We start from the raw sequence: 57,421 nt of genomic DNA, 5'->3' as shown, positions 1-57,421 counted from the left end.
TCCGGCAAATCGACCATGATCCGCTGCATCAACCGGCTCGAGGATTACCAGCAAGGCCGGGTGGTGGTGGACGGTGTGCTGCTGACCAACGATCTCAAGCGCATCGACGAGGTTCGGCGCGAAGTCGGCATGGTGTTCCAGCACTTCAACCTGTTCCCCCATCTCACGGTGATGGAAAACCTGACGCTGGCACCGATCTGGGTGCGCAAGCTGCCGAAGAAGCAGGCCGAAGAGATCGCACATCAATATCTCGCGCGGGTGCGCATTCCCGAGCAGGCGCACAAATATCCCGGCCAGTTGTCTGGCGGCCAGCAACAGCGCGTCGCGATTGCACGCGCGCTTTGCATGAATCCGAAGATAATGCTGTTCGACGAGCCGACCTCCGCGCTCGATCCGGAAATGGTCAAGGAGGTGCTGGAGACCATGGTCGAACTGGCCGAAAGCGGCATGACCATGCTGGTCGTCACCCATGAAATGGGCTTTGCCCGGCAGGTGGCCGACCGCGTCGTGTTCATGGACGAGGGGCAGATCGTCGAGATCAACGCGCCGGAGCAGTTCTTCTCTCATCCGCAGCACGAGCGAACCAAGCTGTTCCTGAGCCAGATCCTGAACTGACCGCCCGGCATTTTTTCCCGGCCGCACTCGTTCAAAACGTGGGCGGCGCCGCGGCAAGGGCCTGTCCGGAAATCCGATTGGTCGGGTTCCCGAAAAGCGCTAGCGTTCGATGCCTGCAATAATGGATTCGCATCCTGTCGCCGGGTCGTCGCAGGCTTGCTGATAGGGATGCGGTTGCCGGCTTTTGGGGAGACATGAGATGAGCACACAGGCTCAGCCCGGCCCGCTTGCGGGTCCCGCGATGTTGCAGGCTCTGGCGGATCACTGGTGGGTGCTGCTGCTGCGCGGCGCCGCCGCCCTGATTTTCGGATTTCTGACCTTCCTGTGGCCGGGTATCACCCTGCTAACGCTAACGCTGTTCTGGGGTGCGTTCGCGCTGGTCGACGGCGTGCTGGCTCTGTGGACCGCGTTTTTCGGCAAGGGCGGCACGGTCGCGCCGCGCTGGTGGCTGGCGATCGTAGGCGTCGCCGGCATTGCCGCAGGCATCCTCGCCTTCGCGTGGCCGGTCAAGACCGCGTTCATCCTGCTGCTGTTCATCGCCTGCTGGGCGATCGTGGCCGGCATCATGGAGATCTGGGGCGCGATCAAGCTGCGCAAGGAGATCGAGGGCGAATGGCTGCTCGGGCTCGGCGGGCTCTTGACGGTGATTTTCGGCGTGATCCTGATTGCACGCCCGGCGGTCGGTGCGCTCGCTGTCGCCTGGATCATCGGCTGGTTCGCGATGCTGCTTGGCGTCACCTGGATCGCGCTGGCCTTCCGGCTGAGGAAGCACAAGTCGGCCTGACCGGTCCGTCGTTTTGCTCGCCGGCGTCGAGCCGGCGGGCCATCGTCAGAACGCGTTCAGCGGTATCTTCAGATAGCTGCGGTCGTTGTCTTCCGGCTCCGGCAATTGTCCGCCCCGCAAATTGACCTGCAGGGCGGCGAGCATCAATTCGGGCAATGGCAGCGTTTTGTCGCGCGCCTCGCGCAGCTTGATGTAGGACGCCCGGTCGCGTCCGCTGCCGACATGGGTATTGTGCGCCTTCTGCTGCGCGACGGTCGATTGCCATTGCGCCGCCCGGCCGTCCGGCTTGTAGTCGTGACCGGTAAACAGCCGCGTGTCGTCCGGAAGCACGAGAATCCGCTGGATCGAATCGTAAAGCGCAGCCGCGCTGCCGCCGGGGAAGTCGGCACGCGCCGTGCCGGAATCGGGCTGAAACAGCGTGTCGTGAATGAAAGCCGCATCGCCGATGACGTAGGTGACCGACGCAAGCGTATGTCCCGCGCACAGCATCACGCGCGCATCCAGCGAACCCACCTTGAAGGTATCGCCGTCCTTGAACAGGCGGTCCCAATATTGTGTGGTGTAAGGCGGCAGGTTGTAGATCGTCTGCCAGAGCTTCTGGATGTCGGCGACCTTTTCGCCGATGGCCATCGGCGCGCCGAGCTTGTCCTTCATGTAGGCTGCGGCCGACAGATGATCCGCATGCGGATGGGTATCGAGGATCCAGTCGATGGTGAGCTTGCGCGATGCGATCGTGTCCAGCATCCGGTCGGCGGATGTCGTCGACACGCGTCCTGCACGGAGATCGAAATCGAGAACCGGATCGATGACGGCGCCATGCCCGGTTGCAGGATCCACGACGAGATACGCAATGCTACCGGTCTTCTCATGGTAGAAGCCAGTCACTTCGGGTGACACGGCATGCATCGCTGCCGGCTTTGGCGGTGAGGACGTATTCATGGTCATGCAGGCGTCTATCACGCGAAAGCGCGCTTCGCCAACCGCCGGCTGGTGCGATGCAAAAAAGCTGGCGGGCCTGCGCGACGACGAAAAACCTAAGCCTTCGTCTCGATCGGCAGATCGCCGCGCGAGGCCCATTCGGTCCACGAGCCGTCGTAAAGCGCCTTCGGCTCCTTGCCGAGCGCGTCCAGCGCGAACCAAAGGACCGCCGCGGTGACGCCCGAACCGCAGCTTGTCACCACCGGCTTGTCGAGATTGACGCCGGCCGCCTCGAATTTCTCCCTGATCTTCTCCGGGGCAATCAGCCGGCCGTCTTCGAGCAGCGTGTCATATGGCAGGTTGAGCGCCCCCGGCATATGGCCGGATTTCAGACCCGGCCGCGGCTCGGGCGCGGTACCGGCAAAACGTCCGGCGCTGCGCGCGTCGACCACTTGAATGTCGGGATGGGCGAGCGCTTTCTTCACGTCGTCGACGTCGGCGACGGCGCCGCGATTGAAGCGCGAGGTGAAATGACGCGGCGTGCGTCTCACTTCGCCGAAATCAAGTGCACGGCCTTCGGTCTTCCATTTCGGCAGGCCGCCATCGAGGATGTAGACGTCGCGCACTCCGAAGGTGCGAAAGGTCCACCAGACGCGTGGCGCCGAAAACAGGCCGATTCCGTCATAGACGACGATGGTAATGCCATCGCCGATTCCCATGCTGCGCATCGCCGACGAAAACGCCTCCGGCGACGGCAACATATGCGGCAGGTCGCTGGAATGGTCCGAGATCGCGTCGATGTCGAAATAGACCGCGCCCGGGATGTGGCCGGAGAGATATTCCTCGCGGGCATTGCGCTTCATCGCCGGCAAGTAATACGAGCCATCCACTACGACAATATCGGGCGCATCGAGATGGTCCTGCAGCCATTGTGTGCTGACGAGCGCGCTGCTCGCGGGCTTTGCTTCGGCGGTCATTGTCTCACTCACACAAATGGCGGCTTGATATTGCTCGTCTGCGTCAGCCAGGCTGGCACCGGCAGGTTCTTCGAGCGCAGGAAGTCCGGGTTGAACAATTTGGACTGGTAGCGCGTGCCGTAATCGCACAGCACGGTGACGATGGTCGCGCCCTTGCCGAGATCCTTGGCCAGACGGATTGCGCCGGCGATATTGATGCCGGACGATCCGCCGAGGCACAGCCCTTCGAGTTCGAGGATGTCGAATACCAGCGGGATCGCTTCCTCATCCGGGATCAGATAGGGGTGATCGACCTTGATGTCCTCGATGATCGGTGTGATGCGGGCGAGGCCGATCCCTTCGGTGATCGAGCCGCCTTCGGTCACGGTCGGCTTGCCGTCCTTGAAGAGGTGATACATCGCGGCGCCGCGTGGATCGGCGACGCCGATCGCGATGTCCGGCTTCTGCTCGCGCAAATAGGTCGAGACCCCGGCCAGCGTGCCGCCGGTGCCGACCGAGCAGATGAAGCCATCGATCTTGCCCGCGGTATCGCGCCAGATTTCCGGGCCGGTCGAAACGTAATGCGCCTTGCGGTTATCGAGATTGTTCCACTGGTCGGCGAACAACACGCCGTTCTTCTCGGTCTTGCGCAGTTCCTCGGCGAGCCTGCGCCCGACATGCTGGTAGTTGTTGGGATTGGCATAGGGCAGGGCGGGCACCTCGACCAGTTCGGCGCCGCACAGCCGCAGCATATCCTTCTTTTCCTGGCTCTGCGTTTCCGGGATCACGATCAGCGTGCGATAGCCGCGCGCGTTCGCGACCAGAGCCAACCCGATGCCGGTATTGCCCGCGGTACTTTCCACCACCAGGCCGCCGGGCTTGAGATCGCCCCGCTTCTCGGCTTCCAGGATCATCTGCCGGCCGGCGCGATCCTTGACCGACTGGCCAGGATTCATGAACTCGGCCTTGCCGAGGATCGTGCAGCCGGTGAGTTCGGATGCGTTCTTGAGCTTGATCAGGGGCGTGTTGCCGATCGCGTCGACCACGCCGTCTTTGACGTTCATGTTTGAAAACCCGGCACCAATTGTTGGGCCGAACCTATCGGGGCTGGCCCGATGTCACAAGCGGGCAGGCGGAGGGCTCGGTTGCTCGGGGCACATGGGCCAAGCCGGACGGGGAAACATGTTCTCCCGCATTACTGCCCGCGAGTAAAAACCATCTGCCGGACATCGATATTGCGGGACAGGAACCCGGCCTCGCAATAGGCGAGATAATACTCCCAGAGCCTGCGGAACCGCTCGTCGAATCCGAGCGGGGTGATCTGCGGCCAGGCGGCGCGGAAGCGCTCACGCCATTCCGCAAGCGTGCGCGCGTAATCCTCGCCGAAAATGCGCTCGGTCCGGAAAGGCACGCCGAATCGCTCGCCGAGCGATTTCAGGGTCGACGGTGTCGGCAACATGCCGCCGGGAAAGACATAGCGGCGAATGAAGTCGATCTCGCGCTTGTAATTGTCGAAGAAGCGCTCCTGGATCGTGATGGTTTGAATGCCGGCGGCGCCGCCTGGTTTCAGGCGGTCGCGCAACTGGGCGAAATAGGCCGGCCAGAATTGCTCGCCGACCGCCTCCAGCATTTCGATCGAGGCGATCCGGTCGTAGCGTCCGCGCTCGTCGCGATAATCCTGCAACTTGATGTCGACCTTTTCGGCGAGGCCCGCCTCGAATACGCGGCGGCGCGCGAAGTCGTATTGCTCGCGGCTGATGGTCAGACCGACCACGCGCGCGTCGTAGGTCTTGGCGGCGAATTCGGCGAAGCCGCCCCAGCCGCAGCCGATCTCGAGCACGCTTTGATCGCGTTTCAGGTCGATCGACTGCGCCAGGCTCTGGTATTTGCGCAATTGCCCGGCGGCGAGGTCGTTGCTGCCGGCGTCGAACAGCGCCGACGAATACGTCATGCTCGGGTCGAGCCAGGCCGAATAGAAGTCATTGCCGAGATCGTAATGCGCGTGGATATTCTTGCGTGCCTGCCGCTTGGTGTTGCGGTTGAGCCAGTGACCGAGAACCTGCAGCCAGCGCACGATTGCGTTGCCGCCGAGCACCCGCTCCATCATCTCGCGGTTGATGCAGAAGAGATAGAGGAAGCCGGTGAGGTCCGGGGTTTCCCATTCGCCGCGCAGATAGGATTCGGCCACGCCGATATCGCCGGAGCGCAGCGTTCGCCAGGCGAAGCGATAGTCTTTCACGATCATGCTGGCGGAGGGGCCCGATTGCGGCCCGCGGAAGATCAGCGTCCGGCCGTTCGGGAGCGTGACCTCAAGCGTTCCGCAGCGGATGTTTTCCGCAAGTGCGAAGGCGAGCCTCGCGGTTCCCGGCAGGCCTGCCAATGCAGCCTTTCTCGTGTCCGGGGTTACGAGGATCGAAGCAGACATCGGTTCGGTTCCTGGTCTTATCCCGCGCCATCGGAGACCGTGTGAACCTGACTGGTGGGAGGAGGGTCGGAGCCATGCTGCGGACGGGGAACCAGACGCGCCCCCTTTAGCCACAGCCGCGCGGCCTCGTAATGAATGCCCCCAATCACCTTCAGCGTCACGAACGGCAGTGACCAGAATGCAGCAAGCAGGTGGGGGCTCGTCAAGGGGTGTCTGCGACCATGGAATGTCGCAGCCAGCAGCGGGCCTTCGGCGTCGGTCTCCAGAATGCGGAACTTCAACTCATCGCCCGGCGGAGTCAGGCGGAAATGGTACCGCATCTGCATCCCGATAAACGGAGAGACGTAGAACCGCTTGTTGCGAGCCTGCCGGATGCCGCCGGCGCTGACCTCATCCGGAAGCACCGGGCAGACGTAGCTGTGATGCTCACCGAAAGTGTTGCGGACCTCGTAGACCAGAAGCGCGAGTGTTCCGTCGGCGCGATAGCCGTAATAGACCGACAGCGGATTGAATGCGTAGCCAAGCAGACGCGGATAGCACAGCAGCTGGATGCGTCCGTCCGACAGGTCGACACCGGCATGGGCTGCAAGCGCACGCACGTAAGCCGCGAGAGGAGAGCCGTCACGCGGGCCGTGATCGCGCTCATGGAAGCTGTAGAATGCGCGCCGATTAACCCCGAAAAGACGCGATTGCCGGTCGGCCTCGCCGAGGCGGTCAAGGTCTATCAACAGATTGAGCACGCGATAGACGAAACGATGCGACATCGGCTTCAGCCGCGCATGCATGACGTCGCCGCGGTAGAGAAAGGCCGCAGAGTCCGTTTGCTGCGGCCGTGTCTCGCTCACTCGGCTGCCTCCGCAAAGACCGGATTGACGCCGCGCCAGGGAACGCTGCCGCCGAGCCGTTCTGCGATGTCGAGGCCCGAACGCAAGCCGTCTTCATGAAAGCCGTAGCCGGTCCATGCGCCGCAGAACCATATCCGATCCGCGCCCTGGATGTCGTCGAGCCGGGCCTGGGCGGCAAAGGCCGCCGCATCGAATTGCGGATGGTCGCAGGCAAACCGGCTGAAGGTCAGGGCGGGGTCCGGTTCGAATGGCGGATTCAGGCTGACGAACAGCGGTTTACTGGCGTCGATATGTTGCAGCGCATTCATCCAGTAAGTCACAGCCACGTCGCCATCGGCTTCGCCGCGCCCGTTCCCGCGCAGGAAATTCCACGCCCCCCAGGCTCGCCTGCGTTTCGGCATCAGGCGGGTGTCGCGGTGCAGATAGACAGCATTCGACCGGTACCGAATGGCGCCCAGCACGACGCGCTCGTCTTCGCTCGGGTTGCGCAGCATGGCGAGCGCCTGGTCGGAATGGGCAGCGATGATTACCTGATCGTAGTTGTCGCTGTGGCCGAGGCTGTCGGTTACGACAACGCCTGTCGGCGTCCGTTCGATCCCGGTCACCGCGGCCCCCAGCCGGATCCGGTCTCGAAAAGGGCGGGTCAGCGCCTCCACGTAGCGCCGGCTGCCGCCGCGGACGGTGCGCCAGACTGGCCGGTCATCATGCAGCAGCCGATGGTTGTTGAAGAAGGCGACAAAGTTCTCGGCCGGAAAGTCCATCATCTGCCGGGCCGGCGTCGACCAGATCGCAGCACCCATCGGCACGAGATAGTCCCGCAGTAGACGCAGTGAATAACCGCGCATCCGGACATATTCGCCAAGCGTCAAACCGGCCAGACGGCCGGCTTCGCGGTCGAGGAGGCATTGGCGGTTGAAGCGCGTGACGTCCCGCAGCATGGTCCAGTAGGGGAGCGACAGCAGGTTTTTGCGTTGGGCGAAAACCCCGTTCAGGACCTCGCCCAGCCGGCGTCCACCTCCCAGCCATTCAAGCTGTCCGCCATTGGCCGACACCGCGAAACTCATGTCGGTCGGCAGGGTCTCGACCCCGAAATGGCCAAACAGGGCCGTCAAATCTGGGTAGTTCAATTCGTTATAGACGATAAATCCGGTATCCACCGCGATTGGGGTGCCGTGATAGTCGATATCGACCGTATGGCTGTGTCCGCCGGGCCTGAGCTCGCGCTCATAGACCGTGAGGTGGTGTCGGCCCGCCAGGGCATATGCGGCTGCGTTTCCCGCAATGCCCGTCCCCACCACCGCAATCCGCATTACCAGCCCCGTCCTCACCCAATCATAACGACATACGGCTCGAATGGCATCCGGTTTCAGCGCGGCGCAACAATTGCGGAAAATGCTCTCGATGCCGGAAAGGATGTCGAAACCATCCCGCCTGCGTTGCACCATTCCCGGGCCGGACTTCACCACTTCTTTGACGAGTCCAGATATTACAGCTCGGCGGAGCGGGCCCGTGCAGACGCCGTCGCCCGTCCTCTCGGTACCTAGGCAATGAACCTCGACGTCAACACGCTGTTTCTTGTCACGATCTATGTCGAGGCGATGCTCGGCCTGTTGCTGCTGTTCGCCTGGGTCCAGAATTCGGCAATCACGGCGGTCGCATGGTGGGGCTCGGCGCATTTGTTGCGTGCCGCGTCGGTCGTGCTGTTCGGTATGTACGAATCGGCTCCCGACTGGATCACCATCGATCTGTCGAACGCGATTCTGCTGACGTCATTTGCCGCGACTTGGACCGGCGCGCGCATCTTCGACGGTCGTTCGCCAAGCTATATCGGGCTGTTCGGCGGCGCCTTGATTTGGCTTGCCGTCTGCCGCATCCCGGCGGTTTCGCAGTCGATGGAAGCGCGGGTCCTGATCTCGTCCTTCATCGTCACCAGCTATACGTGGGCGGCGGCCTATGAGTTCTGGCGCGGTCGCAGCGAGCCACTGGTGTCGCGCTGGCCCGCAATATTCATGCTGTTCGCGCACGGATCGCTGTTTTTGCTGCGAACGCCACTGTCCACCATGATGCCATGGATTCCGGACACGCAGGTGTTCGAAAGCGTTTGGCTGACGGTCCTGAGCTTCGAGGCGCTGTTGTTCACGATTGCCATCGCATTCATCCTGCTTGCCATGGCCAAGGAGCGCACCGAGCTGCTGCACAAGACGGCGGCGCTGGTCGATCCGTTGACCGGAATTCCGAATCGCCGCGCCTTTCTCGAAGGCGCCGAAGCCATGTCGCAGCGGATCGACGCCGATCCGCGGCCGGCGGCTGTGCTCCTCGCTGATCTCGATCACTTCAAGACGATCAACGATTCGTACGGGCACGCGCTGGGTGACCGGGTTCTGCGGCTCTTTGCCGAAACCGCAGGTGCGAAGATTTCGCCCGCCGATCTCCTCGGCCGTTTGGGTGGCGAAGAATTCGCAATCGCGCTCTACGACGTCGATCGCGTGCGTGCGAAGGAGGTCGCGGAAACAATCCGCCGATCGTTCGCGGAGGCCGCATCCGAGGTCGACGGCCATCCGGTTCGCGCGACCTGCAGCATCGGCATCGCGGTCAGCGAGAAGGGGCCGCTCGAGATGTCCGAACTTCTCGCGCAGGCGGACGAAGCGCTCTATTCCGCCAAGGAACGCGGTCGCAACCGTTGCGAAATCGCCTCTACCGAACTCGTCCTGCGTCTCGATGCGTCGACTCCGTCGCTGCGCATCCGCGACATCCACACGAAGTCGGCTGCCGCCTGATCTGCCGGTTTTCGGGTTGGCGCGCGTTGACACCGACGGCCGGCGACATGCATTATAGTGCATGTCGTCTGGGAGGACGCCGTGAATTCGACGATGTCAAAGTCGGTGCAAGCCGCCGGCAAGCCGCCATTTCGTTCTATCAACTTCGCCGAGCCGACGGTTTTGCGCGAGAGCCTGGCCGACGGTTCGACCGTCCTGCGGGCGGCGCAGCCGCTTCGCGCATATGAGCCGAACCTGGCGCGCCTGTTCCGCCGGGCGGTCGAAACCCACCCGGACAGACTGCTCATGGCCGAGCGGGACTCTGCTGGGGCTTGGGCCGGCGTCACCTATGCGCAAGCGCGCCGCAAGGCCGACGCCATCGCACAGGCGCTGATCGATCGCGGTCTCAATGCCGAGCGGCCGGTCATGGCGCTATCGGGCAATGCGGTCGAGCACGGCATTCTGACATTGGCTTGCTACACGGCGGGGATTCCGATTGCGCCGATCTCGGTGGCCTATTCGCTGCAGAGTCAGGATCACGCCAAGCTGAAATACATCAATGAATTGCTGACGCCGGGACTGGTCTATGTCAACGACACCGCACCCTTTGCGAAAGCTTTGGCGCATGTCACCGCGCCGATCCTTGCCGGAAAGAACGGCGCCAACCTGCCGAACGTCACGCTGTTTGCGGGCCTGGAAAAAACCGTGCCCGGTCCTGCGGTCGAGCAGGCGGTCGCCGCGATCCGCCCGGACACGATCGCGAAATTCCTTTTCACCTCGGGCTCGACCAGCCTGCCAAAGGGGGTGATCAACACTCATGGCATGCTGACCGCGAACCAGCAGCAATCGGTGCAAACCTGGCCGTTCATCGAAGACGCGCCGATGGTGTTGATCGATTGGCTGCCCTGGAATCACACCTTCGGCAGCAATTACAATTTCAATCTGATCCTGCAGCAGGCCGGTACGCTCTATATCGATGGCGGCAAGCCGGTGCCGGCGCTGGTCGGGCAGACGGTCGAGAATCTGCGCGACATTGCGCCGACCATCTATTTCAACGTGCCGGCCGGGTATGGCGCGCTGCTGCCATTTCTCGAGAGCGATGACGCACTGGCGCGGCATTTCTTTTCGCGCGTACGTCTGTTGTTCTACGCCGGCGCGTCGCTGCCGCAGGACATGTGGGACCGGCTCGAGGCACTTGCGATCCGCATCACCGGCACCCGCATTCCGATGACGTCGGCCTGGGGAACGACCGAAACATCGCCGCTCGCGACATCGGCTCACACGCTGCTCGAGAAGGCCGGCAATGTCGGCGTGCCCGTTCCGGGTGTCGATGTGAAGCTCGTACCCGTCGGCAGCAAGCTTGAGATCCGGGTGCGCGGCCCGAACATCACGCCCGGCTATTGGCGCAGGCCCGACCTCACGAAGGCGATGTTCGACGACGAAGGCTATTATCTGCCCGGAGACGCGGTGCGTTTCGCTGACCCGGAGAACCCGAACCAGGGGCTGATCTTCGACGGCCGCACCGCCGAGGATTTCAAGCTGACCAACGGCACATGGGTCGCGGTCGGCGCGTTGCGTGTTGGAGCGATCGCCGCCGCCACACCGGTTTTGCAGGACGCGATCGTGTGCGGGGAGGGGCGCGACCGGGTCGGCCTCGTCGCCTGGCTAAATGCCGCGGGCTGCAGGCAGGTCACCGGTGAGGACGGCGACCTGGCATTCTATGCAAAACACCCGAAGGTGCACGACCATCTGCGCAAGGCATTCGCGCAATGGAACACGGTCAATACCGGTGCGACCATGCGCGTCGCCCGCGTCCTGCTGCTTCCCGACATGCCCTCGATCGACAGAAATGAAATCACCGACAAGGGCTACATCAATCAGCGCGTCGCGCTGGAATGCCGCAATGCGGACGTGCAACGTCTTTTTGACGGGAGTTCGCACCAGGATGTGGTCGTGATCGGCTGATTTCCATACTGTGAAACAGCGTGGTTGAGCGAAGAATTGCGGCGGCACGCCGCGTGCTCTATCAATCGAACAACAACAAAACAGGGAGGATGATGATGTTGCACCGGCACACGCTTGGGATTGCCACAGCTCTTGCCATATTCGCGTCGCCGTTTGCCGCGCAGGCGCAGGATTATCCGGCGCGTCCGGTGAAAATCGTCGTGCCCTTCGGCGCCGGCGGACCGGCCGACGTCTACGCTCGTGTTCTTGCGCAGCACCTCGGTGAAGCGCTGAAGCAGCCTTTTGTTGTCGAGAATCGTCCCGGCGCGGGTTCGATTATCGGAACCGACGCGGTCGCTAAGTCGGATCCCGACGGTTACACGCTGCTCCTGATGTCAAATACCCATACGGTCAACGAGACGCTGACACCCAACAAGCCGTTCAAGTTGATGGACGACTTCGTCGCGGTGGCGCCGATAAACTATTCAGACCTGATGATGGTGATTCACCCTTCGGTCCAGGCCAAGGATGTGAAGGAGTTTATTGCGCTGGCGAAATCGAAGCCGGGCGGACTCAATTATGCATCGTCAGGGCCGGGGACGCCGTATCACATGGCCGGAGAATTGTTCAAGGCGATGAGCGGAACCGACATCGTGCATGTGCCGCATAAAGCTTCGGGAGAGGCCCGGAACAGCGTTCTCGGTGGCCACGTGCAGATGATGTTCGACGCGGTGACGACGATGTCCACTAATGCCAAGGCCGGTCAGGTCAAGGCACTCGCGACCACCGGAGAGAAGCGCTCCGAACTCACCCCCGACGTGCCGACCGTGTCGGAATCTGGCGTGCCGGGTTACGAGGCGACCATCTGGCTTGGCGTGATGGCGCCGGCCAAGACCCCGCAGGCGGTTGTCGACAAGCTGAATGCCGAGATCAGCAAGATCGTCAATCGCCCGGATGTGCGCGCGAACTGGGGCAAGCAGGGCGCGGTACCGATGACCATGTCGGTGAAGGAATTCGATGCCTATCTGCGCAAGGACATCGACAAATGGGCCGATGTCGTGAAGAAAACCGGCGCCAAGGCCAACTGAGCGCGCCGTTGATCTGACCAGGGCTGCCGGGGGCGAAGCTCCGTCAAACGAATATCACCTGTGTCATGGCCGGGCTTGTCCCGGCCATCGACGTCTTTTAGTGCTGTCCGTTCTTCAGGCGTGGGTTTGCGGCAAACGCGGGCATCACGAGGGCAGGATTGGCGCGGAGAGCGGGAAATGCGGTATTGCAGGTTCGACAATGATCGGCTCGGCATCGTGCGGGGCGATCAGGTTCACGACGTCACCTCAATCCTCGACAAGCTCCCGGCGGTGCGCTGGCCCCTGCCGGCCTATGATCCGCTGGTTGCGGCGCTACCAGCGTTGCGCGGCGAGATGGAAGCGGCTGCCGACCGCGTCGCCGGCGTGCCGATCGCCTCGGTCAAGCTCTTGAACCCGGTGCCCAATCCCTCGAAGGTCATCGGCGCACCGGTCAATTATCACGCCCATATCGACGAGGCGAATGCCGACGCCCAGATCAACTTCGGCAAGACCATCAAGACCATCGACCATTACGGCGTGTTCCTGAAATCGAACTCGTCGCTGTCGGGTCCATCCGAGCCGGTGCCGGTGGTGGAGAAGGACCGACGGACCGACCACGAGGTCGAACTCGCCGCCATCATCGGTGAGACCTGCTTCGACGTGCCGGAAGAGGGTGCGCTGAAATATATCGCCGGCTACGCGATCGGGCTCGACATGACGATCCGCGGTCCGGAAGAGCGGTCCCTGCGCAAGTCGCTCGACCGCTTTTCGGTGGTCGGGCCATATTTCGTGACTGCCGATGAGATTCCCGATCCGGAAAATCTCGATCTCGAAATCCTCGTCAACGGCCAGGTCCGGCAGAAATCGAATACCTCGCGGCTGATCTTCAGCGTCGCGAAACTGATTTCGTATTGCTCGAATTTCTACACGCTCTATCCCGGCGACATCATCATGACGGGCACGCCCGAAGGCGTCGGCCCGGTTCAGGCCGGCGACGTGATGCATGCGAAGATCGAGAAGGTCGGCGAGATGACGGTCGCGATCACGCGGCGGACGCAGGCGTTGCCGCCGCCCGCGCCAGCCTCGTAATTCTTCAACCGGCCTTCGCGCGGCCGGCGGTTATTTCTTCCGCCGAGCCAGCACGTCGATATTGAGCTCGACGTCGTCGCCGACGATCTTGGTGTCGCGCCATTCGTCGCGGCCGACGCCGAACTTGGTGCGGCTGATGGTCAGCGCGCCGGTCATGCGCGCAACCAGTTGACCCGGATCGGCCGGGTCCGGACCGATTTCGAGTTTGAAAGGCAGCACGACGTCTGCGGTGACGTCGCGAATCGTCAGCTTGGCTGCCGCTTCATACTCGCCTTTGCCGCCGGCCTCCTGGCCCTTTGCGCGAAACGCCGTGGTCACGAAGCGCACTGTCGGGAAGCGTGCGACATCGAACCATTTCGGCTGTTTGAGCTCCTTGTCGATGTCCGGATTTCCGGCATCGGCGCTTGCCGCATCGACGGTCACCTCGACGGCGCTGCCCGCAAGATCGCCGGGATCGAAAGTGACCTTGGCGGTAAAGCTTTTGAAGCGCCCCTTGCTGGGCACGCCCATCTGACGGCCGGTAAAGCCGATGCTGCTCTTGGCCGGATCAACGGTCCATTCGGGTGCATCGGCCGCCGCAGGCTTGGCATCGGCAAGCAGCATGAGGCCCGCGATGAACGCTGCCGCGCCGCAGATAAACCGCCTCGCAATGTCCGTCATTGTCCGTCCCTTAAAGTTCCCGGCTCGGTTACCGCAAGCGCGTTGACCAAGGCAGCATGCGCCGCAGTACATCGTCACGCAGAACAAGGTGATGATAAAGCGCGGCCAGCGCATGGATGGTCACCAGCACAAGCAACGCCACCGCCAGAGACAGATGCACGACTTTCATCGTCTCGCCGAGCGCCCGGTCGACGCCGAACGGGCTCGGGATGTGGATGAGGCCGAGATACACCACCGGCAGGTTGAGCGCAGAGCTCATGATCCATCCGGTAATCGGCATGACGATCAGGATCGCGTAGAGCGCGGCATGCGACAGCCCGGCGAGGCGTTGCTGCCATGGCGGCGTGTCCGGCGACTGCTGCGGCACCGGATTGGCGAGGCGCCATCCAAGCCGCAGCAGCACCACCAGGAAGATCGTTACGCCCACCCATTTGTGCCACGAATAGAATTCGAGCTTCCGCGGGCTGAAGGGCATATTGACCATACTGATCGCGAGCGTGAACGATCCAACCAGAAGCAGCAGCGTCAGCCAGTGCAGCGTCCTGGCTACGAGGCCGAACCGCTCCGCAGTGTTGCGTATCAGCATGATCGAAACGCGCGGGCCTGACGTTGCAATATTTTCAGGTCGGGTCGTTCGGGCGCTTGGATTCGAGTTGGATCACGAATTCGACTTCCTCGCCGATCCAGGGAATGAAAGCCTTCATGCCGAAGTCGGTCCGCTTCAGCTTGCCCTTCGCGGTGAAGCCGTCGATCGTGTATTTTTTCGACAGATGCAGACCGCTCTTGTTGTACGTCACGTCCATGGTGACCGGATGGGTGACGCCATGCATGGTCAGGTTGCCGGTCATCTTGCCGGTGTTCTCGCCGGTCTTCTCGATCTTGGTGCTCTCGAAGGTGATCGTCCGGTGCTTCCAGACGTCGAGTTCGGCCTCGGAGCGGATCCAGTTGTCGCGATAGGCATGGTTTGAGTCGATGCTCGCGGCTTCGATCTCGACATTGATCTTGCTGTTGGCCGGATCCTTGCGGTCGAAGGTCATCTCGGCCTTGTTGATCTGCCGGAACTGACCCATCACCGACGAGAAGCCGCCGTGCGAAATCGACCAGGTGACGGCGACATGTTCGAGGTCGACGTCGACCTTCTGCGGCTCCGCCGAAGCGGGCGCTGCGATTAGCAGTCCAAGACCAAGCGCCGCCGCCATGAACGTAGCGGCCTTCGATGGCACGCGCCGGAAACTACCGAACAACATTGTTGAAATCCTCCCGTGTCGGCCGGCTCTGCACCGATCCGATCTGATTTTGTTTGGAGCGAGGCCGGCACGGCTCATGCGTTCGGCCGTGCCGGCTTTAAAGTCAGATTTCCTTCTTCATCCTGGCGTCGACGGAGTAGGGGCCGCCGCCACGGATCACCAGCATCAGGGCCACCGCTGCAAACAGCAATGGATATTCGTTGCCGCGCGACGTCCAGAAGAAGCCACCGACGCCGAGATGGAACCGGGCGGCTTCCAGCATGAAGATCAGCACCAGCAGAGCAACCGGCCGCGTAAACAGACCAATGATCAGCAGAATGCCGCCGCCGAATTCCAGGAGCGCGATCATCCAGCCCCATAGATCGGCCATCGGATAGCCGACCTTGCGCAGGGTGCCGATGAATCCGGCCATGCCCGGACCGCCAAATGCGCCGAACAGTTTCTGCATGCCGTGCGGGATGAGGAGCGCGCCGGCTGCGATGCGGACAATCAGATAAGCCCATTCCTCCATGCCGGAATAGACCCTCGAAAGGGCGGGAACATAATGCTGAGATGGTTGTCTGGTGGCCATGATGTGTCTCCCCGTCGTGAGGCGCGAATTGTAAGCGGCCCGATTCGGCACCGGCTCCCCGCGCGTGAACGCGCGCCTCTGCGCGGGGCGCGACTTAAGTCTAAAATGAGGAGTTGTTTTCGCCTAGCGCGCGTTTGAGATTTCGACCGGAATTCAATGCGCTGGCAGGAGCTGACACCCGCGGAGGTTGGGCCGGCGCGGACAGACACCGCGCCGGCCGGCACCTCAATAGAGCGCGTTGCGCTTCTTCAGCTCGTCCTGCAGGTCCTTGTAGATCGCATCGGGATCGCCGCCGGCCTTCTTGACCTGCGCTTCCCATTCCTTCTTCAGCGGCTCGGCCGCCTTGCGCCATTCGGCCAGCTGAGCCGGGGTAATGGTGTAGACCTCCTTGCCCGCTTGCGCCTTGATCTTGTCGCGGCCGGCGGATTCCATCGTCGCCCAGGGCGTCGCGATCTTCTCGGCCCATTCCGGCGTGCAGTGATCGTCGATGACCTTGCGTTGCGCCGGCGACAGCGAATTGTACTTGTCCTTGTTCATCACGAAGGTCTGTTCGGTGACATAGAGCTGCGCGTCGAGGTGATATTTCGTCACCTTGTCGATGCCGAACAGCACGATCGATCCCCAGGGGAAGGTGATGCCTTCGGCCACGCCCTTCTCGAGGAGGTCCCGCGATTCCGGTGCCGAAGCCGGCACATTGGTGCCGCCAAGGAGCGAGACGAAGCGGCTGATGGTGGCGTTGGCGGGACGGATCTTCATGCCCTTCACGTCACCGGGCACCGTCACCTTCTTGTTGGTGGTGTGGAAAGTCGCCGGATCATGCGCGAAGGTGATGCAGTACTTGACGTCCTTCATCTCCTTGTCCGCGTATTTGCGGTACCACGCATCGAGCGCGGCGGAACCTTCCTTCGAATTGGCGAAGATGAAGGGAAGTTCCGACAAGCCCATGATCGGGAAACGGCCCGGCTCATAGCCCGGATTCACATGCGCGAAATCGGCGATGCCGTCCCGCGCCATGTTGTAGTGGTCGAACGCCTTGCCGAGCTGCTGCGCCGGAAAGATCTTCATGGTGATGGTGCCGTTCGACGCCTGCTTGATCGACTCGGCCCAGGCTTCCACCGCCGGGTGCATCGGATGGCCCGGCGGCACCCAATGGCTGAAACGCAGTTCGACCGGCTTGTCCTGCGCCAGCGCAGGGCCGGCAAGGGCGGCGGCGAGCAGGCTCGCTGCCAGGGGAATGGCAATGCGTTTCATCGATAGTCCTCCCATAGTCGCCTGTTGGCGGCGATCCGAAGGGACAAGCTATCGTCGGCGCCGGTTTCACGCCAGCGCCGACATTGCCGCGTCCTGCGGATCGAGCTTGGGGCCAGCCCGTTACTCGGCGGCGGAAGGCAGCGCCCGTTTCTCCCAATGCACGGCCGCACGGGTGTGATCCTGCTCGCCGCCCAACGCGTCGCGGGCGTCTGCCCACAAATCGCGGGTGAGCCGTCCGACCGGTGCATCGACCCCGATCTGCTCGGCAAGGTCAGCTGCGATCTTCACGTCCTTGGCGAGCAGGCCGAGGGCGAAGCCGGTCCCGAAGGTCCCGCTCAGCAGGTGCTGTTTGATCAGCATCTCCGAGGCGAAGCTGCGTCCGGTCGAGACATTGACCACGTCGGCAATGACCTCGGGGTCCAACCCGAATTTGCGGCCGACCGTGACCGCTTCCGCGGCCGCGGCGAAGCTGGTCGCGGCGAGGAAATTGTTGAGGCACTTCATCGCGTGCCCGCAGCCGAGACTGCCGACTTCGAACAGCTTTGAGCCCATGCAGGCGAGCACCGGCTGCACCGCCGCGACCGACGCCGCATCGCCGCCGATCATGATCGCAAGCGAGCCATCCCGGGCGCGCGGCACGCCGCCGGAAACCGGCGCGTCCACGAGCTTCAGATTACGGGCGGCGAGATCCTTGCCGAGCGTGCGGGTGCCGACTGGGTCAGCCGAACTCATGTCGATGACGATCGCGCCGGGCTTCATGTTCGCGGCCAGCGCGCCGTCCTGCATGCTGAACAGGGCCTCGCGCACCTCCTTGCCGGTCGGCAGCATGGTGACGATCGCATCGCAGGCCTTGCCGAGTTCGGCGAGTTGATCCGTGGCGCGCGCTCCGTGTTCCTGCGCCCATTTCTTTGCGCGTGCCGGATCGAGGTCGAACGCCACCACCTCGAAGCCGCCGCGCTTTACGTTGGCGGCCATCGGCGCGCCCATATTGCCGATGCCGATGAATCCGACTGTCTTGATATCCATTGCTGTGCTCATACCGGTTACGCGAGACCCATTTGCTTCAGCTTTTCTTCCGCTGCACGGAAGCCTTCGACGCCGCGCGGAACGCCGGCATAGACCATGGCGTGCAGCAGGATTTCCTGAATCTCGTCCTTGCTGACGCCATTGGCGATGGCGCCCTCGATATGCACCTTCAGTTCATTGGGCCGCGCCATCGCGACCAGCATTGCGAGCGTGATCATCGAGCGGGCCTTCCGCGACAGCTTCGGGCGCGTCCAGGTCTGTCCGAAGCAATAGGTGGTCACGACCTCCTGCAGCGGCCAGATGAAGTCACCGGCGGCATTGATCTGTCCTTCCGCGCCGTCATGGCCCCACATCGCGCGGCGGACATCGAGGCCGCGGGCGAAGTCCGGATTCTTCGACGCACGCTTCGCCCGGGTCTTCTTGCCGTCGGGTTTCTTCGCGGATTTGGTTTTCTTTGCCTTGGCCATCTGAAAATCTGTCCTCCCTCGCATGCTTTGTGTTGATACATCAGACGTCGCACGATCATGTCGCGTTTGGCCGATCCGCGATAGAGCGTTCGGCGCGCGTCGTCATGCGTTGCGGCAAATTGCCGGTAGAACGTGGATCGCTTATAGGCAAGGTCGAAACGACAAATCGCGCGATGCCCATCGCCCACTGAAAGCGTGGGAGCTGAGGTGTTGGCCCCGTCCCAAAGCAACTGGAACCTCATGAAGATCGTTCGCGTCACCGCTACCCCACTCAATGTTCCGCTCCATGTCACGGTGATGGGGCTCGACAAGAAGACATCGCTGGCGGCCTGTTACGTCGAGGTCGAGACCGATACCGGCATCGTCGGCCATGGCCTGACATCGATCACCGAGGAAGACGTGGTGGCGCAGGTGGTCAACGGCGTCATGGCGCCGAACCTGATCGGTGACGATCCGCTGCTGACCGAACGGATCTGGGAAAAGATGTACTGGACGACGATGCCGCGTGGCCAGACCGGTTATGCGGCCCATGCGCTCGCGGCGGTCGATCTCGCGCTCTGGGACATCAAGGGCAAGGCCCTCAATCTCCCGGTCTGGAAGCTGCTGGGCGGCGCACGGGCGCGCGTGCCGGTTTATGCGACTTTCGGCTTCGGCTTTTTCGATCGCGAGCAGCTTGCCGCGGCGGCGAAGAAATGGGTCGCCGACGGCTTCCACAGGCTGAAGATGACGGTCGCGAGCGAAGCGCTCAAGCACAAGGACGAGCGCCCGGTCATGGACGCGATCCGCGAGGATGCGAAACGCGTGCAGGCGGTCCGAGAGGCGGTCGGCCCCGACGTCGAAATTTTCATCGACGCCAATTGCAATCTCGATCTCTACCACGCGACCAAGCTGGTGGAGATGATCCGGCCCTGCAACATTTCCTTCTTCGAGGAGCCGCTCACCCAGAACGACGTCCCCGGCATGGCCCAGCTTCGCCGCAATACTGGCGTCGCACTGGCCTGCGGGCAGAACGAGGGTCTGCTCTATCGTTTCCGCGACCTGCTGGCCGCACAGGCGATCGATTACGCGCAGCCCAATGTCTGCATCACCGGCGGCTTCACCCAATGCGTCAAGATCGCGGGGCTTGCCGCGTCATACAACGTATCGGTCGCGAATGGCGGCGCCTGGTCCTATCACAACATGCATCTGCAGGCCGGCGTCGCCAACGGCTCGCTGGTCGAGCATCACTATCTCGCGGTCGAACTCTACAAGACGCTGTTCACCGGCCTGATCATGCCGGCCGATGGCTGGCTTGCGCTACCGGACAAGCCGGGCCTCGGCTTCGAGCCGAACAATGACGCCATTCGCGAGATTGCGAAGCTCCCGCTCTCTGCGGGGCGCGCCAAGGGCTGAGTGAAGAACGCCGCCTCGCGGTTACGGCCGCGTGCCGCGCGAGGTGTAGTCGCCCCAGAGGAGGGTGGCGGCGAAGATCACGAAGGCCAGAACGATCAGGCTGACAACAAGCAGATTGGCCATGGGCATCTCACGTCTCCTTCCCTGAGTTGGTCGGGAGACGGTGTCACCGGGGCAGGCGAGGGGCTTTGCGATAGCTCAAATCGTCTCGCTTGCGGCCGCGGATTGCGATTAACGCGCCCTTAAGAATTTCGGTCGCAATTTCCGAATCAGTTCTTTTTTCGCGGGGGATCACGATGGCGGTCTACAGCCTGAACTCTTCAGACGAAGCGTGCCCGATTCCGGAAGGCCTGTTCGGCCAGTTGTTCCGCTCGCACCCGCAGGGGTTGCCCGAGCTGGTAGCGAGCATCCCCTCGCAGACGCGGGCGATGCTGGCGCTGTTCTGTTACCGCCGCGCGCATCTGCATCCGCTCAGCCTCGCCATTGCCTCGACCTGCAGCGAGACCGATCTGATCGAAGCCGGCGGTCGGCCTGGCGCTGCGTTGTACGAATTGTCCCGTCAGCCCGAAGCGCCAGCGGCGACGCACAACGAAAATGGCCGGCGCAAGATCTCGCTGGCAAAGGGCCCGCTCTGGCAACCCGCGCCGCTCGAAGACGATTTCGAAGACTGAGCGGCCGCGCGGCATCTGCTGAATTTTTTGCGCTCCAAGCAGCCCTCTTCCAGGGCACCTTGGAGCGATCCCGCTGGTCGAAATCCCGGGAACGCTAATTGCGCGGCCGGTGATCCTGCTATCCGACGTGCTGAAGCTCGGGTCCGATGCGGCCCTCTGCACGCGCCCGATTTCCCTTATTCAAGTCCACGCCATTGGCCGCGAACCGCAACCGCGCGGTGGACAATCTCGGCCGGCTCCAGTCGGGCGGCGATTGCGATGTGAGGACGGCGGTCCGCTCAGGCGAGCATGAAAAGCGCCAGCAGCGTGAGGATCACGGCGGCATTGCGGACGAAGAAGGCGGCGGTCACCAGGGCGGGAAAGGCGGTCGCGTCGCGAAGTGTCTGAGTGGTCATTTGTTCTATCTCCCCCGTTTCGACGGGTACGAGTCCCATATGGGGCCCGTCGGAGGATCGGGCAGGGGCTTTCCGGTCGGCCTCACGCGGATGTGTTGCGCTGCGGCATCGGCCGCTGACCGAAACGGCGCGGCTCTGTGATCCTGTTTATTTTGCTGGTTCTTTTGCGGCTGCCGTCGCGGCATCGCGGTCCTTCGGACGCACGATTTGCGGTTCGGTCAGCGGTTAGCGTTCGTCGCCTGCCGCTCAGCGGCGATGTGCTCAGTTCGCAACCCATCGAACGCCCAGAACGGCCGGGTCGCCTCATGCAATACGGATTGTGGAATTTGGCTCCCCGGGCCGGAATATTAGTTCATTGAATTTGCTACGCAAAATCGCATTTTCGGCGGCCAGCCCCCGGCGCTACCCCAGTCGCGGCGCGCATGTTTTCACCCGGTCCAGGGTCTTACCCTCCACTTGCTGCGTGCGTGCCATCCGCTGCTACAATCCGTCGTTGTGCTGATTCTCGGGGGGAGGGCATGGCCAAGGCGATCAGCAGACGCCCGCGACGTTTGAAGCGGGAGGCATTGGTCTTTGCCCACCTTGAGCGGGTGTCTAAAGACCTTCTGGTCAAGCACCCTGACGTGGTGCGCCAATTCATCGGTCGCAACACGGGCATCTATGCCCTCTACCGTCGTGGAAAACTTTACTACGTGGGGTTGGCGACAGCTCTTCGGCACCGGTTGACGGCCCACGGCAAGAATCAACACGGGAAGCAGTGGGATCAATTTTCGATCTATCTGACCATTAAGGATCAGCACCTCAGAGAGATTGAAGCTCTGCTGCTGCGAATCGCGAAGCCGCCCGGAGCGAAGCAGACGGGAAAGCTGGCCCAGTCTCGGGATATGCGGCGGCAGATCAGCCGAGCGATTCGTCAAAAGCAATTCAAGGAGGTCTCGTCGCTGTTTGGACGTGGTGTTCAAGAAGACGCTGTAACGAAGGTTACCCGGGGCGATCCACAGCTCGTTCGGTTTTTCCCGTCCGGCGCACGACTTCGCGGATACCACAAGGGAAAGGCCTTCAGCGCTCGCGCTAGGCGCGATGGACAGGTTCGCTTCGACGGCAAAGTTTATTCCTCCCTCACTCTGGCGGCTAAAGCTGCGGTCAAGCGACCCATCAATGGATGGTGGTTCTGGCACGTTGAACGGGGGAAGGGGAATTGGATACGCTTGACCAAAATGCGGAAGGCGGGGACGCCGCTGCTCCTCCGCTAGCGGCGCCGTGAAGCTGCTCCTGAATGGCGCGGAGCCTTGCTCGCCGGTTCTCCGGTGCGAATTTTCAATTCTTCAGCCGGCTACGTTGCGTCAAATCCCCGATCCGACATGAGGCGCCAGACGCCTCCCGAAACTCGTCATTCGCCGTTATTAGCCAAATGCGCGGCATATCGGCATTTCGGCTACGCGTTGCGCGTAGATTTGAGGGCAATCAATCAATTCCGTGACTGACGTCGTGATTTGAGGGGCTTAAAGGGGGGCAAGGATGGGGGAAGCGGCTGCTGACCCAAATAGCGCTGTCGCGAAAATAACACACAAGCCCGTCAAGGGCAGCGCGAGCCTATGACCAAAGGAGGCCCAAAACCACTTGGACTTGAGGCTCTGTAACGGTCCGCCGCAGTAAGGGGGATATAATTCTGTGACGAATCGGTGCCGCCGGTTGGTCTGCTCGTCCCTAGGCGCTAGGGTCCCGCAATAGCGCCGTAACGAGGTTTCATGGCAACCGCTAACCAAGAGGACAGCATTCCGGACGTGCCGAAGCTCAGCTTGAGCCCGGCCGATATCGTGGATCGCCTGTTTACCGGACATGCCGCCCGGGTGATGGAGTCTTTTCCGAAGGCGTCCGTTGATTTGATCGTGACCTCACCGCCTTACTGGACCGCGGTCGAATACGATCAGGGTGAAAACCCTTGGCCAACATATGAGGCCTACCTCGCGGACATGCAATCCGTGTGGAACGAATGTGCTCGCGTCTTGAGACCGAATGGCAAGCTCTGCATCAACGCGCCCATAATGCCAATACCAAAGGCCGTGATTGAACAGCACACGCGCCACCTCAAGAACATCGCATTCGACATGGAGGCGCGGATTCTCCGTGACACGGACCTTGAACGATACAGCCTCTTTGTCTGGCAAAAGCAGACATCTAAAATGATGTTCGGCAGCTATCCGCATCCGGGCAACATCATCGAAAACAACACTATCGAATTCATCAATGTTTATGTGAAGCCGGGCAAGCCGCCGAAATTTGACGCTGACACAAAGGAAGCCAATGAGCTGACTCGTACCGAGTGGCTCGACCTCGCGCAGCAGGTTTGGTTCATGTACCCGGAAGATGTGAAGCGCGACGGCGATCATCCGGCGCCGTTTCCTCAAAAGCTGCCGGCCAGACTGATGCGGCTCTACACTTACGGCGCAGTTGGCCGATTTCCCGGAGAAATCGTACTCGATCCTTTCGTTGGTACCGGTACAACCTGTGCCGTCGCAAAGACAATGGGCAGGCGCTACGTCGGGATCGACATCAATCCCGCATACATTAAGCTTGCGCAGGATCGAATCAGGAGTGCTGCGTCAACGGAACCACTTTTGCTTGTGGGACGGGCAAAGTATCCTGGGAAGGAAGAACTTGCGGAGATGGCCGCCGCTGACGCCGCTGGGTCCAACGGCAAAGATGCGGGCGAAAAGAAGCATAAACGCAAGACGTACGGGCGTAGGATTGAAATAAAAGCTGACGAGCAGCTCAAGCTCGTCTGATTTCGCCGGCGTGCTCTCGCCGGCCGAGCGGCCGGGGGGCCCGAGGGCATGGCGAAGGCTAAAAAGCTAGCACTCCCAAAACCGTGGAAATTTTTTGTCGCTAGGTACGGCGCTGATCGCGCGTATTGGTATGTGCCCAAGGGACTCGCTGCCAGCACAGACGCCCTAAAGGCCCGTCTAACTTTGCTGAAAGAGTTTGAGCACGGCAAGACTTGGAGAGAGTGCCAGCAGGCATACATCCAGCGTCTAAACGATGAAGGTATTTCTGACGCCGAGACCGACTGGGAAGACGGCGGAGCTCCGCTCGCAAGGATGCTTAAGCAGGTTTTCGTAATGCTCGGGCTTGCCTGGGTCGACACTGGCGATCACGTCGAAATCACTTCGGCCGGCGACAAGTTTCTTATCGACAGCGACCCGGATGGAGTGCTCTCAGACCAGATGTCGCGATATCAGTTTTCTAACCCCAGCGTTGCGTCCACCGCGCATCAAGCCATCAAGCTGCATCCTATCCCGTTTATCGGAGAGGTTCTTCGCAGTCTCAATGGCCACAGCTTTAGCGGTACGGAGTACTCGCTCTTTGTTTCCAGAGCAAAAACGTTTGCGGATGTGGATTTGATCGTTGACCAAATCGAGAGATTCCGTGAGCTGGAGCCAGAACTGCAAAACTTGGTGGTGGAGAGCTGCGACGCCTACAAGCTGCCGGGCATTCGACGGTCGAGTATGTACAACACTATCCGGCTTAATCGCTCGTACGCGTTAAGGATGTTTGCGCTTTCACGCCTTGTCGAGACAAACAACGCAAGTGGCCTTTCAATTCGAAAAGGCGCGCTCAAAGGCTATCGTGAATATCTCTCTCGGTATGGGCGCGACGGTGCGTACATAGAATTTGCTAACGAAAAGGATTGGGTTGCTTATTTTGGCGACACGAAAGCGTTGCCCACTGTTGACACAGCGCTGGAATATTACGTCAGCAAGGGCAATGTCGCCGCCGCCATCTCAACGAAGAAGAGGACCGCGACATCAGCCCGAGAGCTAGCTGAATTTCGGGTCATGATTGTCTCGGAGAAGCAGGTTGAGGATTATTTGGAACACCATCTCGATGTCGTTGGATCGAAGATCGGGCGGAATCTGAAGCTAGTCGACGGCGGCCGACAATACAGCACGACTGTTGGGCCCATAGATTTGCTGGCCATCGACAGCAAGACAGGCGACTACGTTGTCATTGAGTTGAAGAAGGGGCGTAGCGCAGACAAGGTATTCGGTCAGTGTTCACGCTATATGGGCTGGGTCCGTAAGAACCTCGCTACGGCCGGCGAAAAGGTGCATGGCGTTATTGTCGCACGAGAGATCGACGACAAGCTCAAGTCGGCACGCGACGCCCATGATACAAAGGTCGATCTAATCGAGTTCGAGATGAAGATTGGCGCCAAAGCGGTGTAGGAGACAGCTGTGGCGTTGTCAGTCTTCTGGGAGGAATTTGTTGCAGACTACTGCGCCGATGGCGTCTTTTGGTATTTTCCTAAAGGCGGGACTGCCGATACAGATGATTTCCGAGAGCGGTTCAGGATTTTCTCACAGTTTGAGGGCGAAGTTTGGACGCCGCTACTGCAGCGCGAAATCCTTCAGGCTCTCCACAAGGCGAAGCTAACCGTCGGCACTACTACAGCCCTCATCCGAATTACCAAGAGGGTTTATGAAAACCTCGGCATCGCGTGGGTTGCTGCGGCTTCGCCCGTCCGCATAACGCCCGCTGGGCGCGAGTATTTAAAGGAAAAGGGTCCGAGCAAAGTCCTCGACTCGCACGTCTGGCGCTACCAATTTCCGAATCCTCTAAATGATATCGAAGTAACTAAAGGCATTTCTCTGTTTCCGCACCACGTGCTTGTCGAGTTGATTCTGGCTTGCGATCACCGGGTGACTAAGGACGAATTTGTGCTGTTCGTCGCTCGGATGAAGCAATCTGCGGAAATTCCGAGAAGTATAGAGCGCATCAAGGCCTGGCGGCTGGCGTCCTCGGCGACGCAAGCCGAAATAAAGCAACGGCTGCAGCACAGCAAATACAAAACCGTTGATGACGACGCCGGGTATCCGATGGCTTTCCATCGCTGCGATTTGCTCCTCGACAGACGCACGGACCAATTGTCGGTGTCGCCGGACAATGTTGCTGACCTACAGGCGATGCTTGATCTTTATAAGGGTGAGGCGGAGCCGATTGAATTCAATGACGAGCCGGACACTGTCGCGTTCTACGGCGACCCGGAGCGGGTGCCCACCAAGCTTGAAGCTCTCGACTATTACGTCGATATATCGGATGTCGCCAAAGCAGTAGAAGCATTTCGGAAGCTCCCGGAAGACGTGCGCGGGGAGCAAACTCCGGAAGAGTTCGAGAAAGAGCAGTTTCTTGAAAAGGACTTGGAGGAACATCTTGAAAAGCACCTCGACAAGATCGAGGCTGGCCTGAAGATAATCGGTCGGCAGCACAAGACAGAGGTGGGGCCAATCGACCTCTACGCACGTGCTACCAATGGCGATCTCGTAGTAATTGAGTTGAAGAAGGGCCGAGCTGCCGACAAAGTTTTCGGCCAAATCTGCCGCTACATCGGCTGCATCAAGGAAGATCATGCAGAGGATGGCGAAAACGTTCGGGGGTACATAATAGGTAGGCAAGTCGACGAAAAACTCAGGTATGCCACCAAGGCTGTCCCGCCCGGGCTCGTCGCGCTACAAGTATTCGATTTCGGAGACGAGAAGGGGAAAGAGGGTTGGATCCAAGTTGCCGATGCCTAAAAAAGTCCTGCCTTTCAGTTCCTATGTAGTTGAGTTGTTCTTTGCAAGGCGCGGTCTGCGACTGCGCTTGCTAGCGAAAGCCCATTCAAGGTTCATTGCGCGTGCTCGGGCTGTGCGGAGCGTCCAACATATCCATAGCGATTATGATGTGATCGGAAGGCGTCCATGGTGCAATTGAACCCCGGAATTCTCGCGTTGGCCTAGCAGATATTGGGGCAGCGCCGGGGGCTGAATGCAATGTTCAAGGCAAATGCTTATGTCTTGGCGGCTTCGCACTAGCTGTTGGATTCCAATCTCTGGAACATAACGGCATCAAATTCGCGAAATGATGCGGGTGAGTCAGTCCCAATTTTACGTCAAAGATAACCTCACCCTTTCGGAGCGTTCTTGACCATGCTCGTTATGTGATCCAGTGCGTTGGTTGCGACGTTGCGAGCAGTCTCGCGCATGAAGGTGTTTACCTCGTCGTGCGCGTCACCCGTAGCTGGCCTGCCCATGTTTAGGGATTCGTCGATTTATCTGTTCATCTGCTCGAGCAGCTTTTCACGATGTTCGGGTGGCACGACCATCAGCGCTGTTTGAAGTGCGGACATAGCAAGCAGATTTGCGGCCATAGCTTCACCGCGAGCAGTTGCTAAATTTTTCTCAAGAGCGTTCATCGTTCCCTTCCAAATTGCTGTCGTTGCTGCGAGCCTTTGTGATTGTTTGGGTTCTTATCATGCTGCCCTTCCGAGCGTAACCGGCTGACGTTCTCGCTAACGCTTTTGATAGCTCGGATTCCAAGAACGTGTTTGCGATTAGCAAGGCTCGCACGGCCGCACGCGCGTCGCCGCACGCTTCGATGACGGCATTTGTGTCGAGCTCTAGGTCGCTGTTCTCATCATGCGGCTGTGCGGAGGCGTTCATACGCGCGCGACGCCGTGGCCGACCGTAAGGGATCAGTCGAGCCTGCACCAACTGTACACCACGGCAGGGCGGATTTTCTAAGGCTTTGGGAAGTCAGCCGATGTTCCGGCACGGTCATCGGACGGTGTTCGTCACCGTCAACGGTGACCCCTGCAACGTGACGTTAGAAACCCTGAGAGAACGGGCAATTCTGACTTGGGGCTGGGCTAACCCTCCACGTCGCCCAAGGCGAAACTGAATGCGTAGGAAGTACCTTGACCGGGATGAGCAGTCAGCTCGCACGTCGCTCCGATCTGCTTCGCGAGATCACGAACCAAACGGGTTCCCACACCTTGGCGCGTCGAGCTCAGGTCCAGACCTCGACCATTGTCGCTTATGGTTACCGTTGCGCTTTGGCCGCTTACGCTGAAACGCACGACGATGCGGCCGACCGCATTCGCCTCGAAGGCATACTTGATCGCGTTGGTGATCAGCTCGTTCACGATGAGACCGACCGGCACCGCCTGATCGACGTGAATAACTGCCGGCTCTAGTTGGCTGTCGATGACGATCTTGGTTTCAATCAACATTGACTGCTGGAGCTGTTCGCAAATCTCACCAAGGTATGCCTGAGCGTCTACCGCAGTTAGGTCGTTAGCGCGATAAAGCTGCTGGTGAAGATGCGCAAGGGTCGCGACGCGATCTATTGCGCGTGCAAAATCTTCCTTCGCCTGCGGGTCGCTTTGCCGTGCCCCCTTCAACCGAAGCAATCCCATAATCATGGCAAGGTGGTTCTTCACGCGATGACTGAGTTCGTTAAGGAGGAGCGTCTGCCGCCTGAGCGCCTCATCGCGCTCCTCCTGAGCACGCCGCTGCTCGGTTACGTCCATACATGCCCCCAACATGTATGCAGCGCTGCCATCGGGGTTTCTGACGAGGGCGCTACGGTCGTAAATCCACCGAACAGTCCCTCCGACAACCGCGCGAAACTGGTAGTCAGCATCTTGTCCGGTCTCGATGCAGGTGCTCACCGCACGCCAAGCCGTCTCACGATCATCTGGGTGGATGAGAGCGATGAAATCCTCCGACGTTCGCGGAGCCTTCTCTCGGGCAAGCCCATACACATCGCAAAGAGCGTCATCCCACTCCACCACGTCGTCAGCGATGTTCCAGCTCCAAGTGCCCGCCCGTGAAGCTTTGAGTGCCGCGATCAGTCGCTCTCGCTCGGAGTGGGCAAAATCGAAGGCCTCTTGGGAAACGTGACGCGAGGCGAGTTCCACTTTCGAAATCCTTCTACCCGGCTTACCGAGCTTGCATCAAGCCGTACGCCGGCCGTCTCCAGCGCACCGTATACAGTGCCGCGACCGATACCTATTCCTTTGCGATGTGAGCCACGCGCTGTTCCTCGAAGCCGGCGCCAGTGGCATCGATCGCATCTGTCAAAGTTGACAGGGTCGGTGTAAAGCCGACCGGCATGCATGCTTTTAACGAACAAGCTTCAGCTGAGGCTTTGGCGGTTTGCTACTGCCGCTCGACCGTAACCCTTAGCTAGCGGGGCGATACGGTGGCCTAGTCGAATTGGTCGATTTCCACTGTCGTCTCAGTTTGACAGTCCTCGCACCAATAGCCAGCGACGGCCGGCAATTCGTCGGTAGGTGGCAAGTAGGCTCGCACCTGCAGCCGGGTCTTGCACTTCGGGCACTCCATGGACGGAACGGCGTCGATACACTCCATTGAACTTCTCCGATGGGAGCAATCGTGTGCCTGAGTCGGCCTGTCACGGCTTTGTCAAAAGACGCTGTCTTGGCGGTTTCGCCGGCCCGGCCGACCTGAACCGGCGCCACGGGATAATTTGCAAAGGGGTGGAACGTCTTCGGGCGACGTAGGTTCTATTGGCACGCCGCCGCTTCTAAACCCCATCCCCCGGAGCGGCAGCGAATAAAGCCCGGTTCCCCCGACCGGGCTTTTTCTTTGCTTTATACGGTCCTGTGATCTGCGGCTGTTTCCGATGACGAACCCGGATTGGTCCCGCCAACTGATAACCCCAATCCATCTTTCTGACGGCACGGTTCTGCGCACCCTTGGCGACGCGGCCGACCGAGTGGTGAGACTGAGACCAACACCCTCAGCTCAGGTGGCGGCAGAGCGGATCATTGAGGCGGCGACTAAGGGCGGGAATATGTTTTCGACGCACGCAGCCATCCGGCTGGCATTACTGAAGGGGTCGGCATCAGAGCACGAGTGACCCGCAACTGCCGCGCATTGGAATCAACCTAGCCGCGCCAGCACCCCGCAAAGGCCCGCTTCGCCGCATCCTTAGTTCCTGCATTGTCGTAGAACGGCCGGCGGCCCTTCGCCCCAAAGAAATCGAGTCCCCAGAACCACTCGTTCTGATTTCCTGGCGCTACGGTCTGGCGGAAAATGCGGCCCACCTTCTTGCCGGTATCGACCAGCACCACGTCAAAGTCGTCTGACGACCATGGGCCGCCGGTGCGGTTGTCATTGGCGGGGATCAGTTTGAGCGCGGACATATCACACCAGACCGGTGTCTCCTGATTACATGTTGAGGAACAGGCGACAACGCCCTGCGTTGCTCCGAAAACGGGAGCATCAGATGCGCATTTGCACCATCGCTGCTTTGATTGTTGTCGGACTCGCTGCCGCTGCCCAGGCTCAGTCTGGTGGTGGCGGCGGCGGAGGCTCTGGCGGAAGCGGTGGCGCGGGTTCGAGTGGCAGCAGCGCGGGCGGAGCTAGTCCCGGCGGAACCGGCCCCGGCACGACAAGTCCAGGCGCGGCAATCAGTCCCTCGGTCTCGCCTTCGAATCCCGCACCCAGCACGACTGGCTCAGGTTCCTCACAACTCGGTACGAACAACCCGCAAGGCGGCGGCATCCCGGGTGCTGTAAGCCCTGCAAACCCTAACGCCGCGTCACGGCCTCAAGTACCGAACATCAGCGGCGCGCCGATCATCATGAACGATCCGAACCTCAAGCCGGACTGTTCAAGCGGCTCGGCCGGCGGACGTAGCGGATGTTGATCCGCGATGGTTGGGAGTCTCGGGCGCAGTGGTAAGGGGAGGGCTGAAATCGTAGCTCTACGTTAGGCGACTTGATCTGAAAGACTAAAGTGAAGCGGCCTGCCGGCGACAATCGGTGATTCTCAGAGCGTTACGACTACGATTTAGCCAAGGCGCGATAGACAGAAGCGCGAGCGATTTTAAGTTGGTCGGCGATGGCTGTGGGCCCCGAGCCCGCTCGCGTGAAGTTGAATTATTTTCGCTTGATCGATGGACGGTCTACGCCCCTTGTAGACCCCGCGCGCTTTAGCTTGAGCGATGCCCTCTAGTTGTCGCTCCCGGCGCAAGTTGGTCTCAAACTCCGCGAAGACGCCCAGCATATGCACGGCGTCCAGCCAGTTCACGAAGCTCTCCCATTAGCTTACGGTTCATCCCGAGCGCGTTGCTCAGCGCGAGCCGGATATCGCCACCGGCCTCTGCAACGATCATCTCCAAAATATCTTCGTGCGACGGGCGGGGGCTGACTGGCATGGGGACGACTCCGGCAATGACTTGTTCTCTATTTGTTCTAAAGATAGGAATGGAGTCAAGAGGGTTCGTCGGGTGCCGCCGTGGTTTTTGTCGTCCGTCACTTTTCCCGTGTGCAGATGGTGGAGTTGGCAGAGCGGATCAATCAGCGGGCGCGTAAGGGCCGTATTATTCACTTAACACCCGAAACGGCAGAACTCGTATCGCGAGCGCTCGGGCTTTCAGCTATCAGCCCGTTGCGGTCGAACTCGTCCCGATCATCTGCGGCCGAGAGACCTGTCCATCGCGCGCCAATTGCTACAGCTGCCGGGCTAGAGCGAACATGATCGTGAATATCCTGCAGAACATTGAGCCCATGTGACGACCAGCCCGTTGATGTTCTCCGTTCTGCTGGCGAATGAAGCGGCTGACAGGGCCATTCTGGGCCCAAGACCGTGGCGAAGCCCGAAACCTCGTCAGCGCCCGTCAAAACGCCTCTGAAGCGGGGGTCGCCTAACCCCTTGGACGTAAAGGATTCCTGAAATGCTCCCACTCGCGGCATCGAAGAGCGCGCAGGCATCACTCACTGCGCCTGCACTTCCGGGGTGCGAACCTCTTCGAAGTCGTCACAGAGCAAGCCGTTCTTGGTTAGATATCGCAGCACCTTTCGAGTGTTGGAAATAACGGTTGAGCATAATGCTGGCGAAGCGTTCGCGCCGGCTGCTTCAAGGATCGCGCGTGCTCACACCGGTGTGATGTCTTGTTCCCGAGCGGCAAGTCGCTGTAGGAGGTCGAGCGCATTTCTCGGAGCGGTCTCAGACAACACCAACTTTGTCGGCCTCAGCTGCATCTTTGCGCATGGCGTCAACCTTCTAAATCTGAGTTGGAACGCCCTACTGAGTGCAGAGATTTCCCCTTTAAAGCTTCACGAGCACACGCACAAACCCGGCAACTGATCCGATCCCGATTTGCGCGAAGCGCTTATGAGAAACGATATTGATCCTTCCATTCTGTGAGAGCTTTGCCTATCGCATGTTTCTTGTTCATGAGGGTCATTGAAAACAAAAGATATTTTTCTGGAAAAGGATATGTTTGATATTTAACACCCCAAGCCATCCTGAAAGCTAAGTGTCTCTGGTATCCGCAAGAGAGAAAGATCAATTGGCTTCATCGGCAGTTTGAAATAGCGATGATACTCCGCAGCCCTATCGTTCGGGCACAAATGCCGCACATAGTCGACCATGCGCCGCGGGATTGCGACCCGATACCGCTCTCGAAATGATAGCTTGGTGGTGCGGGGCTCAATCTTGGCGCCCCGCCGATCGTCTCGGACCGCGTGGCGTTGCAGGCTGCGGATCAAATTGTTGCGCAGGTTCTCGAAAGGTTCGACCAATCGGAAATGGCGCTTGAGAAACGACGCCGGGTTGAGGGCTAGGATGTCGCTGGGTATGTTCACACCTTGTCGCCGCACGGAGGTTGTCCCGAACGCGCGCATTTCCAAGTGGCATCCCTTTGGGGATCGTCGGCGTAGATTACCAGGCCGCGCGGCGTCTGCAGACCGCCGCGACCGACGAGGCTGACCCAGTACACGCCATGCTGCTCGTCATGCATCGCGCGGCTGCGGTTCCAGAGCAGGATGCCGTGCCGGGTGAAGTAATCAGCGAGGGCTTCGCGCTCGGCGGCGGTATCGGTGAAGAAATTATAGGCGAAATCGAACCGACTGACCGTCGCATTGCGCGTCCAGACAAATTCGTCGAGGAGCGGAAATGCTTCGCGGGCCGGCGAATTGATCGGCAAGCGATGGCCCCACACGCTGCCGTCTGCCCGCTCACAGCGCTTGAATTCGATCCACTGGCCGCGATGCATGCGGCGCAACTTGTCGAGCTTTGGCAGAGCCGCCGCGAAATGAAGCTCGACGGTGTGGCAAACGACTTCGACACGCGTCACCTTCGCCATCAGCGCGGCTATGCCGCCGCTATCGGCGCCGGAGCTTCGCTGGTTGTTGCTCGGTGTTGACGATGATATATTGGGAGCGAGCACGGCCTCTGTTCCTAATGCGCAGGCTGTGGCTAAGGCCCGTCAGCGCTGCGAACGCTGGCGGGCCATTTGATTATAATTTCCTTCACGTCAAAAATCGACCGGCTGCTTTTTAGCCACCGTCACCAGTCATCGTCATCGTCATCGTCGTCACCACCGGTGGCAAGGTGATCTCGCATGCTGGCCCAACGAAAGGCCAGGTATTGCTTTTCCGGCTTCTTGTACAACCAGCCGTCCAGATAACGATGGGTCTTGTCGAGAAGGTTGACAATCGTGTGCTGGTTCTCCTGAGGGAGTAATTCGAAGTCGACACACATCAACTTAGGCAAGAGGTCGCCGATGAGCTTGTCATAGTTAAAAAGCGCGTTCTCGGTTCCCGCCGCCCGGTGCATATCGTGAATCGTTTTGCGGATTCGCTGTTCCTCCTGACGGGCTCGGCGCTTGGCTTCTTCAGCCAATTCTTTTTCGGCCTGTCGGCGGCGCTGTTCTTGCTCCCAAGCGTCCTCTTCTGCATCCACTTCAGCTTGCTCAGCAGCACGTCGCTCTCGATCGGCGGCGCGCTCGATCCCACGCCGATACTCATTCAAATCTTCGGTTTCATCGGGCGGTAGGCGGGGAGGCGGGGACACCGCCTCCTCGTCTTCGTCGCTCGGCACGTCCGGCTCGAACAGTGCCGGCCGTTGCCGCTTGCGCCCGACGCCTTTCTTTTTCTTGCCGGGCGGTTGGTCCGACGCCTCCCGGCGCCGGACCCACTCTTCGAACTTGACCATTTCAGGCTTCGCGCAAACGCCGGTAGTGTTTAATCGCTTCGGGCGTCAGCCTTACCCGCTTGATCTTCCGACGCTGTGGCGGCAAGACCGGGTCGGTAACAGGCCTTTGCGCAACGCGCTGCTGATGCTCAATCAGCTCATCTTCGAACCATGCCAACGCACGACCACCCTCCGTCAGGCGATAAAGCGGCGGAAGTGCGCCTTCCGCAACCTTCTTCATCGCGTATTCGGGCGATGAATAGCCGTGATAGGGAGCGCCGTCTCTCGGCCGGATCATGCGCCGCAGTGTGCGCGGCGCGGTCTGATCAGTCATGTTATCGTCTCCATCGCGTGATTGCGATGGGACAGATGGTAGATTTGATCGGGGCTTAAATCGTCCAATCTAAACCGAGTTCGGATTGGACGCGCGGGCGTTCTTCGATTTCGATTTACTCCGCAGGTTACTAATGATCCCGTCAAAATTAGGGGCGTGCAAACCGGGATATTCGTCGGCCACGCTCTCCCAAACTGACGCGACCGTAGCGTCGTACCCTCCGGCGGGAACTTTGCCGCCGTTCTGCTTTCTTAATCGGTCAAGTGCGACCTGCGAGAGGTTGAATACTCGATTATACATTTCCTCTACTGAGCGCGGCAACACCACACGCTTGCGTCTTGGCTTCGGTTTCTGAATTCTCAAATAAATGAGGTCGGCTAGATGGTTCCAATCTGCACTATTGAGGGCGGGACCAGAGCGAAGCAATCCGCAAAGCTGTTTTGTGTCGCCGGTGTAAGCCGCCACGACTGCTTTGCTGAACTTACTCACCGCAATTCTTCGCGTGGCGTTGTTACTGGCGCGCCTCGCATCGTAGGAAAACTTTGGTTTGGTCTTTGCTTTCATGCGGGTGCCCGCAGCGGCACGACCGTCGCATCAGTGAGGATGGCTTTGCCGTCACAATAGTTGGCCCAATCCGCCATTAGGCGCTTCCGTTTTTCTAGCAGTGGGCCGCGACGATATGCTTTTTCGACCGACGACGAAATGGAGTGGGCAAGAGCCATCTCAGAAACTTCGTTGGGATAGGCGGTGCACTCGCTGGCCCAATCCTTGAATGTCGAACGGAAACCGTGAACCGTGGCGTCCACCTTCAGCCGCTTTTGCAGCAGGTTAGACATCGACATGTTGCTCAAACCTTGACCCTTCTTCATCCCGACAAAGACTACGGCATCTTCGCGAGGCAGCTCTCGCAGTAGAGTCACGGCCTGATCGGACAACGGGACGGTGTGCGGCTTGTCGGCCTTCATTCGATCCGCCGGGATTGTCCAGAGCTTACCGTCCAGGTCGATTTCGTCCCAACGAGCGCCGAGAACTTCACTAGTACGGCAGGCCGTCAGAATCAGAAACTCAAGCGCCCGGGCTGCCGATCCCTGCCGCTTGCGAAGCTCCTGTATGAACGCTGGCAATTGCGCAAAGGGTAGGGCCGCGTGGTTCTTGACCGTCACCTTGGTGGCCAGGGCGGAGAGTGGCATCTTGAGGCCAGCCCAGCGTGCGACGTTTGCGCCTTCGCGGAGACCCTGGCTCTCAGCCCAGTCAAGAACACGCTCGATCCCTGAACGGATGCGCTGTGCTGTCTCGCGCCGCGCGTTCCAGATTGGCGTCAAGGTCTGTAAGACCTGCTGGCGGTCGATTTGACCGACCGGTATCGTCCCGAGGGTCGGGAACGCATGGCGGCGCATGGACGAGATGAACTGGTCCGAGGTCGCGGCAGCCTCCTTGTCCTTGCGCTCCTCGTGGAACCGAACGGTGGCAGCCTCGAACGTGACGGCCCGCGCGCGTTCCAACTTGGCCTTGTGTTGCGCCTCGCGTTTCTCGGCGAGTGGGTTGACGCCGAGGGACAGCTTTTCGCGTGCGGCACGAGCACGGCGGCGGGCTTCCTCTAGCGGGACATCATGGAGGCTGCCGAGTCCGAGTTGGTGTTCTCGACCGTGCAGCTGGAACCTCAAAATCCACGAGGCAGCAGCGGGCCGGTCCTTCGATTCCAGCCGTACGATTTGCAGATAGAGGCCGCGAACTTCCGCGTCGCGGTGGTGCCCAAGTTGACCTTGCTTGGCTGACACCAAACGCTCGATGCGCTTGGCGGTCATCGTCAACGCCTTACTCATCACGCAATACTCCAAACCGGTCCTACCCCCGGCGAAGCTGCCAAATTTATAGCCCGCGAGAACGCGCCTCAACCAGGCACGAACTCATGCGCGAAGTCAAATATAGTAGCGTTAACAGTAGGATGGCGGGGATTTTTGGTTAGGCTTAAATTGCCTCGAAGGACCTTATGTCCGGATATGCTGGCTCCCCGGGCCGGATTCGAACCAGCGACCAACCGGTTAACAGCCGGTTGCTCTACCACTGAGCTACCGGGGAACGCAGCGCGGCTATAACAAAGCCTCGCCCGATTGCAAGCATTTCAGGCCAGTCCAGGCAGGATGCCCCGGAATGATGCCTGAAAAGTGGAGGCGACGACCGGAATTGAACCGGTGTAAACGGTTTTGCAGACCGCTGCGTAACCACTCCGCCACGTCGCCATAAGCCTTGCGCCATGAACACCAGGGCTCGTGCACCAAGTCATGCGCGTGCTGTGTCATGAGCACCGCCCACTGGGCTTGCTCATATAGGAGCGCCGGGGAGCGGGCAACCGGCCAGCATGTTGCGGTCCCGGCGATGCTCGTGATCTTGCGTTTTTCGCTCCGCTGCCGCAGAAGCAGCCGGAACCTCTTCCGGGCAAGGTCATGGCCGATTTCGCAACGCTGCGCCGTATGATGGTGGACGGTCAGGTCCGAACCGCCGATGTCACTCAATGGCCTCTGATCCAGGCCATGCTCGACACCCCGCGCGAACATTTCGTTCCGGACTCACAGACCGGACTTGCCTATCTCGATATCGATCTGCCCCTCGGCCATGGTGACCGTCGTCTGCTGAAGCCGATGGTGCTCGCCAGGATGCTCCAGGCGCTGGATATCACCGCGGATACGAGCGTACTGGATGTCGGATGCGGGACCGGGTATGCCGCGGCGCTGCTGGCGCGGCTGGGCGCGTCAGTGGTGGCGCTGGAGGAACAGCCGGAACTGGCTGCAAAAGCGCGGGCGAATCTGGCCGGTCATGCCAATGTCGAGGTGGTCGAGGGTGCGCTCGCGAAGGGCTATCGGTCCCGGGCGCCCTATGCCGCGATCCTGGTCGAGGGCGCGATCGAACTCGGCCCCGACGAGCTTTGCAAGCAGCTGGCCGATGGCGGCCGGCTGATCTGCATTCGGGGGACCGGGCCGGCTGGAAAAGCCGTGGTTTACAGCAAGAGCGCCGCGGATATTACGCCGCGGACCATTTTCGATGCCGCTGGGCCGACTTTGCCGGGCTTTGCGAAGCCGCTCGCCTTCGCCTTCTGACCCAATCCGGGGCACCTGTAACCTGAAATACTCAGGTCCGTGTTCTTTTGCCTATGGATGAGGAGCAGGGCTTCAAACCCCTGAGCTTAAGGATATAGTTACCAAGTTGTTGCCCGAGTCTCGCGAATCCCGGACAGGGGGTTTGCGGACTACGGGCGTACGGGGGTTTTCTGAATGCCGCTTGTGCGTGCGGGATCGTTGTTGCTTGCCGCCGCGCTCACGGTGGCCAGTGCGACTGGTTTTGCCGCCGATCGCAGTGTCGACGCCTCCCGCGCCGGCAATGGCGGCGGCTCGACCAATCTCGAGCAGGCGCTCGTTCAAGCCTACCAGAACAATCCACAGATCAATGCGCAGCGCGCGCTGGTCCGAGCGACCGACGAAGCCGTGCCGCAGGCCCTGTCCGGCTACCGTCCCCGCATCAGCGCGACCGCGTCGACCGCGGTCCAGTGGACGGATAACGTGACCGAACAGCGGGTGACCGTCCCGCAAACCGGTGAAACGGTCGGCCAGCGGACCACCAACTCGAATCGCCATTACCCCAACACCTATGGGGCAACGCTAACGCAGAATGTCTTCAACGGCTTCCAGACCGGCAATCGCACCCGGCAGGCCGAGGCGCAGGTCTTTGCCGCTCGCGAAACCCTGCGGGTGATCGAGCAGACGGTGCTGCTCGATGCCGCGACCGTCTATATGAACGTCCTGCGCGATACCGCCGTGCTCGAATTGCAGCGGCGCAACGTCGAAGTCATCCAGGAGCAATTGCGGCAGACCCGCGACCGCTTCAATGTCGGCGAGGTGACGCGCACCGACGTCGCACAGGCCGAGTCCCGTGTGGCGGCCGCGCAATCTCAGTTTCTGACCGCCCAGGCCAACCTGACCACCTCGCGCGCTGCCTATCGCCGCGTGATCGGTCTCGATCCGGGCCGGCTTGCCAACGGCACGCCCGTCGATCGGTTCGTCCCGCGCACGCTCGACCTCGCGGTAGCGCAGGGGCAGTCCGAGAACCCGTCGGTCGGCGCCGCCGAATTCGGCGTCGATGTTGCGCAGCTTCAGGTGAAGGTGAACGAGGGGTCGCTGTACCCGACCGTCAACGTCACTGCCTCGGCCCAGCGAAGCCATTGGCCGAGCGAGAACAGTGTGCAGAACTTCACGGGCTCGGTCGTCGGTCAGATCACGGTGCCGATCTATCAGGGCGGGCAGGAATATTCGTTGATCCGTCAGGCCAAGGAGACGGTCGGGCAGCGGCGTCTCGAACTCGCGCTGAACCGCGATCAGGCCCGCGCCAATGTCGTCCAGTCCTGGGGCCAGCTGGATGCCGCCAAGGCGCAGATCGACGCGACGCGTTCGCAGGTGACGGCGGCCGAGATCGCATTGAACGGCGTGCGCGAAGAAGCGCGGGTCGGACAGCGCACCACGCTCGACGTCCTTAACGCGACACAGGAATTGCTGAATGCGCGGGTCGCGCTGGTCACCGCACAACGCGACCGCGTCGTTGCATCCTACACGCTGCTGTCGGCGGTCGGCCGCCTGGCCATTCCGGTGCTCGGTTTGCAGGTCCCGCTCTACGACCCGATGATCCATTACCAGCAGGTGCGTGACGCCTGGATCGGCATCCGGACACCGGACGGCCGCTAGACGCTGGTCGCCGCATGCGGAGTGCGGCGGCCTTCCATCCAAATGTCGAAATGCCTTCGGATTACGGTTCGAAGTTCGCGTGCGATACTCCCCAAGCCCGGCAAAAACAGCGATAGTGATGCGTTGATTCGGCGTTGTGCGATACGGACCTTCGGCGTCGCTGTCGCACCGGAAATTGACGAATTTCGCAGAAGCGTGACGAGGCGGGATGAACCAGCCGGCAAAATCGCATGAACCGTCAATGGAGGAGATTCTCGCCTCCATCCGTCGCATCATCGCAGACGATGACGCCAAAACGCCTCAGCCAGCCGCATTTGCCGAACCGCCTCCGGCGCCGGCTCCGAGCCCGGTGGTCGCAGCCGCACCGGCACCGATGCCGGCGATGGCGCCATCTCCGGTCGAATTCCTGAGCGAGATTCCGGCGGCCGCACCGCCTGCGCCAGAGATGCGGCAGGAGGCACCCGATATCCTTGATCTGACCGAGGATATGCGCGCGCCCGAACCGGTATCATCGGCTCCGTCCTTCACGACGATCGATGCACAGGCCGATGTCGTGTTCGCCGACAGTCTTCCGCCACGCGTCGAACCGGAGCCGGAGCCCGAGATGCCCGCGTTCGCCATGCAGGACGAGACGCCGGCATACGATCCCCTGGAAGCGGCGCGGCAAACGCTCGCGGAGCAGGTCGAGATGGACCGGCCATTGCTCTCGCGGTCGGCAACGGCCGCGGTCGATTCCGCCTTCGCATCGTTGACGCACACCGTGCTGAGCCAGAACGCGCGAACGCTCGACGACCTGGTCAAGGACATGCTGCGTCCGATGTTGAAATCATGGCTCGACGACAATCTCCCCAGCCTCGTTGAACGGCTGGTGCGTGCCGAGATCGAGCGGGTCTCGCGCGGCCGCTAGACGACAGGCGAGGGCGGCTGCGCTTCGGCCCGCCGCTGCTTCATCAGACCGCGCGCGAATATCGCGCAGAGCAACGGAAATCCGACCGCCGAGGTCAGAAAGACCGGCACTGCTGTGAACCGGTCGACGATAGGCGCCGCCGCTGCCACGCCCGCGGTAATGCCCATGTAAAGCGCCGACGAGAAGATTGCGAGCGCGGTGCCGCGTGCCTGCGGCGACATCTGGGTTGCGTTGGTCTGGAAGGTGTTGTGCACCATGTAGAAGCCCAGCCCGATCAGCGTGGTCGCGAGCGGTGCGAACCACCACACGGGCTGGAATGACAGCGTCAGGAAACCGATCGAGACCAGGGCGCCGCCGGTGATCACGAGCCCGATCTGACCCAGACGGTTGACCAGGATGCGAACGGCGAATGTGTAGATCAGGCCGCCGATGGCGAAACAGCCCACCACCAGTCCGACCATCGTGAAGCTGAGGTCGAATCGCAGATGCAAGTCGGCGCCCACAAAGGACAGCACCGCATAGAGCAGCGCCGCCTCGACGAAGACGCAGATCGTAATGAACCGCGCCCAGGGCGAGCTGAGCACGACCTTGTATTCCGCGATCAGGCCGCCCTTGCGCTCCGGACGGGCGCTCGAAGCGCGGGTGGCCGGGTTGAACGCGAGCTCTGCGATCAGGGCCGCCGCCGCGAGCGCGAATATCCCGCCCAGAATAAAGAACACGTTGCGCCAGCCGAACATGTCGCCGAGCACGCCGCCCGCGACCTGACCGAACAGCAATCCGGAGATCTGGCCGGTGAGGTAGCGGCCGAGGATCTGCTGGCGCTGATCGTAGGGAACCACGTCGCCGATATAGGCCATGGCCAGCGGGATGATGCATCCCGCCGCCAGACCGCACAGGAGCCGGTAGGCGACGAGTTCGGAGAGCGAGAACGCCAGCCCACACAGGACCGTGGCCGCGGCCGCGATCGCGCTCAAGCCGGCGACGGAATAATACTTGCCGAAACGGTCGCCGATTTCGCCTGCGAATAACTGCACCGCGCCGTGCGCGAGCCCGTAGGCAATCACCACGATCGACGCCGCGCCGATGGTGACGGCGAGGTCGGTCGCAATCTGCGGCAGCAGCGAGTCCGAGACCCGCACCATCGCCTGGCTGGCAAAGCCGGCAAGCGACAGGAGAAAAATGGCCCGGTTCGGGCTCGAGACGGCAGCGGGATTGGCCACGATTTTAACGTTTCACCGCAATACGAAGGTTCGCGCGATTGTTGACAGTTTACATGGCGGCGGGCTTTGTAGCCCGCGCGTGCCAAACGCAGAAACCCCGAATTCCCAGATGATCGACAAGACCTATCAGCCGTCCGACGTTGAGCCGCGCATTTCACAGGCGTGGGAGAATGCCCTGGCTTTCCGTGCCGGCCGGCCGGACCGCGCCGATGCGAAGCCGTATTGTATCGTCATTCCGCCGCCGAATGTGACCGGCTCGCTGCATATGGGCCATGCGCTCAACAATACCTTGCAGGACATCCTGTGCCGGTTCGAGCGCATGCGCGGGAAGGACGTGCTCTGGCAAGTCGGCACCGACCATGCGGGCATCGCCACCCAGATGGTGGTCGAGCGGCAGTTGATGGAGCGCCAGCAGCCCGACCGCCGCAGCATGGGACGCGAGAAGTTCCTCGAGCGAGTGTGGGAGTGGAAGGCCGAATCCGGCGGCACCATCATCAACCAGCTCAAGCGGCTCGGCGCCTCCTGCGATTGGTCGCGCGAACGCTTCACCATGGATGAGGGGTTGTCGAAGGCCGTGCTCAAGGTCTTCGTCGAACTGTACCGGCAGGGGCTGATCTACAAGGACAAGCGGCTGGTCAACTGGGACCCGAAGTTGCTCACCGCGATCTCCGACCTCGAAGTGCAGCAGGTCGAGGTCAAGGGCAATCTCTGGCACCTCAAATATCCGATCGAAGGCATTCCCGGCGAGTTCATCGTGGTTGCGACCACGCGGCCGGAAACCATGCTAGGCGATACCGCGGTCGCGGTGCATCCCGAAAACGAGAAGCTGAAGCATCTGATCGGGCGTAACGCGATCCTGCCGCTGGTCGGCCGCCGTATCCCGATCGTCGGGGACGATTATGCCGATCCCGAAAAGGGCACCGGCGCAGTAAAGATCACGCCGGCGCATGACTTCAACGACTTCGAGGTCGGCCGACGGCACGATCTTCCGATGGTGAATGTCCTCGACGTCGAAGCGAAGCTGAATCTCAAGGACAACGAAGACTTTCTTGCGGGCCTCGACGCATCGGCCGATCTCGACGAAACGCTTGCGATGCACGGCATGGATCGCTTCGCCGCGCGCAAGGCGATCGTTGCGCGCATGGAAGAGAAGGGCCTGCTCGACACCATCGAGCCCAACACGCACATGGTGCCGCATGGCGACCGGTCCGGCGTGGTGATCGAACCGTTCCTGACCGATCAATGGTACGTCGACGCCAAGACCCTGGCGCAACCTGCGATCGCCGCGGTGCGCGATGGCCGCACCGCATTCGTGCCGAAGAACTGGGAAAAGACCTATTACGACTGGATGGAAAACATCCAGCCGTGGTGCGTGTCGCGCCAGCTCTGGTGGGGCCACCAGATCCCGGCCTGGTACGGCGCCGATGGCCGCGTCTATGTCGCCGAGAGTGAGGACGAGGCGGTGGCGGAGGCGCTGGGCTTCGACACCATGAATGGCAACATCACCGAGGAAGAGGCGAAAGCCATCGCGCAGGATGCGGGCCGCCGCGCGGCCTATCTGACGCGCGACGAGGACGTGCTCGACACCTGGTTCTCTTCCGCCCTGTGGCCGTTTTCGACGCTGGGCTGGCCGGAGGAGACGCCCGAACTCAAGCGCTATTATCCGACCGATGTCCTGGTGACGGGGTTCGACATCATCTTCTTCTGGGTCGCCCGGATGATGATGATGGGGCTGCATTTCAGGGAGCAGATCCCGTTCCACACCGTCTATATCCACGCGCTCGTCCGCGACGAGAAGGGCGCCAAGATGTCGAAGTCGAAGGGCAACGTGATGGACCCGCTCGACCTGATCGACCAGTACGGCGCCGATTCGCTCCGCTTCACGCTGGCCGCGATGGCGGCGCAGGGCCGGGACATCAAGCTGTCGGCGCAGCGCGTCGAGGGTTATCGCAACTTCACCACCAAGCTCTGGAACGCCGCGCGCTTCGCCGAGATGAATGGCTGCGTCACCGTGCCGGAATTCTCGCCGCGCAACGCCAAACAGGTGCTGAATCGCTGGATCGCCCACGAGACCGCGAAGGCCACGCGCGAGATCACCGCGGCGATCGAGGCCTATCGCTTCAACGAGGCGGCGGGCGCAGCCTACCGCTTCGTCTGGAACATCTATTGCGACTGGTATCTCGAACTGGTGAAGCCGGTGCTGACCGGACCGGACGGCGATGCAAAGGTCGAGACCCGCGCCACTGTCGCCTGGGCGCGCGACGAGATCGTCAAGCTGCTGCATCCGTTCATGCCATTCGTCACCGAAGAACTGTGGTGGGTGACGGGGCCGGTTCCGGTCGAGCCGGAACGCATGACCGGCAGCGAGGTCGAATTGTCGCGCAAGGGCGACGAACGCGCCGACATGCTCGCGCTCACCGCCTGGCCTTCGCATGACGGCCTCGACGATGCGGCGGCCGAAGCAGAGGTCGGCTGGGTGGTCGATCTCGTATCGTCGGTGCGCTCGCTGCGCTCGGAGATGAACATTCCGCCCGCCACCATGATGCCGTTGGTTCTGGTCGGCGTGTCGGACGAGACCCGTGCGCGCGCCGGCCGCTGGCTTGATCTGGTGAAGCGGATGGCGCGCATCTCCGAACTGGTCTTTACCGAGACGGCGCCGGATGGCGCGGTCCAACTCCTGGTGCGCGGAGAAGTGGCCGCTCTGCCGCTCAAGGGCGTGATCGACCTCAACGCCGAGCGCGCCCGGCTGCAGAAGGAATTGGCGAAGGCCGACTCCGATATCGCCCGCGTCGACCAGAAGCTCAACAATCCGAAATTCGTCGCCAATGCCGCCGAGGAGGTGGTGGAGGGCGAGAAGGAGAAGCGCGAGGAAGCCGAAGCGCGAAAGTCCAAGATCCTGGAGGCGCTGGAGCGGCTGCAGGGAGCGGCGTAACGCATGCGTCGGCTGATCCGCGGCATCGGATACGGCTTGTCGGCGATCGCCCTTGCAGTCATCGTGCTGGCTGGCGCCACCGCGCGCCAGGCCGATCCGGCGCTATGGCCGCCGAAGCCGGGCGAACCTTCAGCCGACATCTTTGTCGTCAGCCACGGCTACCATTCCGGCATTGCGGTTTCGACCGCGCAGCTTGCGGCGGCGGCGCAACGCTCCGGCGATGTCGCGCTGATCCTGGTCGCCGAACGGTTCGGCGGCTATCCCTTCATCGAATTCGGCTGGGGCGAGCAGGACTTCTATGCGGCCGTGCCGACCGTGGCCGACCTCGACATCGGCCTTGCGGTGAAGGCGCTGTTCTCACCGAACAACAAGTCGGTGGTGCATGTGGTTGGGCTACCGGATACGCCGCGTCAGGTCTTTGGGTCTGCCGATATCGTTCGTGTCGCACTGAGCGATGCCGGTTTCACGCGCATGCTGTCCGCGCTCAATGCCAGTGTGGAATTGAGCGGCGATCCCCCGGCGTTGCAGGTCCTCGGCCGCGGCCTGTATGGACCGAGCCTGTTCTTTCGTGCGACCGGCGCCTTCCACATTTTCAACGTCTGCAATCACTGGGTTTCCGACATGCTGGCCGCGGGCGGCTTGCCGGTGACGCCGGTGCTCGACACTGTGCCGCCCGGTCTGCTGCTCGACCTGAAAATGCGTGCGGGGCTCGATCGCATGCCGGGTTTGACGCCATGAAAGTTTTTCTCGCAGGTGCCACCGGCGTGGTCGGCCGCCGCCTGACCGTGTTGCTGCGTCGCGCGGGCCACGAGGTTGCGGGCACAACCCGTTCGGAGGCGAAAGCCGCGGCGCTGCGGGCGATCGGCGCCGTCCCGGTGCTGGTCGACGCCTATGATGCCGACAAGCTGAAGCTTGCCGTCTATGCGGTTCAGCCCGATGTCATCATCCATCAGCTCACCGACCTGCCGCAGACCATCGACACGACGTCTTTGCCGAGGGCGCTCGAAGCCAATGCGCGGCTGCGCATCGCCGGCACGCGCAATCTCGTCGACGCCGCTTTGACTAACAATGTGAAGCGGGTGATTGCGCAGAGCATCGCGTTCGCTTATGCGCCGGGGCAGGGTCCGCTGACCGAGGACAGCCCGATCGACCCGGCCCAGACCGGCGTGATCGCGCTGGAGCAGGCCGTAACTGGCACGCCCGGCATTGCGGGCATTGTCCTGCGTTACGGCCGCCTCTACGGTCCGGGCACATGGTCGGATGAGCCGAACGGTGCGGCACCGCTGCATGTCGACGCGGCGGCACAGGCTGCGTTGCTGGCGCTGTCGAAGGGCCGGCCGGGCATCTACAATGTTGCCGAAGATGATGGCGCAGTCTCGAGCGAGAAAGCCAGGCGCGGACTCGACTTCGACCCCTCCTTCCGGATGAACCCGTGAGTCGGTAAGCCATGATTGTCGATCCCAACAACCGGCCGGGGGGCGCCCGGCTTGTCGTCACCTGCAAGACTGCCAATAGGGTGCAGTTTTTCGACGCGGCCAGTCTGGCGATGACCGGCGAGATCGAGATGCCGGCCTCGACCCACGAGATGGTGCTGACGGGTGACGGCCGCGGCGTCTTCGCCTCGGTGTATGGTGGCGGCATCTTTGGCAAGAACGCCAATCCCGATCGCCGCATCGCGCTGATCGACCTCGACCGCAAGGCGATCCTGCGGATGATCGATGCGGGTGCCGATGTCGCGCCGCATGGCGTGATGCTGGACCGCGACGGCAAGTTGTGGTGTACGGCCGAACTGGACAACGCCGCGCTGGTCATCGATCCGGCGACCGGCGGCGTGGAGCGGATCGACACCGGAAAGGCGGCGCATTGGCTTGCGATCAGCCATGCCGCGGACAAGGTGTTTGCGTCCTGCAAGACCTCAGACTTCGTGGCGATGATTGACCGCACGACGCGCAAGGTGACTGCGCATCTGCCAATTCCCGATCTGGCCGAAGGACTGTGCGTCAGCCCGGATGGCGGGACTCTGTTTGTCTGCGCACACCGGACGCCGACGCTTTATGTCTTCGATGCGGCGAACGGAGGTCTGCGCCACACTATCACGATCACCGGCGGGGAGGGCAGGCCGAACCAGCTCAAGCGCGTGCGCGTTTCGCCGGATGGCCGCTTCGTCTGCGTGTCGTCGCTGCTCGACCATCACGCCGCGATCTTTGAGGCGGCTTCGCTTCGGCAGATTGCCTCGATCACCACGCGCAAGGCGCCGATGGGATTCGGATTCGCACAAGATGCGCGACACGCCTATCTCTGCTGCCACGACGACGCTGTGGTGCTGGAATTCGAGCTGGCCACAGGGCGCGTGACGCGGGAATTCGCGACTGCCTCGGGGTGCGAATACATTATCGCCTATCAATAGGGATGATCGGCGCGCGGATGTGCGAGTCATGATTCGCGAAGTTTGTCATCCATCCACGTTGCACGATGTTCGCGGTCATCAGTTGCCGCAAATCGATGCATTGGATTAACTGACGCGCACGGTGTTCGATTCGTCGCTTGCGTGGTTCCTTCCGTTGACCTGACCAAGAGCAATCATGGCAAACCATCAGACGTCCAAGGTGACATCACAGGCTCGTTCGGCTGTTCTCGCTGCGCCGTTGCCGGTCGCAGGCTTCGATGGAATTCGCGAGTTGCTGCTCAGCCTCCGCAGCCGCATCGGCCCGTCGCAGATTATTCCCCTGGCCGCCGCGCTGCTGTTTGCCGTCGGCTGTACGCTCTGGGCGATCCAGGAGGGCGTATCCGTGCCGCTCGCGCTGATGGGCGGCTATTGCACGATCGTGGCCGGCATCATTCTTTGCGTCGCGCAACTGATGCTGACGCAGGTCAATACCAGCGCCACCGTTGTGGCGCACACGCCGCGCAAGCCCAATTACGCCGCATGGAAGTTGGTCAACAAGCTGAACGTCTCGAACGCATCGCGGCTGTGGTGCGAGATCGAACCGGGCCATCCCTATACGCAGGAATCGGCGGCCTGGACCGCGGCGCTTCTCGACGCCATTAAATCGGGTGCCTTGCCGATCAGTCCGAAGGCGCATGCCACCAAGGAAATGATCGCGCAGGAGCGGGCCAATCCGGGTTGGAATACCGAGGTCACGCGCGACGACTTGAAGGCATGGGCAAAGGCGCACGGCCATTGCCCGACATTCCTGAACGATTGAGGGACGGCCGGAGCGTTCGGCACGAGGATCTGGACCGGTCTGCCCGGAGCCCCCGGACGGTTGCGGCTTTGCCGGAGGGTTCAGTGCCACGTGCCGGTCTGCGGGGTTGAATCCTCAGGGCCAGTCATTACAACGCCCCCATGACCATGCCCGCCCGCGCCGAAGCGCAGACGCCACAATCGCCACTCGCGGCCGAGATCGAGCGGCGGCGCACCTTCGCCATCATCTCGCATCCGGACGCCGGCAAGACCACGCTGACCGAGAAGCTGCTGCTGTTCGGCGGCGCGATCCAGCTCGCCGGGCAGGTCAAGGCCAAGCGCAACCGCAAGACCACGCAATCCGACTGGATGGCGATCGAGAAGGAGCGCGGCATTTCAGTCGTCACCTCGGTGATGACGTTCGAATACGGCGACCATGTTTTCAATCTGCTGGACACGCCGGGCCACGAGGACTTTTCGGAGGACACCTACCGCACGCTTACCGCGGTCGATTCCGCGGTGATGGTGATCGACGCCGCGAAGGGCATCGAAGCGCGCACCCGCAAGCTGTTCGAGGTCTGCCGGCTGCGCGATATCCCGATCCTGACCTTCATCAACAAGATGGACCGCGAGAGCCGCGATCCGTTTGAAATCCTCGACGAGATCGAGAAGACGCTGGCGCTGGATACGACTCCGATCAACTGGCCGATCGGGCAGGGGCGTGACTTCACCGGGACGATAGAGGTCGAAAGCGGCGGCGTGCGGCTGCTCGAGGGCGATGCCGGCAAGGCGGGCACCTTGCGCGAGATGAGCATTCGTGACGTCGCCGCGCTGAATCCCAATCTCGATGCGTCGGCGATCGAGGCCGAATTCGAACTGGTGCGCGAGGCCTGCCGCGGTTTCGACATGCAGGCCTTTCGGGAAGGCCATCTGTCGCCGGTCTTCTTCGGCTCCGCGCTTAGGAATTTCGGCGTTGGCGATCTGCTTGATGCGTTGGGGCGTGTTGCGCCGCCGCCGCGCGATCAGAAGGCCGACAAGCGGATGGTGGAAGCGGAAGAGCCGCGGATGTCGGCCTTTGTGTTCAAGATCCAGGCCAATATGGACCCCAACCATCGGGATCGTATAGCATTTGCAAGGCTTTGCTCAGGAAAGCTCACGCGTGGCATGAAGGTCAAGCAGGTCCGCACCGGCAAGCAGATCGCACTCAACGCCCCGCAATTCTTCTTTGCCAAGGACCGCTCGGTGGCGGACGAAGCTTACGCCGGCGACGTGGTCGGCATCCCCAATCATGGCTCGGTGCGGATCGGCGACACGCTGACTGAGGGGGAGGACATCAACTTCCTCGGGGTGCCGAGTTTCGCGCCTGAAATCCTGCGTCGTGTGCGGCTGCCGGATGCGATGAAGGCCAAGAAGCTCAAAGAGGCGCTGCAGCAGCTCGCGGAAGAGGGCGTGGTGCAGGTGTTCCGGCCGCATGACGGCTCGCCGGCGCTGGTTGGGGTGGTCGGTCCGCTGCAGCTCGACGTGTTGCGGGTGCGGCTGATGGATGAATACGGCCTGGAGGTGAGCTGGGACCAGAGCGAGTTTACGCTGGCGCGCTGGATCGCATCCGACGGCAAGGGTGACCCCAAGGAGGCCGCCAAGGCCTTCGACACCTTCGTGCGCAACAACGGTTCAAGCGTGGCCGACGATCTCGACGGCGATCCGGTCTTCCTCGCCCGTAATCAGTTCAATCTCGATTACACGCGCGAGCGCGCACCGGGCGTCGTCTTCACCGACATCAAGGACGTAAAAAGCGGAGGGCCCGCGAAGGGCTGACGCGTCGGTCGCTTCACGGCTGGCGGAACGGTTTGCTGAGATACCGCGAGCCTTTCAGCCCGTAGCGCCACGGCAATTCAGCCGCCTTGGTGATGCCGATGCGCCGACCTTTCACGATGTCGACATCCGCTGCGCGCGCGCGCAGTTCGAAAGGCTGACGGTTCAGCGGAAGGCCATTCTCGGCGCCTGTGATCGCCAGTGCTTCGCACAAGCGTCCCGGTCCTGAACACAGCAGCCGCTCGTCCTCAAGTCCACGCCTGCGCCGCATCGCGGCAACGCCTTGCGTGGGCTGCAGCGCGCGTATCAGAACCGCGCTGGCGGAGCCTTCCGCCTCGCACACGACATTGACGCACCAGTGGATGCCGTAGGAGCGGTAGACATAGGCAATGCCCGGCGGTCCGAACATCACCGCGTTGCGAGCGGTCATGCCGCCAAATGAATGTGCCGCCGGATCGGTGTGATGATAGGCCTCGACCTCGACGATCGGTCCGCCCGCGCCATCGAACAGGAACGTCGCGCCGATCAGGTCGGGCGCGACCTCATGCACGGAGCGGTCGAAGAAGGAGCGGGTCAGCGTTGGGGCCACGCGGTTTGTTTACCGTGCCGGCGGCGCCAAAGGCGAGGGCTCTGACGTCCCGCAATCGTGATTCAGCCTTGTGGGAACGGACTTGCTGATTCGTCCGTTGGCGGCTCAATCGGAGCAGGTGCGATGCAAACCAACAAGCAGAAGCGCAAATCCTTTCCGGCAAGCGAGGCGGAGCGCGCCTCAATCCGGGCGTTGAAGAACTGGCTGCTGGCCACCCCTGGAGAGAGCCCGTTCGAGGATCAGCTGGTCCGCCTGCGGATCGCGGCGGCGATCGCTTCGGTGTCCTCGTCCGCCAAAGCGCGTCACGCTGTCGGCCTGATCGGACACCGGTAGATCGTATCGTTTTGTCTTCGCCCGGACTGGATATGGGTCCTGGCGGCGTTTCTCATGACATTTGCGGACGCGTCACGCGTGCCGCTAGGCCTGCGGCCCAGTTGCCCGTGGCTTCTCCGCCACACATTAGAGACATTTTGGTCTCACTGCCCCGATGCCGCGATTTGGCCATAGGCCTCACCCACAGGAAGCGTCAGAAATAGCGGCGTGACAGAGGTTTGTTACGTGAGGCGTGGCGGGGAGCGCGAACGAGTCCAAATGGATGCCAAGACCAATCTGAAGAGCAAGTTGCCCAGCCGCCACGTCACCGAAGGGCCCGAACGGGCCCCGCACCGCTCCTACCTCTATGCGATGGGCCTGACGACCGCCCAGATCCATCAGCCCCTGGTCGGAGTGGCCTCCTGCTGGAACGAGGCAGCGCCTTGCAACATCTCGCTGATGCGTCAGGCACAGGCGGTCAAGAAAGGCGTCTCAGCCGCCGGCGGCACCCCCCGCGAATTCTGCACCATTACCGTGACCGACGGCATTGCCATGGGCCATGGCGGCATGAGGGCGTCGCTGCCGTCGCGCGAGGTGATTGCGGACTCGGTCGAGTTGACCATGCGCGGCCACGCCTATGACGCGCTGGTGGGTCTGGCCGGTTGCGACAAGTCGCTTCCGGGCATGATGATGGCGATGGTGCGGCTGAATGTGCCGTCGATCTTCATCTATGGCGGATCGATCCTGCCCGGCACCTTCAAGGGCCAGCAGGTCACGGTTCAGGATGTGTTCGAGGCGGTCGGCAAGCATTCGGTCGGCGCCATGAGCGACGAGGATCTGTTCGGGCTCGAGCAGGTGGCGTGTCCTTCGGCCGGTGCGTGCGGTGCACAATTCACCGCCAACACCATGGCCATGGTGTCGGAGGCGATCGGCCTGGCTTTGCCCTATTCCGCCGGTGCTCCCGCGCCCTACGAGATGCGCGACCAGTTCTGCATGACCGCCGGCGAAAAGGTCATGGACCTCATTTTCTCCGGTCTGCGTCCACGCGACATCGTCACGCGGCAGTCATTGGAGAACGCGGCCGCCACCGTCGCGGCCTCCGGCGGCTCGACCAATGCCGCACTGCATCTGCCCGCGATTGCCAACGAGGCGGGCATCGACTTCACGCTGTTTGACGTCGCCGAAGTCTTCAAAAGGACACCATATATCGCGGATTTGAAACCGGGCGGCCGTTATGTTGCCAAGGATTTGTTTGAAGCAGGCGGCATTCCGCTGGTCATGAAAGCTCTGCTCGACGGCGGCTATCTCCACGGCGATTGCATGACTGTGACCGGGCGCACCATTGCTGAGAACCTGAAATCCGTGAAATGGAATCCGGATCAGGATGTCGTGCGCCCAGCCTCGAAGCCGCTGCTGGCGACCGGTGGCGTGGTCGGCCTCAAGGGCAATCTGGCGCCCGAGGGTGCGATCGTCAAAGTCGCCGGCATGCACAATCTCAAGTTCACCGGCCCGGCGCGCTGCTTCGACGGCGAAGAGGCCTGCTTCGAGGCGGTTAAGAACCGCACCTACAAGGAAGGCGAGGTCCTGGTCATCCGCTACGAGGGTCCGCGCGGCGGTCCGGGCATGCGCGAGATGCTGTCGACCACGGCGGCGCTCTATGGCCAGGGCATGGGCGACAAGGTCGCCTTGATCACCGACGGGCGTTTCTCCGGTGCGACCCGCGGCTTCTGCGTCGGCCATGTCGGCCCCGAAGCGGCGATCGGTGGCCCGATCGGGCTGCTGCGTGACGGCGACATCATCGAGCTGGATGCCGAGAACGGCACGCTGAACGTCAAGCTGTCCGACGAGGAATTGGCGAAGCGCCGGACGACGTGGGCGCCACGCGATAACGGCCACGGCTCCGGTTATCTCTGGAAATACGCGCAGCAGGTTGGACCCGCCGTCAGCGGCGCGATCACCCATCCGGGCGCGAAGGCTGAGAAGATCAGCTATGCGGATGAATAATCTCGCACGGATCAGCACTCTGACCTGCGCGCTCTGGCTCGCGCCGGCTTTCGCGTTCGACGGCACCACCACGCCGGCCAATACCAGGCCGGATGTGACCCCGATCGAGGCTTTCCGGTCCGGTGCGGCGTCGCTGAAGGCCGGCGAGAACGACAAGGCTCTGTCGTCGCTGCAATACGCGGCCGATCACGGATACGCGCTCGCGCAATGGAAGCTCGGCCGCATGTATGCCGTCGGTGACGGCGTTCCCCGCAACGAGTTGCGGGCGTTTCAGTTTTTCAGCCGGATCGCCAACACCCATGCCGAGGAGGCGCCGCATCTGCCGCAGGCCCGCTTCGTCGCCAATGCCTTCGTTCAGCTCGGCCATTACTATCTCGACGGCATCGCCGATACTGAGGTGAAGGCCGATCCGGCGCGCGCGCGCGAAATGTATTCCTATGCCGCCTCGTATTTCGGGGATCCGGATGCCCAATATTCACTGGCCCGGCTGTTTCTCGACGGCAAGGGGGTCGCGAAGGATCCGCGCCAGGCTCTGCGCTGGCTGAATCTGGCCGCCAACAAGGGGCAGGGGCGTGCCCAGGCGCTGCTTGGCCACCTGATCTTCAAGGGCGACGTGGTTCCGCGCCAGGCGGCGCGTGGCTTGATGTGGCTCACTCTCGCGCGCGAGAGTGCCGCGAGCGAGAAGTGGGTCGTCGAGATGTATGACGCGGCCTTCAAGCAGGCCACCGACGGCGAGCGCCAGATGGCGGTGCTGTATCTCGAAAATTACATGCGGGGCCGGCGGGACTGAGTGCGAGGCCGTCCTGCCGATGCGGGTTGCCCCGGAGCGGCACCCTATTTCGCCGTTAAATTGAGGTCGATCCAGACCGGCACGTGGTCGGACGGCTTTTCCCAATTGCGTACATGCTTGTCGATGCCCGCGGCGGTGAGCCGATCGGCGGCCCGCGGCGACAGCAGCAGATGGTCGATCCGGATGCCCCAGTTCTTCTGCCAGGCACCCGCCTGATAATCCCAGAATGTATAGAGCCCCGGAGCGTCGGTCACCGCACGGATGGCGTCGGTCAGGCCGAGATGGGTCAGCGCGCGGAATTTCTCGCGAGTTGGCGGACGAAACAGGGCATCCTCGGCCCAGGCGGCAGGATTGTGGACGTCCTCGGGGGCCGGAATCACGTTGTAATCGCCTGCAAGGACAAGCTCCTCCTCCAGCTTAAGGCGTTCGCGCGCGTAGTCATAAAGCCGGTCCATCCAGTTCATCTTGTAGGGATATTTCTCGCTGGCGACCGGGTTGCCGTTGGGCAGATAGATTGACGCGACGCGAACCGCGCCGTCCGGGTGCGCGATCACGGCCTCGACGAAGCGCGCATGATCGTCGGACGGGTCTCCGGGCAGGCCGATCGTGACCTCGTCGAGCGGGTATTTCGACAGGATCGCGACGCCGTTGAAGGTTTTCTGACCATGCACGGCGAGATTGTAGCCCAGCTCCTCGAGCCGATCGCGCGGGAAGGCCTCGTCGGTGATCTTGGTTTCCTGCAGGCAGACGACGTCCGGCTGGCGCTCACTGAGCCAGGCGGAGAGATTGTCCATCCGCTGCCGAATCGAATTGACGTTCCAGGTGGCGATACGCATCGGGGGTGATTGCCAAAAGTTAATGGAAAAGACCGGCGTCCGCCGTCCGGCCGTGTATAGAATTCGCGGTGGCGGTGTTTACCGCACATTGGCGGGATGGGTGCGGTTCTTGCATGGATATGGTACGAGGTTTTGACGGCCCGATCACTCCCGGGCGCGTCAACGCTGTACAAAACTTGAGGGAAACCCTGCGGGAGAATTCGCGCCGGGTCGAGAATTATCCATGAGCGCTCGGAAATGGTCCGTCACGCTGGCCGCGCTGGTTGCCGTGGGCGTTGCCGCCTATGCGGTGCAGCCGTCGCTGTTCGACGGGGTGACCGGTCCGGTCTCGCGGCTGTGGAATTCCGAAGGCGCGACAGCGGAGAAGAAGGGGCCCCCGCCCAGGGTCATCCCGGTCGAGGTGGTCACCGCGACCTTGCGCGAGGTCCCTGTCAGGCTCGAAGCGCTCGGGACCGTGACGCCGATTGCAAGCGTCGCGATCAAGGCGCGGCTCGAAAGCGTGATCACTGCGGTGCATTTCCAGGACGGCGCCATGGTGAATGCCGGCGACCTCCTGTTCTCCCTCGATAACCGCCAGCTCGATGCCGAGATCAAGCGGGTCGAGGCGGTGATTGCGGGGGCTGTCGCCCAGCAGGAGCAGGCGCAGCGCGACGTGGAGCGCTACAACGAACTGGTCAAGAAGAACGCGGTGACCCAGGTCACGCTCAACAATGCCCAGACCCAGGTCAATATCGCGAGCGCGCTTGCCGCTTCGAACCGTGCGACCCTCGAAAATCTCAGGGTGCAGTTGTCCTGGACAGCGATCCGCGCACCGATCACCGGCCGTATCAGCGCGGCCAATGTGAAGGTCGGCAATTTCGTGCGCCCTGCGGACACCGCGCCGCTTGCGACCATCAATCAGATCAAACCGGTTTACGTGACCTTCGGGCTGCCGCAGCGGCAATTGCCCGACCTTCGCAAGGCGCTGGCGGCCGAGACCGCGACCGTCGAGGCGCTGCCGCCGGGCGAGAGCCGCGCCGCACCCGGTCAGGTGACGATGATCGAGAATACGGTCGATCCGTCGACCGGTATGGTCCTGGTTCGCGCGACCATGGACAACACCGACGAGTTGCTGTGGCCGGGCACGCTGGTGAATACGCAGGTGGTCCTGCGCAACGAGAAAGCCGTGGTGGTTCCATCCCCGGTGGTGCAGGTCAGTCAGGCCGGACCGTTCGTATTCGTGGTCGAGAACGGCGTTGCCAAGGTGCGCAACGTGACTGTCGGGCGCACCATCGACATGCAATCCGTGATCACCAAGGGACTGGAGGGAGGCGAGACAGTCGTGCTCGACGGTCAGCTGCAACTCGTCGATGGCTCGCGGGTCGCTCCGCGCAGCAAGGGGAAGCCTGGAGCCTGAGATGAACCTATCCGAGGCCTGTATACGCCGGCCGGTGATGACGACCCTCATCACCGCATCCTTTATAGTGTTCGGATTTTTCGCCTATAAATTGCTGTCGGTCTCCGCGTTGCCCCGCGTCGACTTTCCGACCATCGAAATCACCGCAACCCTGCCGGGAGCGAGCCCGGAAACCATGGCGGCCTCGATCGCGTCTCCGATCGAACGCCAGCTGACCACCATCGCCGGCATTTCGTCGATGTCGTCGTCGTCCTCGCTGGGCACGACCCGCATCACCATCCAGTTCGATCTCACCCGCAACATCGATGCCGCAGCGCTCGACGTGCAGACCGCGCTCACCATCGCGCAGCGGCGTCTGCCGGTCGAGATGACCACCCCGCCGAGCTTCCGCAAGGTGAACCCGTCCGACTTCCCGGTCCTGTTCATCGCGGTGCGGTCCGGTACCTTGCCATTGTCGGCCGTTCACGAATTTGCCGACACCGTCATTGCGCAGTCGATTTCGCAGCTGCAGGGCGTGGCGCAGGTGCTGGTCTATGGCGCTCAGAAATTCGCGGTGCGGGTTCAGGTCGACCCGGAAAAGGCGGCTGCGCGCGGACTTTCGCTCGACGACGTCCGCCAGGCGGTGTCCAAGGTCAATTCGTCGGTCCCGGTCGGCACCATGTCGGGGCCGCAGCAGAACATCACGCTGCAGGCGCCGCCTCAGCTCGACAAGGCCGCCGACTACGAGAACGTGGTGGTCGCCTGGCGCAACGGCGTGCCGGTCAAGCTGAACGAAGTCGCGACCGTGTTCGACAGCGTGGAGAACAACAAGGTCGCAAGCTGGTTCAACGGCGAACGTTCGATCGTCCTCGCGATCCAGCGGCAACCGGACGCCAACACGGTGGCCGTGGTCGATGCGATCAAGGACCGGCTGCCGTCCTTGCGGGCGGCGATCCCCGCTTCGGTCGAGGTCGAGATGCTGATGGACCGCTCGCTGTCGGTTCGCCAGGCCGTCGCCGACGTCCAGGGGCACATGTTCATCGCGCTGGTGCTCGTGCTTCTGGTGATCTTCCTGTTCCTGCGCAAGCTGTCGGCGACCATCATTCCCGGCCTGGCGGTGCCGATCTCGATCGTCGGCACCTTCGCCGTCATGTATGTGCTCGATTACTCGATCAACAACATGACGCTGCTGGCGTTGACGCTGTGCATCGGCTTCGTGGTCGACGACGCCATCGTGATGCTGGAGAATATCGTCCGCCATATCGAGGGCGGCATGCGTCCGTTCGAGGCGGCGTTGAAGGGTTCGCGCGAGATCGGATTCACGATCGTTTCGATTACGCTGTCGCTGATCGCGGTGTTCATCCCGGTCCTTCTGATGGGCGGAATCGTCGGCCGCGTCTTCCGCGAGTTCGCGATGACGATCTCGATCGCGATCATTATTTCCGGCTTCGTGTCGCTGACGCTGACGCCGATGCTGTGCGCCCGCATGCTCAAGGGGCATGACCCGCACGAAGCCGAGAAGAAGCCGTTCTTCCTGCTGCGCTGGTTCGAGTCGATGTTCAACAGCTGGCTGCGCGGCTATGAATGGACGCTCGACAAGGCGATCAAGTACAAGCCGGTCACGCTGGTGATCACCGTCGCCACGCTTCTCGGCACGGTCTGGCTCTATTACATCTATCCGAAAGGTCTGTTCCCGACCGAAGACACCGGCTTCATGATCGTCGTGACCGAGGCTGCGACCGACACATCGTTCGAAGCCATGGTGGTGCGGCAGGCGAAGATCGCCGAGATCATCAAGCAGGACAAGGCGGTCGAGTATATCAACTCGACGGTCGGCGCGAGCGGACCGAATTCAACCGCCAATTCCGGCCGTATGTTCGTCGTGCTGAAGCCAAAGAACGAGCGCGAGCCGATGCGTGCGGTGATCGGACGCCTGATGCGTGCGACGGCGGGCGTGCCCGGCATCCAGGTGTTCCCGCGGCCGATCCAGAACATCAATATCGGCGGGCGCATCTCCAAGAGCGAATACCAATACACATTGCAGAGCGGCGACACGAATGTGCTCTACAAGGTGGCGCCCGAGCTCGAGCGCAGGTTCGCGCAGCTGCCCGAATTGCGCGATGTCACGACCGACCTCTACATCAAGAATCCGCAGTTGCTGGTCGACATCGACCGCGAGAAGGCCGCCGTCTACGGCATCACCGTCGACCAGATCCGGCAGGAATTGTTCAACGCCTTCGGCTCGCGGCAGGTGTCGACGATCTATACGCCGTCGAACGACTACCAAGTCATCATGGAAACGCTTCCGAAATTCCAGGAAGACCCGGCCTATCTGTCGAAGCTGCGCATCAAGACGTCGACCGGCCAGACCATCCCGATCGAGTCGGTCGCAAAACTGGTGCCGACCGTCGGACCGCTGCAGGTCAACCACCAGGGCCAGCAGCCGTCGGTCACCATCTCCTACAATGTCGCGCCTGGCTTCTCGATCGGGCAGGCCAACGAGGCGATCAAGCGGGTCGAGAGCGAAGCCAATCTGCCCGCCACGGTCAC

At 61.7% G+C, this 57,421-nt stretch carries 50 protein-coding genes, 2 tRNA genes and 1 pseudogene (2 of these 53 running past the window's edge); 26 read left to right on the top strand and 27 right to left on the bottom strand.

What is annotated here, in order from left to right; all coding sequences use genetic code 11:
• Together AC5I5I_RS17165 and AC5I5I_RS17160 are read left to right on the top strand one after the other, a co-directional pair.
• A protein-coding gene (locus tag AC5I5I_RS17165) for an amino acid ABC transporter ATP-binding protein (RefSeq protein WP_495975135.1) crosses the window boundary here: on the top strand, positions 1-615 show its 3' portion. The gene continues 156 nt to the left of window position 1, outside the view; only the last 615 of its 771 coding nucleotides appear in the window; the start codon falls outside the window, past its left edge; it ends in the stop codon at positions 613-615.
• Positions 616-814: 199 nt separating this feature from the next.
• Entirely contained in the window at positions 815-1,399 is a 585-nt protein-coding gene (locus AC5I5I_RS17160; protein ID WP_495975134.1) for an HdeD family acid-resistance protein, read from the top strand.
• A gap of 45 nt (positions 1,400-1,444) precedes the next feature.
• Here the strand turns inward: AC5I5I_RS17160 and AC5I5I_RS17155 are convergent, their stop codons facing one another.
• The 6 genes from AC5I5I_RS17155 to AC5I5I_RS17130 all read right to left on the bottom strand — a co-directional run bounded on the left by AC5I5I_RS17155 (position 1,445) and on the right by AC5I5I_RS17130 (position 7,853).
• The gene (locus AC5I5I_RS17155) at positions 1,445-2,344 is read right to left on the bottom strand and encodes an MBL fold metallo-hydrolase (RefSeq protein WP_495975133.1); all 900 of its coding nucleotides are present in this window, start codon (positions 2,342-2,344) and stop codon (positions 1,445-1,447) included.
• Positions 2,345-2,433: 89 nt separating this feature from the next.
• Complete coding sequence (sseA, locus tag AC5I5I_RS17150) at positions 2,434-3,294, bottom strand: 3-mercaptopyruvate sulfurtransferase (RefSeq protein ID WP_495975132.1); 861 nt, start codon at positions 3,292-3,294, stop codon at positions 2,434-2,436.
• Positions 3,295-3,302: 8 nt separating this feature from the next.
• Positions 3,303-4,337 carry a cysteine synthase A gene (locus tag AC5I5I_RS17145; protein ID WP_495975131.1) on the bottom strand — a complete coding sequence of 345 codons (1,035 nt, stop codon included), beginning with the start codon at positions 4,335-4,337 and terminating at the stop codon, positions 3,303-3,305.
• A gap of 131 nt (positions 4,338-4,468) precedes the next feature.
• Positions 4,469-5,698 carry a class I SAM-dependent methyltransferase gene (locus AC5I5I_RS17140; protein WP_495975130.1) on the bottom strand — a complete coding sequence of 410 codons (1,230 nt, stop codon included), beginning with the start codon at positions 5,696-5,698 and terminating at the stop codon, positions 4,469-4,471.
• Between the two features lie 17 nt (positions 5,699-5,715).
• Positions 5,716-6,543 carry a DUF1365 domain-containing protein gene (locus AC5I5I_RS17135; RefSeq protein WP_495975129.1) on the bottom strand — a complete coding sequence of 276 codons (828 nt, stop codon included), beginning with the start codon at positions 6,541-6,543 and terminating at the stop codon, positions 5,716-5,718.
• Positions 6,540-7,853 (bottom strand): NAD(P)/FAD-dependent oxidoreductase, encoded by a 1,314-nt coding sequence (locus AC5I5I_RS17130; RefSeq protein WP_495758409.1) that lies wholly within the window; start codon positions 7,851-7,853, stop codon positions 6,540-6,542. The genes AC5I5I_RS17135 and AC5I5I_RS17130 overlap by 4 nt, the downstream gene beginning before the upstream one ends.
• Positions 7,854-8,141: 288 nt before the next feature.
• Here AC5I5I_RS17130 and AC5I5I_RS17125 point away from each other — a divergent pair, with 288 nt between their 5' ends.
• From AC5I5I_RS17125 to AC5I5I_RS17110, 4 genes are all read left to right on the top strand, one after another.
• Entirely contained in the window at positions 8,142-9,320 is a 1,179-nt protein-coding gene (locus AC5I5I_RS17125; RefSeq protein WP_495975128.1) for a GGDEF domain-containing protein, read from the top strand.
• Between the two features lie 81 nt (positions 9,321-9,401).
• Complete coding sequence (locus AC5I5I_RS17120; protein WP_495975127.1) at positions 9,402-11,264, top strand: feruloyl-CoA synthase; 1,863 nt, start codon at positions 9,402-9,404, stop codon at positions 11,262-11,264.
• Positions 11,265-11,356: 92 nt separating this feature from the next.
• Positions 11,357-12,331: a Bug family tripartite tricarboxylate transporter substrate binding protein gene (locus tag AC5I5I_RS17115; RefSeq protein WP_495975126.1), complete on the top strand. Its 975-nt coding sequence runs from the start codon at positions 11,357-11,359 to the stop codon at positions 12,329-12,331.
• 177 nt (positions 12,332-12,508) lie between these two features.
• Positions 12,509-13,399 (top strand): fumarylacetoacetate hydrolase family protein, encoded by an 891-nt coding sequence (locus tag AC5I5I_RS17110; RefSeq protein WP_495975125.1) that lies wholly within the window; start codon positions 12,509-12,511, stop codon positions 13,397-13,399.
• A gap of 30 nt (positions 13,400-13,429) precedes the next feature.
• Here AC5I5I_RS17110 and AC5I5I_RS17105 read toward each other — a convergent pair whose 3' ends face one another.
• From AC5I5I_RS17105 to AC5I5I_RS17075, 7 genes are all read right to left on the bottom strand, one after another.
• Positions 13,430-14,059 (bottom strand): YceI family protein, encoded by a 630-nt coding sequence (locus tag AC5I5I_RS17105; protein ID WP_495765206.1) that lies wholly within the window; start codon positions 14,057-14,059, stop codon positions 13,430-13,432.
• Between the two features lie 28 nt (positions 14,060-14,087).
• Positions 14,088-14,645 (bottom strand): cytochrome b, encoded by a 558-nt coding sequence (locus tag AC5I5I_RS17100; RefSeq protein WP_495765205.1) that lies wholly within the window; start codon positions 14,643-14,645, stop codon positions 14,088-14,090.
• 34 nt (positions 14,646-14,679) lie between these two features.
• Positions 14,680-15,306: a YceI family protein gene (locus AC5I5I_RS17095; RefSeq protein WP_495765204.1), complete on the bottom strand. Its 627-nt coding sequence runs from the start codon at positions 15,304-15,306 to the stop codon at positions 14,680-14,682.
• 103 nt (positions 15,307-15,409) lie between these two features.
• On the bottom strand, positions 15,410-15,877 hold the full coding sequence (locus AC5I5I_RS17090; protein WP_495975124.1) for a DoxX family protein: 468 nt from the start codon (positions 15,875-15,877) through the stop codon (positions 15,410-15,412).
• A 225-nt stretch (positions 15,878-16,102) separates the two neighbouring features.
• Positions 16,103-17,128, bottom strand: a complete 1,026-nt coding sequence (locus tag AC5I5I_RS17085; protein WP_495975123.1) for a TRAP transporter substrate-binding protein — start codon at positions 17,126-17,128, stop codon at positions 16,103-16,105.
• 120 nt (positions 17,129-17,248) lie between these two features.
• The gene (locus tag AC5I5I_RS17080) at positions 17,249-18,154 is read right to left on the bottom strand and encodes an NAD(P)-dependent oxidoreductase (protein ID WP_495975122.1); all 906 of its coding nucleotides are present in this window, start codon (positions 18,152-18,154) and stop codon (positions 17,249-17,251) included.
• A gap of 17 nt (positions 18,155-18,171) precedes the next feature.
• Positions 18,172-18,621 carry a carboxymuconolactone decarboxylase family protein gene (locus tag AC5I5I_RS17075; RefSeq protein ID WP_495975121.1) on the bottom strand — a complete coding sequence of 150 codons (450 nt, stop codon included), beginning with the start codon at positions 18,619-18,621 and terminating at the stop codon, positions 18,172-18,174.
• A 240-nt stretch (positions 18,622-18,861) separates the two neighbouring features.
• Between AC5I5I_RS17075 and AC5I5I_RS17070 the strand changes: the two genes are divergently transcribed.
• From AC5I5I_RS17070 to AC5I5I_RS17045, 6 genes are all read left to right on the top strand, one after another.
• Positions 18,862-20,013, top strand: a complete 1,152-nt coding sequence (locus AC5I5I_RS17070; protein WP_495975120.1) for a mandelate racemase/muconate lactonizing enzyme family protein — start codon at positions 18,862-18,864, stop codon at positions 20,011-20,013.
• A 296-nt stretch (positions 20,014-20,309) separates the two neighbouring features.
• Complete coding sequence (locus AC5I5I_RS17065; protein WP_495975119.1) at positions 20,310-20,684, top strand: hypothetical protein; 375 nt, start codon at positions 20,310-20,312, stop codon at positions 20,682-20,684.
• 913 nt (positions 20,685-21,597) lie between these two features.
• Complete coding sequence (locus tag AC5I5I_RS17060) at positions 21,598-22,332, top strand: hypothetical protein (RefSeq protein ID WP_495975118.1); 735 nt, start codon at positions 21,598-21,600, stop codon at positions 22,330-22,332.
• 495 nt (positions 22,333-22,827) lie between these two features.
• Positions 22,828-23,865 carry a DNA-methyltransferase gene (locus tag AC5I5I_RS17055; RefSeq protein ID WP_495975117.1) on the top strand — a complete coding sequence of 346 codons (1,038 nt, stop codon included), beginning with the start codon at positions 22,828-22,830 and terminating at the stop codon, positions 23,863-23,865.
• Positions 23,866-23,913: 48 nt separating this feature from the next.
• A complete protein-coding gene (locus AC5I5I_RS17050) occupies positions 23,914-25,305 on the top strand; it encodes an endonuclease NucS domain-containing protein (RefSeq protein ID WP_495975116.1) in 1,392 nt (463 codons plus the stop codon).
• Positions 25,306-25,314: 9 nt separating this feature from the next.
• On the top strand, positions 25,315-26,652 hold the full coding sequence (locus tag AC5I5I_RS17045) for an AlwI family type II restriction endonuclease (RefSeq protein ID WP_495975115.1): 1,338 nt from the start codon (positions 25,315-25,317) through the stop codon (positions 26,650-26,652).
• A gap of 515 nt (positions 26,653-27,167) precedes the next feature.
• On the opposite strand, the gene AC5I5I_RS17040 is transcribed toward AC5I5I_RS17045, so the two are convergent.
• The 11 genes and pseudogenes from AC5I5I_RS17040 to AC5I5I_RS16990 form a co-directional block, all read right to left on the bottom strand.
• Positions 27,168-27,311 (bottom strand): hypothetical protein, encoded by a 144-nt coding sequence (locus tag AC5I5I_RS17040; protein ID WP_495975114.1) that lies wholly within the window; start codon positions 27,309-27,311, stop codon positions 27,168-27,170.
• A 453-nt stretch (positions 27,312-27,764) separates the two neighbouring features.
• Entirely contained in the window at positions 27,765-28,817 is a 1,053-nt protein-coding gene (locus AC5I5I_RS17035) for a sensor histidine kinase (protein WP_495975113.1), read from the bottom strand.
• Positions 28,818-29,810: 993 nt separating this feature from the next.
• On the bottom strand, positions 29,811-30,068 hold the full coding sequence (locus AC5I5I_RS17030) for a hypothetical protein (RefSeq protein ID WP_495975112.1): 258 nt from the start codon (positions 30,066-30,068) through the stop codon (positions 29,811-29,813).
• 642 nt (positions 30,069-30,710) lie between these two features.
• A pseudogene (locus AC5I5I_RS17025) lies at positions 30,711-30,933 on the bottom strand (helix-turn-helix domain-containing protein); the annotation flags it as partial.
• 1,579 nt (positions 30,934-32,512) lie between these two features.
• Entirely contained in the window at positions 32,513-33,100 is a 588-nt protein-coding gene (locus AC5I5I_RS17020; protein ID WP_495975111.1) for a hypothetical protein, read from the bottom strand.
• A gap of 119 nt (positions 33,101-33,219) precedes the next feature.
• Positions 33,220-33,867, bottom strand: coding sequence for a hypothetical protein (locus AC5I5I_RS17015; protein WP_495975110.1), 648 nt, complete (start codon positions 33,865-33,867; stop codon positions 33,220-33,222).
• A gap of 1 nt (position 33,868) precedes the next feature.
• Complete coding sequence (locus AC5I5I_RS17010; RefSeq protein ID WP_495975109.1) at positions 33,869-34,180, bottom strand: hypothetical protein; 312 nt, start codon at positions 34,178-34,180, stop codon at positions 33,869-33,871.
• Between the two features lie 69 nt (positions 34,181-34,249).
• Positions 34,250-34,744, bottom strand: a complete 495-nt coding sequence (locus tag AC5I5I_RS17005) for a hypothetical protein (RefSeq protein ID WP_495975108.1) — start codon at positions 34,742-34,744, stop codon at positions 34,250-34,252.
• A complete protein-coding gene (locus tag AC5I5I_RS17000; RefSeq protein WP_495975107.1) occupies positions 34,741-35,985 on the bottom strand; it encodes a tyrosine-type recombinase/integrase in 1,245 nt (414 codons plus the stop codon). Before AC5I5I_RS17000 ends, AC5I5I_RS17005 begins: the two co-directional genes overlap by 4 nt.
• Positions 35,986-36,184: 199 nt before the next feature.
• Positions 36,185-36,259: transfer RNA gene (locus AC5I5I_RS16995), tRNA-Asn, on the bottom strand.
• A gap of 87 nt (positions 36,260-36,346) precedes the next feature.
• Positions 36,347-36,420 (bottom strand) — tRNA-Cys (locus AC5I5I_RS16990).
• 204 nt (positions 36,421-36,624) lie between these two features.
• Here AC5I5I_RS16990 and AC5I5I_RS16985 point away from each other — a divergent pair.
• The 3 genes from AC5I5I_RS16985 to AC5I5I_RS16975 all read left to right on the top strand — a co-directional run bounded on the left by AC5I5I_RS16985 (position 36,625) and on the right by AC5I5I_RS16975 (position 39,817).
• Positions 36,625-37,275: a protein-L-isoaspartate O-methyltransferase family protein gene (locus AC5I5I_RS16985; protein WP_495975106.1), complete on the top strand. Its 651-nt coding sequence runs from the start codon at positions 36,625-36,627 to the stop codon at positions 37,273-37,275.
• Between the two features lie 174 nt (positions 37,276-37,449).
• Complete coding sequence (locus AC5I5I_RS16980) at positions 37,450-38,910, top strand: TolC family outer membrane protein (RefSeq protein WP_495975105.1); 1,461 nt, start codon at positions 37,450-37,452, stop codon at positions 38,908-38,910.
• Between the two features lie 208 nt (positions 38,911-39,118).
• Positions 39,119-39,817: a PopZ family protein gene (locus AC5I5I_RS16975; protein ID WP_495975104.1), complete on the top strand. Its 699-nt coding sequence runs from the start codon at positions 39,119-39,121 to the stop codon at positions 39,815-39,817.
• Here AC5I5I_RS16975 and AC5I5I_RS16970 read toward each other — a convergent pair.
• The gene (locus AC5I5I_RS16970) at positions 39,814-41,037 is read right to left on the bottom strand and encodes an MFS transporter (protein WP_495975103.1); all 1,224 of its coding nucleotides are present in this window, start codon (positions 41,035-41,037) and stop codon (positions 39,814-39,816) included. The genes AC5I5I_RS16975 and AC5I5I_RS16970 overlap by 4 nt on opposite strands.
• A gap of 109 nt (positions 41,038-41,146) precedes the next feature.
• Between AC5I5I_RS16970 and AC5I5I_RS16965 the strand changes: the two genes are divergently transcribed.
• The 6 genes from AC5I5I_RS16965 (at position 41,147) to AC5I5I_RS16940 (ending at position 48,968) form a co-directional block, all read left to right on the top strand.
• On the top strand, positions 41,147-43,969 hold the full coding sequence (locus AC5I5I_RS16965) for a valine--tRNA ligase (protein ID WP_495975102.1): 2,823 nt from the start codon (positions 41,147-41,149) through the stop codon (positions 43,967-43,969).
• 3 nt (positions 43,970-43,972) lie between these two features.
• Positions 43,973-44,707, top strand: coding sequence for a DUF2459 domain-containing protein (locus AC5I5I_RS16960; protein WP_495975101.1), 735 nt, complete (start codon positions 43,973-43,975; stop codon positions 44,705-44,707).
• Positions 44,704-45,405 (top strand): NAD-dependent epimerase/dehydratase family protein, encoded by a 702-nt coding sequence (locus tag AC5I5I_RS16955; RefSeq protein WP_495975100.1) that lies wholly within the window; start codon positions 44,704-44,706, stop codon positions 45,403-45,405. The genes AC5I5I_RS16960 and AC5I5I_RS16955 overlap by 4 nt, the downstream gene beginning before the upstream one ends.
• Before the next feature lie 11 nt (positions 45,406-45,416).
• Positions 45,417-46,376: a YncE family protein gene (locus AC5I5I_RS16950; protein ID WP_495975099.1), complete on the top strand. Its 960-nt coding sequence runs from the start codon at positions 45,417-45,419 to the stop codon at positions 46,374-46,376.
• 175 nt (positions 46,377-46,551) lie between these two features.
• On the top strand, positions 46,552-47,175 hold the full coding sequence (locus AC5I5I_RS16945) for a hypothetical protein (RefSeq protein WP_495975098.1): 624 nt from the start codon (positions 46,552-46,554) through the stop codon (positions 47,173-47,175).
• A 140-nt stretch (positions 47,176-47,315) separates the two neighbouring features.
• Positions 47,316-48,968, top strand: a complete 1,653-nt coding sequence (locus AC5I5I_RS16940; protein WP_495975097.1) for a peptide chain release factor 3 — start codon at positions 47,316-47,318, stop codon at positions 48,966-48,968.
• A 13-nt stretch (positions 48,969-48,981) separates the two neighbouring features.
• Here the strand turns inward: AC5I5I_RS16940 and AC5I5I_RS16935 are convergent, their stop codons facing one another.
• On the bottom strand, positions 48,982-49,554 hold the full coding sequence (locus AC5I5I_RS16935; protein ID WP_495975096.1) for a DNA-3-methyladenine glycosylase: 573 nt from the start codon (positions 49,552-49,554) through the stop codon (positions 48,982-48,984).
• Positions 49,555-49,677: 123 nt separating this feature from the next.
• Here AC5I5I_RS16935 and AC5I5I_RS16930 point away from each other — a divergent pair, with 123 nt between their 5' ends.
• From AC5I5I_RS16930 to AC5I5I_RS16920, 3 genes are all read left to right on the top strand, one after another.
• Entirely contained in the window at positions 49,678-49,887 is a 210-nt protein-coding gene (locus tag AC5I5I_RS16930; protein WP_495975095.1) for a hypothetical protein, read from the top strand.
• 258 nt (positions 49,888-50,145) lie between these two features.
• Positions 50,146-51,870: a dihydroxy-acid dehydratase gene (ilvD, locus tag AC5I5I_RS16925; protein ID WP_495975094.1), complete on the top strand. Its 1,725-nt coding sequence runs from the start codon at positions 50,146-50,148 to the stop codon at positions 51,868-51,870.
• A complete protein-coding gene (locus AC5I5I_RS16920) occupies positions 51,863-52,660 on the top strand; it encodes a tetratricopeptide repeat protein (RefSeq protein ID WP_495975093.1) in 798 nt (265 codons plus the stop codon). Before ilvD ends, AC5I5I_RS16920 begins: the two co-directional genes overlap by 8 nt.
• A 44-nt stretch (positions 52,661-52,704) precedes the next feature.
• Here AC5I5I_RS16920 and xth read toward each other — a convergent pair whose 3' ends face one another.
• Positions 52,705-53,496, bottom strand: coding sequence for an exodeoxyribonuclease III (gene xth, locus AC5I5I_RS16915; RefSeq protein WP_495975092.1), 792 nt, complete (start codon positions 53,494-53,496; stop codon positions 52,705-52,707).
• Positions 53,497-53,719: 223 nt separating this feature from the next.
• On the opposite strand from xth, the gene AC5I5I_RS16910 reads away from it, so the two are divergent.
• Both AC5I5I_RS16910 and AC5I5I_RS16905 read left to right on the top strand, forming a co-directional pair.
• Positions 53,720-54,892, top strand: a complete 1,173-nt coding sequence (locus AC5I5I_RS16910) for an efflux RND transporter periplasmic adaptor subunit (RefSeq protein ID WP_495975090.1) — start codon at positions 53,720-53,722, stop codon at positions 54,890-54,892.
• Between the two features lies 1 nt (position 54,893).
• On the top strand, positions 54,894-57,421 hold the 5' portion of the coding sequence (locus AC5I5I_RS16905) for an efflux RND transporter permease subunit (protein WP_495975088.1). It continues 610 nt past the right edge of the window; the window shows 2,528 of its 3,138 coding nt (coding positions 1-2,528); its start codon is at positions 54,894-54,896; its stop codon lies beyond the right edge, outside the window.

The organism is Pseudorhodoplanes sp., assembly GCF_059499825.1.
This window is presented reverse-complemented; position numbering and strand designations above follow the sequence as displayed.

Bases quoted from the DNA above. Each gene is read 5' to 3' on its own strand.
- AC5I5I_RS17125 (WP_495975128.1), top strand. From the start codon at position 8,142: ATGCTCGGCCTGTTGCTGCTGTTCGCCTGGGTCCAGAATTCGGCAATC.
- AC5I5I_RS17080 (WP_495975122.1), bottom strand. From the start codon at position 18,154: ATGGATATCAAGACAGTCGGATTCATCGGCATCGGCAATATGGGCGCG.
- AC5I5I_RS17000 (WP_495975107.1), bottom strand. From the start codon at position 35,985: ATGACCGCCAAGCGCATCGAGCGTTTGGTGTCAGCCAAGCAAGGTCAA.
- AC5I5I_RS17015 (WP_495975110.1), bottom strand. From the start codon at position 33,867: ATGGTCAAGTTCGAAGAGTGGGTCCGGCGCCGGGAGGCGTCGGACCAA.
- AC5I5I_RS17010 (WP_495975109.1), bottom strand. From the start codon at position 34,180: ATGACTGATCAGACCGCGCCGCGCACACTGCGGCGCATGATCCGGCCG.
- AC5I5I_RS17050 (WP_495975116.1), top strand. From the start codon at position 23,914: ATGGCGAAGGCTAAAAAGCTAGCACTCCCAAAACCGTGGAAATTTTTT.
- AC5I5I_RS17030 (WP_495975112.1), bottom strand. From the start codon at position 30,068: ATGTCCGCGCTCAAACTGATCCCCGCCAATGACAACCGCACCGGCGGC.
- AC5I5I_RS17155 (WP_495975133.1), bottom strand. From the start codon at position 2,344: ATGACCATGAATACGTCCTCACCGCCAAAGCCGGCAGCGATGCATGCC.
- AC5I5I_RS16985 (WP_495975106.1), top strand. From the start codon at position 36,625: ATGGCCGATTTCGCAACGCTGCGCCGTATGATGGTGGACGGTCAGGTC.
- AC5I5I_RS17090 (WP_495975124.1), bottom strand. From the start codon at position 15,877: ATGGCCACCAGACAACCATCTCAGCATTATGTTCCCGCCCTTTCGAGG.
- AC5I5I_RS17110 (WP_495975125.1), top strand. From the start codon at position 12,509: ATGCGGTATTGCAGGTTCGACAATGATCGGCTCGGCATCGTGCGGGGC.
- AC5I5I_RS16955 (WP_495975100.1), top strand. From the start codon at position 44,704: ATGAAAGTTTTTCTCGCAGGTGCCACCGGCGTGGTCGGCCGCCGCCTG.
- AC5I5I_RS17100 (WP_495765205.1), bottom strand. From the start codon at position 14,645: ATGCTGATACGCAACACTGCGGAGCGGTTCGGCCTCGTAGCCAGGACG.
- AC5I5I_RS16945 (WP_495975098.1), top strand. From the start codon at position 46,552: ATGGCAAACCATCAGACGTCCAAGGTGACATCACAGGCTCGTTCGGCT.
- AC5I5I_RS16975 (WP_495975104.1), top strand. From the start codon at position 39,119: ATGAACCAGCCGGCAAAATCGCATGAACCGTCAATGGAGGAGATTCTC.
- AC5I5I_RS16940 (WP_495975097.1), top strand. From the start codon at position 47,316: ATGACCATGCCCGCCCGCGCCGAAGCGCAGACGCCACAATCGCCACTC.
- AC5I5I_RS16930 (WP_495975095.1), top strand. From the start codon at position 49,678: ATGCAAACCAACAAGCAGAAGCGCAAATCCTTTCCGGCAAGCGAGGCG.
- AC5I5I_RS17095 (WP_495765204.1), bottom strand. From the start codon at position 15,306: ATGTTGTTCGGTAGTTTCCGGCGCGTGCCATCGAAGGCCGCTACGTTC.
- AC5I5I_RS17075 (WP_495975121.1), bottom strand. From the start codon at position 18,621: ATGGCCAAGGCAAAGAAAACCAAATCCGCGAAGAAACCCGACGGCAAG.
- AC5I5I_RS16920 (WP_495975093.1), top strand. From the start codon at position 51,863: ATGAATAATCTCGCACGGATCAGCACTCTGACCTGCGCGCTCTGGCTC.
- AC5I5I_RS17105 (WP_495765206.1), bottom strand. From the start codon at position 14,059: ATGACGGACATTGCGAGGCGGTTTATCTGCGGCGCGGCAGCGTTCATC.
- AC5I5I_RS17065 (WP_495975119.1), top strand. From the start codon at position 20,310: ATGGCGGTCTACAGCCTGAACTCTTCAGACGAAGCGTGCCCGATTCCG.
- AC5I5I_RS17005 (WP_495975108.1), bottom strand. From the start codon at position 34,744: ATGAAAGCAAAGACCAAACCAAAGTTTTCCTACGATGCGAGGCGCGCC.
- AC5I5I_RS17115 (WP_495975126.1), top strand. From the start codon at position 11,357: ATGATGTTGCACCGGCACACGCTTGGGATTGCCACAGCTCTTGCCATA.
- AC5I5I_RS17085 (WP_495975123.1), bottom strand. From the start codon at position 17,128: ATGAAACGCATTGCCATTCCCCTGGCAGCGAGCCTGCTCGCCGCCGCC.
- sseA (WP_495975132.1), bottom strand. From the start codon at position 3,294: ATGACCGCCGAAGCAAAGCCCGCGAGCAGCGCGCTCGTCAGCACACAA.
- AC5I5I_RS16980 (WP_495975105.1), top strand. From the start codon at position 37,450: ATGCCGCTTGTGCGTGCGGGATCGTTGTTGCTTGCCGCCGCGCTCACG.
- AC5I5I_RS17060 (WP_495975118.1), top strand. From the start codon at position 21,598: ATGGCCAAGGCGATCAGCAGACGCCCGCGACGTTTGAAGCGGGAGGCA.
- AC5I5I_RS17140 (WP_495975130.1), bottom strand. From the start codon at position 5,698: ATGTCTGCTTCGATCCTCGTAACCCCGGACACGAGAAAGGCTGCATTG.
- ilvD (WP_495975094.1), top strand. From the start codon at position 50,146: ATGGATGCCAAGACCAATCTGAAGAGCAAGTTGCCCAGCCGCCACGTC.
- AC5I5I_RS17055 (WP_495975117.1), top strand. From the start codon at position 22,828: ATGGCAACCGCTAACCAAGAGGACAGCATTCCGGACGTGCCGAAGCTC.
- AC5I5I_RS16960 (WP_495975101.1), top strand. From the start codon at position 43,973: ATGCGTCGGCTGATCCGCGGCATCGGATACGGCTTGTCGGCGATCGCC.
- AC5I5I_RS17130 (WP_495758409.1), bottom strand. From the start codon at position 7,853: ATGCGGATTGCGGTGGTGGGGACGGGCATTGCGGGAAACGCAGCCGCA.
- AC5I5I_RS16910 (WP_495975090.1), top strand. From the start codon at position 53,720: ATGAGCGCTCGGAAATGGTCCGTCACGCTGGCCGCGCTGGTTGCCGTG.
- AC5I5I_RS16950 (WP_495975099.1), top strand. From the start codon at position 45,417: ATGATTGTCGATCCCAACAACCGGCCGGGGGGCGCCCGGCTTGTCGTC.
- AC5I5I_RS16965 (WP_495975102.1), top strand. From the start codon at position 41,147: ATGATCGACAAGACCTATCAGCCGTCCGACGTTGAGCCGCGCATTTCA.
- AC5I5I_RS17040 (WP_495975114.1), bottom strand. From the start codon at position 27,311: ATGAACGCTCTTGAGAAAAATTTAGCAACTGCTCGCGGTGAAGCTATG.
- AC5I5I_RS17070 (WP_495975120.1), top strand. From the start codon at position 18,862: ATGAAGATCGTTCGCGTCACCGCTACCCCACTCAATGTTCCGCTCCAT.
- AC5I5I_RS17145 (WP_495975131.1), bottom strand. From the start codon at position 4,337: ATGAACGTCAAAGACGGCGTGGTCGACGCGATCGGCAACACGCCCCTG.
- AC5I5I_RS17160 (WP_495975134.1), top strand. From the start codon at position 815: ATGAGCACACAGGCTCAGCCCGGCCCGCTTGCGGGTCCCGCGATGTTG.
- xth (WP_495975092.1), bottom strand. From the start codon at position 53,496: ATGCGTATCGCCACCTGGAACGTCAATTCGATTCGGCAGCGGATGGAC.